This window comes from Acinetobacter sp. 25-47-122 (assembly GCF_056779695.1).
The window spans coordinates 1-56,030 of the sequence record NZ_JBWYIJ010000009.1; the positions used below are offsets into that span (position 1 = coordinate 1).

Here is a 56,030-nt window from a genome sequence, read left to right on the forward strand (position 1 = left end):
CGCGGCAAAAGACTAGGCTTAAGATTTAATTTAATTGCTGGAATCTATAACATGGAGCTGAGTAAAAAATGACTTATGAAAGAACTCTATTTTAAATTTAAATTTTATTCGAAAGATATATATACTTATATACACTTGCAAAATACTACAATTATTTAATTACCAATAACAACCAACTCAAAATTACTCTATCTAACATTAAAAAATTTCGTAAATTACTCAAATTGCGTATTGAATATATTCTCAATACGCCGTAATTTTACAATTATTATTTAATCTATAATTCACTTAACATTAGGTGAAACCATATTCTCAGGTACAACGACTTCATCAAACTGCTCAGCTGTGACTAAATTCAGCTCTACAGCAACTTGTTTAAGTGTTTTACCTTCCTTATATGCTGTCTTAGCAACTTTTGCCGCGTTTTCATAACCAATCACAGGATTCAATGCAGTAACTAACATCAACGAGTTATGCAAGAAATAATCAATCTTATCTTGGTTCGGCTCAATCCCCACAGCACAATGCTCATTAAAGCTATTACATGCATCACCTAGCAGCTGAATTGATTGCAGTAAATTATAAGCAATAACCGGCATAAAAACGTTTAATTCAAAATTACCTGAAGCTCCAGCGATATTAATCGTCGTGTCATTACCCAAAACCTGCGCAACAACCATCGTCATAGCTTCACTTTGAGTAGGATTCACCTTACCTGGCATAATACTCGAACCTGGTTCATTTTCAGGAATACGAATCTCCCCAAAACCACAACGAGGACCACTCGCTAACCAACGAATATCATTGGCAATCTTATTTAAACTCACAGCAACTGTTTTCAGTGCGCCAGAAGCAAATACTGCAGCATCACGTCCTGCTAGTGCTTCAAACTTATTCGGTGCAGTCACAAAAGGTAAACCCGTAAGCTCAGCCAATTTTTTTGCTGCATTTACAGCATAATCAGGATGAGCATTTAGACCTGTCCCGACAGCTGTACCACCTAATGGCAATTCATATAACCCTTCTAAAGCTTGCTCTAGACGCTTTAATCCATGATCGAGTTGGGATACATAACCACTGAATTCCTGGCCTAAAGTTAACGGCGTTGCATCTTGTAAATGTGTACGCCCAATCTTAACAATATTTGAAAATTCTTGAGACTTCTGATGTAAAGTTTCACGTAAAGCTTGAACTGTTGGAATCAATAACTCATTGATCTGTAAACTAGCAGCGACATGAATCGCTGTTGGAAACGAATCATTTGTAGATTGAGCTCGATTAACATGATCATTTGGATGAACGGGTTTCTGTGCTCCAAGCGGATTACCCAGCTTTTGATTCGCAATATTTGCAATGACTTCATTACAGTTCATATTACTTTGAGTACCAGAACCTGTTTGCCATACCACCAATGGAAATTGACTGTCCCATTGCCCCGTAATCACTTCTTCTGCTGCACCCACAATATAATTCGCCAATTCAGCAGGAATTTGATTTAACTCAGCATTGGTAAGTGCAGCCGCTTTTTTGACCAGCCCCATACCACGGATCATCGCACGAGGAAGTCGCTCACCACCAATTTTGAAATTTTGCAAACTGCGCTGGGTTTGAGCCCCCCACATGGCATCACTTGGTACTTCTACATCACCCATCGTGTCGTGTTCTATACGTGTTTGCATATCAGCCTCAAATATTTCGCTATTCCTTGGAAGAATCATGTTTGATTCGGATTCATCCACCGTTGATTTGATGCTAATCAAAAAAACCATAAATGTAAATGATTATCATTTTAATTATTAAAGGTGCTTTGATAGTATCGCCATTGATCTTCAATCATTTGTTCTAGTGATCGATGTGCTTTCCATTTCAATAATTCAAATGCTTTTAAACTATTCGAACCAATTTGATCTAATTCTTGGAAAACATAATCAGTTTCCTCAATTCGAATTTTTGTTTCAGTCACTTTTTCTACCGTATTAATCAAGTTTTGAATTGAACTTGGCTGACCTGCGATATCAAATGCTTCGCACGTTGATCTTTGATTAAATAACCACTTTAAAGTTGCAATGACTGCCTCACACACATCAATGACATGCACAAAACTTCGTTCAACCGTTTGGTCTTTTGTCTTGGCATTCTTTTGTAATTGAATGGAATCGCGCTGCATGGCTGCGACTTGTAACACCAAAGGCAAAATATTTTTAGGTAAAGGGGCAACCACTTCACCCAAAACTCCATGTTCAAAAGCACCAGCTACATTTGCTAGTCTCAGGATCGCAATACTCCATTCTTCGTCCGTTTTAGAGGTATCACGGATGATCTCTTCAATCATTTGCTGGGATTTAATATAAGGGTTTGGATTGGCAAAATTGAGAGGATGTTCTTCATTTAAATTCAAACTCGAAGTGCCATAAACCGCTATACTTGAAAGATGCAATAATGTTCGTACACCAGTTCGTTGCATTGCACGCATCAGACTCATAATGCAACTGACATTATCATTATAATATTCAAGCGGTTTTAAGCGAGACTCCTCTAAAGACTTAAATCCTGCAGTATGTATAACAGCACGGATTGAGTACTGCTCAAAAACTTTATTCAGAGCAGGCGTATTTCTAACATCTAGCTTTACAAAAGGTACATACATTCCAGAAATATATTCAAGACGTTCAAGTGTTTGTAAATTCGCATTGGCAAGATTATCTACAATGACGACTTCTTGACCATGTGCCAATAAGCTTAAAACAACGTGTGAACCTATAAAGCCTAATCCACCTGTCACTAAAATCATTGTATACTACCTTTTTGTTTAAAAGCCTGAACAAGCTATTTTCAGTTTGATCACCCTATGCGAAGTTTTAAATGAGTACGTTATTACTAATTACCTCGGCACCTAGCTCAATCCATGCTTGGCATGCATTAGGACTCGCACAATCATTGCAAGCGAAAGGCGAAATTTTTCGAGTTTTCTTTTATCAAGACGGCGTTCAAGTTGCAAACAACTTACAGTGGTCGCCAGATGATCAAAGAAGTCTCACACAAGAGTGGCAAAAATTAAATATCAAACTTCCTGTTTGCGTAAGTGCTGCCCTAGCACGTGGAATCACTGATGCTGAAAATGCTCAACGCCATCACATTGAGTCCCATAATCTGGCTGAAGGTTTTCAGCTGGTAGGACTCGGTGAATTGGCAGATGCTGTCTCATCTTCAGCACGTCTAGTTCAATTCTAAATTATTCATTTTTCATTGATTGTTGCAATTGAAAGGTAAATTGTGTGAAATCTGTACTGGTTATATTAACCCAATCAAATCTCAACTCGCTACAAGTTCATGAGAGCCTTTCTGCAACCATGGTTTTAGCAACTTTTGGCGCTGAAGTAAAAGTTTTATTGCAAGGCTCAGCCTTAAGTTTACTCCGTTCCGAATTAAGCTTCGAACCCATTAAACATGCGTTTAAACTGGCTTCCAACCTCGTCGATAGCTTTGAGTTTTACGATCTAAGCCCTATTTTGGTTGAATCCAATCAACAAGATAATCCCTTTGTTCAACATACTACGCATGAGATTAAATTTATTGAATTTAATAAAGAGTTAATTCAAAGCTTTGACCATGTGCTGCATTGGTAACTCATATGACCGATAAAACACTTTATTTAATACAATCTCAATTTGCAAATACAGAACATTGTATTCAAAAGGTTCAAAAGACATTGGATAGCAATGATGCTTTAGTCCTTATGGGGGATGCGGTGTTGGCATTGTTTACACCATCTTTACTTACGATTCAAAACAAGGTCTACGTTTTAGATCGAGATGCTGAGTTATTACCTTCACATCTATTGAACGGCGATTATTTTCAAATTGAAGTGATTGATTACACCACTTTTGCAGATATCATTCTGGGCTTTACACGCTGTATTAGCCTTAAATAAAACAAATTTATTGACTTAGGTTTTACCATGACCACTGAATTATCCCTTGAACTCGATCAAGATGGTCATTTAGTTGACTATACCATTTGGAATGAAAATGTAGCGCAAGTACTCGCGAATACGCTCGATCTTGAGCTAACAGCTTGGCATTTCGAAGTATTGCATGCGGTTCGCCAGTTCTACGCTCAATTTGGCCATTCTCCTGCAACTCGTCCCTTAATTAAATTTTTAATGAAACACGTCAGCGCTGACATTGATAATGCAGTATTGCAAGAAAGGTTTAAAACAGGCCTAGTTGCTCGCCATCTAAGTCGATTAGCCGGAATACCAAAACCAGCCAATTGTCTGTAAGCCAAAGCTACTTTTTTGATTTACATAGTATAGTGAGTCAGTTCAGTTCGTAGCTTAAAAAATGAATTAATCAGTGAAATAGATATTAAAAAACCCGCTATGCAGCGGGTTTAGACATCACCTAGACTAATGATGGTTAAGATGTCGCGTGTCAATCAGGGAAATTGGAATACGTCAACTCAACGCAAAAAATTATAATAAAGTTCGAGTTATCAATTCAGTCCAAATTCATATCAATATCTGACAAATTTGCTAGTTTGCGCTACACCAATCATCAATTGTCATGCCCGATTGTTGAAAACTCGTAGATTGCTGATTTAAATAAAATTGCGCAATACGCTTCATTACATGTGCTTGTTCAACTTGAATAAAATGGTCTGCTAAACCAACAATGTTTTGATAGGCCTTTAACCTTCCGCATAAAGCAAGTTGTTGCTCCATCGGTGTGGCTGTACTGTGTTCATCATCTAAAATTTGCTTGGTTTGTTCGATCAGCTGCATTTCATGATCCAGTTTTTGCTGATACGCCATTTGTTGTGCATCAATCAAATCATTCGCTACAACCTGTTGTGATATAACAAAACTTAAACCTACAAAAATCAACCTCACCCATAACATGCGCATTAGATTCCTAAATCAGGCTCAGCTTTCCAAACATCCTCATAATCATCTCGATCAATCATAAAACGGAAACCTGTTTCCAATGCAAGAAATGGAATGGCATCGGGTAAAATTTCTTCAAGCTCTTTCACCGTCATAGTCTCAAAAAAATCTTCGCCCTCGCCTAATTCACCACCATAAATAAACCATGCCACTTTCTCACCTGGTTCAGGCTTATTACGTAAACCGACGATTGGCTCTTGATCTAAAGTATGCTTAGCCACAGCTACAACATCATCTTCATTCACTTTGATGTAAGCAGAATCAAACTCCTCACAGACTAATTTTTGCTCTTCAATAAAATCTTGCAACATGGATGATTCCATTTTCATCATAAATTCAGACCTAATTTTAAGCATAGTGTCGTATAAGCACAATCAATCCGACGAAACAATCTGTTTTTACAATGTTTTTTTTGCTATCTTGATTTTGTTACATATTCAAGATTAAATGGGGGGAATTTCATATGAGCAGCAATTCAAATATTTCAGCAACAAATACCGCTTCTCTACATGGTGGTAAACGTGCCAATGCAGGTCGAAAATCACAGTTTTCAGAAAAAACAGTAGTAATGCGTGTTCCTGAATCAAAAGTGATTCAAATTAAAGAATGGTTAAAAATACGACCTGAAGATGATTTCAATCAACAAATTGAAATTTCACCAATCCAATTTAGAACACGTTTAAAAATCGCCTATCCTATTGAATCTGTGGCAGCAGGTTTCCCTTCCCCAGCACAAGATTATGTAGAAGGACATATTGATCTAAATGAATACTTGGTTCACAACGTAGCATCTACTTTTATACTACGCGTAAATTCTTTATCAATGAAAAATGCAGGGATTGAAGTTGGTGATCAAATCTTGATTGACCGGAGTTTGAATGCAGAACATGGTGATATCGTCTTGGCGCTGATTAATAATGAATTCACAGTAAAAAGATTAATGTTAGAAAAACAAAATGATGGAACGATCCTTTTATGGTTAAAAGCCGAGAATCCAGACTACCCTGACATCTATCCTCGTAGCGAAGAACAAATCATGGTCTGGGGTGTAGTGACTTGTATTTTAAAAAAACTGAAATAAATTGATCTAAGCAGTTCACCCTACTCCTATGCAAAATATTTATCATCAAGAGATTTTTGCGCTCATTGATATTAATAACTGCTATGTCAGTTGTGAGCGTGTATTTAATCCAAGTTTAAATGGTCAACCGGTCGTTGTTTTAAGTAATAACGATGGTTGTGTCGTATCTCGTAGTGAGGAAGCAAAAGCTCTCAATATTGGCATGGCCGTGCCATGGTATGAAATTGAAAAAGATATGCTTAAAGCTGGTGTTAAAGTATTTTCAAGCAATTATGCCCTCTACGGCGATATGTCTAGTCGTTTTTTCACTATTTTAGAGCAACACTTTCATGCAGATTCAGATCTAGAGCCCTATTCAATTGATGAATGTTTTATTCGTCTAACACATTATCAAAGTCTTTTTGATTTAGAAAAATTTTGTCGAGAATTAGTCGACCGTATTCAACAATGGATCGGTTTACCTTGTTGTATCGGGATTGGTTACAGTAAAACACAAGCTAAACTCGCCAATCACTTTGCCAAAAAACGTTCTGGTTTTAACCGAGTGTGTTCTTTATTGGATTTGGATCCATGCAGTTTTGATCAATTACTTATAGAAACCTCAGTATCGGAAATTTGGGGCGTAGGTCGAAAAATTAGTAAACAACTTGAAAGTTACGGTATTTATAATTGCTATGACTTAACTTTTGCCAATGAACACTATTTGATGAAGCAGTTTTCAGTGCTCATGGGGCGTACCATTCGTGAGCTAAAAGGTCAGTCCTGTATTTCACTAGAAGATCCTTATTTACCGTCTAAACGAATCTTAGCATCACGAAGTTTTGCATCAGCATTAAAGGATAAAGCATTAATCAAGCAAGCCATGATTTTTCATTTAAGTCGGGCTCATGAACGTTTAAGCAAGCAAGAACAATTATGCGCCTGTGTCCATGTGTCTCTTTATGAAAAAATTCCAGTAAAACCATTCAAGAAATCACATTCTCATGTAATTGGTTTGGAATATCCGACGGATGATTTATTACTCTTGACGCATGCAGCACAACAGCAAATTGATGTTTTATTTAAAGAAAATATACGTTATGTAAAAGTTTCCGTCATGTTTTCTGCTTTGAGTGCTAAAAAAACACATACACATGACCTTTGGCAGCCTCATGATTTAATCCAGCAGCGAGATTCACTCATGACAACAATTGGCGCTATGAAAAACCGCTTTGGAAAGCATTGTATTCAAGTGGGCTATCATACCAATCAACAACAATGGAAAATGAAGCAATTACACCACTCTCCACGCTATACCACCTCATGGTCAGAAATGCTAACTATTGATGACTCACATATGGCGGTTACACAAAACAAATGAATACTTTTGGTCAATTCGGTTTAAAATAGCAGACTCGAAGAATTAAAAGAAAAATGTAATTTTTTAACATTGCCAATTGACTGCAAAGTTCTCAAAATACAGCTCATTGACGACATTGTTTTTTTGCTATTTTTGAAACAAAATATAAATGAAAAGCTTAAAAACATGCCATAATATGCAAACTTTGCAGACATCTTGCAAGGTTATATTGCAACTTTCATATTGGAGCTGTCTTCATGAGTTCGACCATTTTGGTCATACATGGACCAAATTTAAACTTGCTAGGAAAGCGAGAACCTGAAGTTTACGGACATTTAACTTTAGACGATATCAATCATCAACTCATACAGCAAGCTCAAGAAAGTTCAATTCAACTTGAAACCTTCCAAAGCAATTGGGAAGGTGCCATTGTCGACCGAATTCATCAAGCCCAGATTGATGGTATAAAATTTATCATCATCAATCCTGCTGCACTGACCCACACCTCAGTAGCAGTACGTGATGCCCTATTAGGTGTTGCGATCCCATTTATTGAAGTTCACCTTTCAAATGTTCACGCACGTGAAGCATTTAGACACCACTCTTATCTCTCAGATAAAGCTGTCGGTGTCATTTGTGGACTAGGCGCACAGGGTTATTCATTTGCATTAACTCATGCCGTGCAAAAAATTCAAACTTCTACACATCTTTAACCTTAGGAATACGAATTCATGGATATTCGCAAAATTAAAAAGCTCATCGACTTAATGATTGAATCGGATCTTCAATCTATTGAAGTAAAAGAAGGTGATCAATCCATTGCTTTAGCGCGTCGTAATCCTATCGTAGCCGCTGGTGTTGCACCAATACAATCTGCTGCGCCAGAAGCTCCAGTTGTGAAACCAGCTTCTCGTGGTGCTGTTGAAACCTCACCAATGGTTGGCGTGTTCTATGCTGCACCAAGTCCAGGCGAAGCACCATTTGTAAATGTAGGACAAACTGTTTCAGCAGGCGAAACGCTTGGAATTATTGAAGCAATGAAAATCATGAACCCAATTGAGGCAACTCAAAGTGGTGTGATTGAAGAAATTTTAGTTAAAAATGGTGATGTAATCCAATTCGGTCAACCTTTATTCCGCTACCGCGCGTAATCGTTGGGGGTTGGTATGTTGCAAAAAGTTCTCATTGCCAACCGAGGTGAAATTGCACTGCGTATTACACGTGCTTGCAAAACACTCGGTATTAAAACAGTCGGTATCTACTCGGATGCCGATAAAGACCTCATGCATTTACGCTTTGTTGATGAAGCCGTTTGTATTGGTCCTGGTGCAAGTAGCGAAAGTTATCTAAATATTCCTGCAATTATTACAGCAGCGGAAGTGACTGGTGCAGATGCAATTCATCCAGGTTATGGCTTTTTATCAGAAAATGCTGAATTTGCTGAGATTGTAGAAAGTTCTGGTTTTATCTTTATTGGTCCACGTCCTGAACATATTCGCCTTATGGGGAATAAAGTGTCAGCGATTATGGCGATGCGTAAAGCTGGTGTACCAACCGTTCCAGGTTCAGCTCATGCTGTAACACCAAACAATGCCTTGGCTGAAGCAAAAGAGATTGGCTTCCCACTTATCGTTAAAGCTGCTGCTGGTGGTGGCGGTCGCGGTATGCGAATTGTTGAACGTGTTGATACACTGTTGGAGTCTGTACAAGCAGCTCAACGTGATGCTGAAATGTGGTTCGGTGATGATACGGTTTATATGGAACGTTTCCTTCAAAAGCCACGCCATGTTGAAGTACAGGTGATTGGCGATGGTAATGGTCACGCCGTACATTTATATGATCGTGACTGTTCATTACAACGTCGTCATCAAAAAGTGCTTGAGGAAGCTCCTGCTCCAAATCTTCCAGAAGAAGCTCGTGCTGAAATTTTAGCAGCTTGCGTAAAGGCATGCGAATTAATGCAGTATCGTGGCGCAGGCACGTTCGAATTCTTATTTGAAGATGGTGAGTTCTTCTTTATTGAGATGAATACACGTGTTCAAGTAGAACATCCTGTGACTGAAATGGTGACGGGTGTCGATATTATTGAACAACAACTTCGTGTAGCCGCTGGTCTTGGTTTGAATCTAGAACAAGATCAAATCAAAGTACACGGTCATGCAATTGAATGCCGTATTAATGCAGAAGATCCAACCACCTTCCTTCCATCACCAGGTAAAATCGAGCAATTCTACACACCAGGTGGTGCAGGCATCCGTTTAGATTCTCATATCTATCCAGGTTATAGCATTCCACCTTACTATGATTCGATGATCGCAAAATTAATCGCACATGGTAAAGATCGCGAAACCGCTTTGGCTCGTATGAAACAAGCCTTAGATGAAATGATCTTAACTGGAATCAAAACCAATATTCCGCTACACAAAGATCTCATCCTTGAAGATAAGAACTTTGCAGAACAGGCTATGGATATTCACTACTTAGAGAAACATTTGTTGAAACAGGTACAAGGACATAGCGAAGCTGAGTAATTACAGCTTTACAAGATGAATAAAAAAGCCTCTTTTTCAGGAGGCTTTTTTATTATTGAAGAATAGGCTGCAAAGATTTTAGCTCATGGCAATATACGATTAAGTTTTGCAAAACATTGTCCACCCTTTTCAGATGCACAGAAATTGATTTGATTCGGATTGTCCCATTTTACAAAATATTGAGACAAATCTCCTGCCTGATCTACTTGATTACCAGAGCAGTCTTTTTCATTGTTCTCATAATTGACTTGCATGACCAAGGTAGGCAACAAACCCGAAGAGCTGTCTTGAGATGGTTGATACTCAAATAAACCGACCGACCACTCTTTAGCACTATTCACGACCACCTCATTGTTACCACGGAAATTATAATACTCAACACATTTTTTATTATTTGGAATTTCCATTCCCCATAAACCTAAAATTTCTGGGCGCATGTTGATTCGAATATTATTTTCAGGCTGTTGTAAATCAGCACCTTTAGCTTGCGCTTGGACATTTTGATCGGCAGAAGAAAAAGACGTCATTAATAAAAGTAAAGGTGCAAAAAAAACTGTTTTTTTCATACAACATCTATAGGTCAACGTTTAGAGCTAAATTAGCACATTTCAGCAAGAAAACTCATAGAATTAACGTGATAAGAACAATTTTATATAAGAAAATGAATTCCCTATTGATGAACTTTAAATCATCAGCAGTTTAATGCGATCTATTGATTTATTAGTGCAAAAATATATTCTTATCAGAATAATATTCATTCTATACCTCACAGAAAGCTTAAAAATATAAGATTTTATGCAAGGGAATATACGTTAAGTATGACCATATGGATACGAACAGAGCTGATTAAAAACAATGCACAATCTTTTTTGATTGTCATGCTCATCATTACACTTTGTGCTTTGGCTGGAATACTTGGTCGACCTCTCTCATTTCTTGCAATTTTCTGGCCTGCAAATGCCGTACTACTTGGTCTTTTTTTAAGATTTAGTTATCTCAATAATCTTGGTGGCTGGCTTGGCGCCTTTTCTGGGTATATGCTTGCAGACCTAGGTACTGGCAACACTTTACAACTTACTTGGTTGTTAACTCTTGCTAACTTGCTAAACCCATTAGTGACCTTATACCTACTGAACCGGTTAAAAATCAATTATCAAGAATTCAATAAAGGTCTTACATTTGTTTACTTATTTTTAATTAGTGCTTTTGGAGGGTGCCTAGCGAGCCCAACCTTTGCGATTTTAACCATCCCTTATGTTCCTAACAGCTTTATGGAGCTCAGCCGTATTTGGGTTGATTTTGGCATGTGGTGGAGTGGTGAAATTCTTAACTTTGTCGCTTTTTTGCCTATTGTTCTCGCATTACCAAGCAAAACTATAGTTCAACAATATTTTGTAAATCAAAAAAATCAACGTTTAAGTTTACCCCTTATCTTACCCTTCGTATTTGTCGTTGTATCTGTAATTCTAACTCACTTTTTTATTGGGCCTGGCGCCATCATGTTCCCGATTGGAGCACTCATCTGGGCAGCATTAACCTACAATTTATTGTTGGTTGCAATCATCAACTGCTTTGTATGTATGTTCTTATACAACAGCTTAAGTGCATATTATCTAACAGAATCTCCAGAGGCATTTATTTCGACAACACTGTCTGTTCGCATCGGTCTTTTCATGCTGGCTTTAGGCCCACTAACATTATCAATTATTAGTTTGAATCGCCAAAAGCTATATCACCAAATATTATATTTAGCGAACCATGACAGTTTAACAACGACTATGAATCGCCGATATTTTTATGAAGAAAGCGAAAAGACGATAGACTCAACTCATAGGGAGGTGAAATCCAATATTCAGAGCGTGTCTATTTTACTACTCGATATTGACCACTTTAAAAAAATTAATGATCAATATGGACATGAAATAGGTGATATTGTTCTCAAAGACTTTAGCAATATCGTCAGATCTCAAATTAGATCAAATGATTTATTCGGTAGAGTTGGCGGTGAAGAATTTGCCATCTTAATTAAAGATAGTAACCTACCAGCCTGCATTGAAATCGCACAGCGTATATGCGACCGCGTGGCAGAAACACCGATTATGATCAGGCAAAATCAACATCTCAATATTAGTGTAAGCATAGGTTTAAGTTATCAACAACTTCCGTCTGGCACCCCATTCCAACAATTGATTAATCGTGCAGACGTTGCCCTTTATCAAGCGAAATCTGCAGGACGAAATAGATTATGCGTGGATCCGCAATTACTATTTACTCAAACATCATAAGTCACTATCTTGCTTCAGTGGGCTTGAGATTTGGTAAAGCGGATAAAAATATTAAACCAATCAACGTTGAAGCTCCTGCAATGATAAAAATATAGCTGCCAGAAATCAGCTCCCAATATTGTCCTGCCAATACGCTTCCAGATGCCACACCCAAGCCCCACATCGTACTATACAAAGCTTGAGCTCTACCCTGCTGCCCAGCAGAAAAGTGCTCAAATATAATGCGCATCGCCAATAAGTGAAATAAACCGAAACTAAATGCATGCATTGTCTGGGAGAAAAATTGAAGAACAAAACTTTCAGGAAATAAACCAACAATCAAAAACCTAAGCCCAGTCATCCATAAACAGATCGCAACCAACTGACGCCATGTAAAACGATTTAAAAAAAATGATGCATAGGCAAACATCATGATTTCAGCAATAACACCTGTTGACCAAAGAAATCCTGTTGCTGTGGTACTAAATCCAGATGACTGTAAGTAATTGCTATAAAAACTATAGAATGGTGCTTGAGCAAACAACATAATGAACTCAATTAAGAAAATTGCTTTCACAATTGGTTGTTTTAAAACTGGAATAATGGATTCAAGTGTTTTTTGGGCTTTTGGTGCGCCCTTCGGTTCTTTTACTGTAAATGACCATAAGAACGCTAGAAATGAAATACTCAGTAATAAAATCGGGAGATACTGAATATCGATGATTTCAAGAATTAGACCAATAAAGAAAACACCAACAATAAACCCAATCGATCCCCATTTTCTCACTTTGCCATAAAGTTCATTTCGTTTTTCGCCTAACCAAAATAATGTAACGCCTTCAAATTGAGCAAGTATCGCATTTTGAAAAAAGCTGAAGATCAACATTAACAAGGCAATTGATTGAAAATTATTAGGTATAATAAAAATGAGGAACCATATACTCGCTTCCATCCATGTTGCGATTCGCACCAATAGCATTCTTTTACCCGTTTTATCCGCCACCCAACCCCAAATAAACGGCGCAAAAAAACGTGTCATGATTGCAATTGCACTAAGCCCCCCAATCTCTAAAAAGCTAAATCCCTGATCTTGCAGATATAGACTCCAATACGGCATGAAGGTACCAACAATCGCATAGTAGAAAAAGTAGAATCCACCTAATTTTGTTTTAATTGGCAACGCTTGTATCATATTGCAATTACCTGTATTTTCAATGACTTAATACTATTTAATAGTTGCATACATTTGTTACCACTTAGGTGTAATTGCACTTCATGAGTCTACAAATCAGTCTACAAATTTATTTTTTTGTAGACTCTTCATTTTTTGTAGACTGAAGATATTTACGTCTTAGAAAATAATTCTGTGATCATTTTCATCAGAATTAATTGTTAGTAAGTTACTAAAGAAATTTTATACTTTACCTATAAGGTTTCCTACCCAATTTTGCTATTTCTCTTTTTTGAGTATTCAGCGGATAGCATAACTTGCAAAGTATTAGAAAAATTCCAATCTATAGATTGAGTCGTACTAGACTGGGGTAATAGAGCTTGATGAGGAGATTATTGCTAAATTGCTAATGTAAAAATTTATGACAATGCATGAGTAAGAATTTTTATAAATTACAAATATATTAATTTAAATATTATATTAATAATCGATTAATATCAGGCACTCATAATAAATATTTCTAAAACTATAAATCTTGATACATATTCAGGGTATCTATTAATAAATATAAGGCACATGCTGAGTTTGTCGATAATACTATTGACAATTCAAGGACAATCATTATGTCAAATTTCACAAAGTCAAGTGACTCTAAAACCCAGCAACAGAACCAGCAACAATCAAATCCTGTGGGCGATAATACGCAAAAAGCTCAGCAAGAAAAAAATAAGGAACAGCAATTAAATGCTGAGAACAGACAAACTAAAGATGCTCCGAAAGAGCATACTGAGGCTGAAGTTAAAAAATAACTTATAACTCAGAATTCTTAAATCATTTAAAAGGTTTAACTCCTTTTAGGTGATTAGGATAAATAATGAATATTGTTAAAGTTAAAGTCCATAAAATGTATGAAAACTTTCACAGAAATCCAGCTATTCAATATATTGGGTTTTTTGATGATAATAATGTATTAATCAGCTTATACGATAACAATAATATTAAACTCATTAATAAAATCGGGACGTTGCAATGGGTAAGCATTACTACCAATCAAGCTTACTTTGTTGAAATACCAGATTATATTGGTGCCGAGAATTAAACTCATGATGATTAAATACCCTCAAGTAATCCTCGTTTTTCACAAAGAGTCAAACCACAGTGATCGTAGATGTGCTTGGGCAAACTATAATTATCAAGGGAAACTAAATAACATTACAGATTTTTATGGCCAGAATTTATCTCTTTACGATGGCAATAAAGTTGTCATCGATGGTGATATTTGGGTTCTGGAAAGTCATCTACACAAGGTATATAGAGATAGAGGTCGCAAATGAAAAAAATTCTAAGTGCATTCGATTTAAAACGTAATTTATATTTCAGAAAATTAATGCTCGATGGTGATTACAAACAAAATGTATATGATTTAAAGCATAGGAATAATTATGATTTATATGTATATAAATTAATAGATAGTGAATCAGGCAGAAAACTGTACTTTAAAAATTTTATTATATTTAAATAAATTAGCCCTCATTTAGAGGGCTGATGGATTTTAATAAATGCTTTAACTTTAGCTCTACAATCTGCGTATTGCTCAGAAGTATCAACAATCCAAATTAATGCCTCACCCATTTCGCCAGTCTCCAATTGTTTTAAATCTTGGCAATCAGTCAATAGGCTTGCTGGAATTTGCGGTAGCGATGGCGGTTTGGGCGATACGCAAGCCGTCATCAGTAAACTTGCAATCAGTATAAACGCGCTCAGTAATAATTTTTTGAGTTTCATGTTTAATGTCTCGAAATTGGATTTTGATATTGTTGCGCTCGGTTTCAAGGTTATTCTCAACAATGAATACTTTTGTTTTCCAAGCATCCAAGGCTGATTGATATGCATCATTGACTTTATTAATGCGCTTTACACATTCAGCATCGGCTTTAGCCAACTTTCCGCTTAAATGATTTGTATATGCAATTTGACCAAGCCATAAAATAAAAAAAGTCGCTATTGCGACCAAGTTTCGATATTTCCACAGAAGTTGAATAATAGGCATTACTTACTCCACTTTTTATATGCTTCAGCTAACTTTGTGTCATAACTGTTTTTTGCATATGCTGGACCATTGTATCCACGAGCAAAACCTTTCCAATCTTTGCGCTTTAACTCATCGACCAGTCCATTTACTTTGATAAATCGACACATCGCGTCAAGTTGACCAGCTTCGTCTTTGTACATCGCATTGATGAAATTTTGCAAAGAAGGATAACCAAGTGACTTCCAATGATAGCCCATCACTTGCCCTAAACCCCATGAGCACGATTCAAGCGCCACATCACGGTTAAGTTTTGAAGCTCGTTCGAGCTTGCTATGTTGTTCTGAAAATTTGCCATAACCACCAGCAATCGGATTGCATAAATCAGGATAAGTTTTAGCCCACTCATTAGACTTTGTAATCCAATTAATCACCCTTAGCCTTTGGTAAAAGACATGGCGCTCGTAAAGAATGACTGGTGTGCCATCAATATTAAATCCTGAGCTTTTGCACTCAACCTCAATGACTGCTCGAAGTGCTGCATAATCAACACCAAGAGCTTTCGCCTGATCATGAATTTGTTGAGTTGTTATCTTTTTTGACATTCATATCTACCTTGTCAATTTTATCACTCACATAATGAGTGCCTTTGAAGCCGATTGCAGACGACACGCCAACAGCCACAATTTCAGGTACGTTAAACCATGTCATAAGTGACCAAGCACCAATTGCGAAAAGCCCACACATAAAAGCTTCAAGCCAGTCTGCCTTGCCGTGTTTTCTAGCCGTGCGAAAAATCGCCATTAAAAAAGCCATCACGAAACTCGCAATGGCTGTATAAAATGGTTCAAGTGACGCAATGACTAACTTTAAGTCATCCATAGGTTCCCCATAAAAATTAATTAAAATTGAACAGCTTCAACCTGATCTTTAGTTGTTGCTGAATAGATAGCTTGTCTTGCAATTCGCCCACGTTCATGAGCTGATGAAATATGTGCTTGTAATGCTTGATAAAGCTGATTAAGTTGCTGTGCTGTAAGCTCAACTGTTGTGTTGTCTGCAAGCGTCCAGACTTGATCAACCCCAGCATTTGAAGCACCTAAAATGCGACCTTGAGACATCTGATCTGAATCATAAACATTGCCCTCAAACTCAAAACCGCCCGACTCGAAGGAATCCCTAAGAGACTTAATCTCAGACCATTTCTGATCCTTGATTTGATCAAGTGTTCGGGTGTCAACCCACTCTTTGCTGGAATAGTCAAATATACAATAAGGCGATGGTTGAGGGGGTAAATCCCTCCACCCTCCTTGGTAATACATATTTGCTTTAGGTGGGTCGGGTACAGCGAAACACCCCAAGGGTTTGTTTAACTCAATTGTCTCTGCATTACCCTGGATAGAATATAAAAACTCCCCATGTTTTGAGATAATTGCTGTCATTTTTTTAGCTCTAGAAAAGATACGGATATCCCACTCAAATCTATCCAGTATTGGTTGTAGTTGTTGGTTGATGGGCTTACCACCACTCCAGATAATGAGCCTGCGTAAGATGCACCTATTTTCATGGAGTAAGTGTGATTACCCGTCAATACATCGTCTTCAAGCGCAAGAAATGTCATATTACCAGTATAGCCAACCATTGTTCCAGGGAAGGAGGTGGGTGCAAAGTATGCTCTATGAACCTCAACCCCATTGCGATAGATAACAGCTACTAGACGGCAGAATCTCCGTTCAGCCTCTGTCATGTTGCCTTGGTTTGGTCCATTGGAATGGACTACAAAAAACATACCAGCATTAGCAGATGTGGTGCTTAGTTGCATGCTCACATCAATACGCAGTCGACCTCCTTGACGAGGAATATTTACATTAAATATAAGAGGACTATCTCTTAATAAATACTGCAGTCCCGCTTCAGCACCTGTTGGGTAGGGTGTGACAGGATTAGCCTCCTGTTTAAGTCTGTACTCGTGCGCGTCTAGTCGAAAGTTATCAATCCTCAATCCTGTTGGCACCGTAACCGCCTCATCCTGAATCTTTAACGTAGATACTGCTAAATCTTTGATTTTCCCCGATGTAACAGCCAAATCATCAATCTGTGCAGACTTAACAGCTAGTGCTTTTATGTGAGCTGTATCTATGGATGCGTAATCCATGAACGTAGATTTCAGATAAGCACTTACAGGAAAAACGGTTCCAGTGTTTGGATCGGTGTAAGGTGTAGTACGGAAATTAAATGGGTAATAACCTGAGCTGTCTCCACTGCCAATTGCAAACGAGTCAAAATTAACAATAAAGTTAGATTCTTTCCCTGTATTTGCACCACCCCAGCCTGCAACCTTCCCATTTACATCAAGCTTTACAAACTTTTGGGCATATAAGCCATCTACACTTTCGCTTACCTCCTGAATCGATGCTGTGTTATTGCCAACCATTGTTTGAAGTGTGTTTATCTGTTGGGCTTGAGCACTTTGGGATGTTGTTAAAGTGCTCACTTGGGTCTGAACAGTAGCTACAGTTTGATTCGTGGTATTCACCATATCTATTGCTGTATTTGCTGCGAGCTTTGCTTCAGCTGCTGCTGCTGCTGCATCTGTAGCCGCCTTATCGGTTACTGCAACCCACTGTGACCCATTCCAGCGTTTTGGTGTGTTATTACCCCCTGTCGTGTCGATCCAAAGGTTTTGGCTTAATCGCTTTCCTGCCGCTGGAGCAGACGAGCCATAAATCACTTCACCTTTATTGCCTGCTAAAGTTGCTGCATTTTGAGCTGCTTGTTGAGCTACATCTGCTGAATTTTGGGCCGCACTCGCAACCGCTTTCGCTGCCGCTTCTGCTGCATCAGCTTTGTTTTTAGCATCAAGCGCTGCTGCTGCAATTGCCGCTTGTTGAGCTGCACTTGCTTTTGCGGTTGCATCACTAGATGCTGCCGCAATAGCTGCTAATCTTTCAGCTTCAGCCTGTGCTTCTGCGTAAGTTTTTGCTGCTTGTTCGGCTGCATTTGCTTTTGCTTCAGCATCAGCAATGGCTTGTTCTGCGGTCTGTTGAGCAATCGCGGTTGATGACTGAACAGTGTCAATTCGATCTGCAAATGCGGAATCTGCATCCGCTAGAGTTTGCATTTGCTGTTGAATTGTCGCCAAGTTTTGCTGCAAATCGGCGTTGAATTCAGACTGAAGCGAATCAATTCTTTGAGCTAAGGCAGAATCAGAATCAACACGCGCCTGCTCCTCTATTTGAATTAGGGACCTATTTTCGCCAACTTGCGCTTGGATATTCACAATTTGACTTGATATAGCCTCATTCTCACTAGAGCGAGTTTCAATTTCAGACTGAATAAGCGCCCTGCTCTCATTAATTTGAGCAACATTTAAGTCAATTCTCTGACTTAAAGCATGATCACCCTCGATCTGAGCTGTAAGCTGCGACCACGCCCCCGCATAACCCTCGGTTGAACCGATTAAATCATCATTTGAGCCGACCATTGCTGGGTTTACTTGAGCATAAACACCGTCAATTTTTGTGGTGTTAGCAGATACAACACCCTCAAGCTCTTGAACATTTGCATTGGTTTGCTCCAAAGCTCCTGTACTAGCTTTTGTGCCAAGCTCAACGGTTAAAGCATCAATATCTTGTGCATTGGCGCTTGATTGATCTGCCGCTGCATTAGCTGTGCTTAAAGCTGTTGCTGAGTTCTGCATAGCAAGATCAGCATTGTCCGCAGCTTCGTTTGCAACAACTCGAATTTGATTCACTTGAGATGCTGCTGCACTTGCCTCAGTAACAGCAATGTTGGCTTGTGATAGTGCTGTGGCTGCATTGGTTTTAGCTGTTGAAGCATCACTTTCCGCAGTTGCTACACGGCCATCCAAAGCATTCAGTAGTGTTGCATTCGCCTCTGATGTAGAGACAGCGCTTTCAGCGGATTGGCGAACATTTGCAAGTGCGGAGTCATTGCTAGCTCTATAGTCTTGCAATGCTTGAGCATTTGCTTGATCACCATCTGATCTAGCTTGGATTTCAGCAATAATATTTGCAGCGTTGTTATCCACCTGTGCAGATATATTGCTTAGACTTTGTGATACAGCTTGAGCGTCATCAGCAAGAGTACTTAATCTTTGATTGATTGATGCTGTATTGTTGTCAAACTCTGCATTAAGTGAGTTGAGTTGCTCGGTTAGTGCATTATCAGCATTTATTCGAGCGGTTTGCTCACTCAATATATTTGCAGTATTTTCGCCAACACTTACTTGAAGAAGATCGGTTCTCTGTGCTTGATACAAATCTCCCTCTTGAACAGCCGACAAGATTGACCACGCACCAACATAACCTTCAGAATTCCCGATTAACCCATCCGATCCAATTAAGTCTGGCTGAGTTATAATCTCAACACCCGTGATTCTCTCGGATAATGCACTATCAGCATCAATTCGCGCATTAGATTCATCAGATACCAAAGCAAGGATTGTGGAATCATTTTGGCTTGATTCAAGACGCACAGACTCGATTAAGCTTGCATTTAAGGCGTCAGCTTCAGCACGCGCAATCGCCTCTTGATTGATTGCTGCGGAGTTGCTGTCCACTTCAATTAAAACACTATCTATGCGCTGGCTAATTGCGCTATCGGCATTAGACCTTGCTGTAATTTCTTGCTGAATTGCTGAGGTATTACCATCAACGCTTGAGCTTACAGTATTGATTTGCTGACTTAGAACATTATCCTGCTCTACCCTTTGCAATCTTTCTAATTCAATTGCGGATGATCGAGCAGACGCTTCATCTAAGATGGCTTGGTTTCGAGCATTGGTCTCATTCGCAATCGCAGCATTTCTATCTTGAATCTCTTGCAGTATTGCATTTTGTCTTTCCAGTGCTTCCTGAGCCAAACCATTCTCTAAGTCTTCAATCGCATCTAATCGCGCTTGTGTCTCATTGTTTAGTGACTGATTGAGTTGATTTACCTGAGTTTGCACAACTGAAATATCGTCAAGTAAGTTTCCAACATCACCATCCAAGCCAGCAATCGTATCAATGAGATTAATCTTTGTTTGCAAGTCTTGATGTAATTGGGTTTCAGAAATTTTGCCTGACAAAATATCAAGTACGGCAGATGCATCCGCTGAGGTTGTTGCGCTTACCCAGCTTGACCATGGCCCAACATTCCCGATTCGGTCAATCAATCGACCACGGAAATAACGGGTCAAGTTTGGCTGCATTCCTTGAATTTCATGTACTGTGGTCGGATAAGCAAACAAGCCAAGACGAGATGTATTTGCACCATTGCTTGTTGTTGCAATTTCAATTTCAGTGTAAGCAGTATCCAAGGCGCCTTGACTTGGAAAGCTCCAATTAACCTTGAATCCAAACAAAATACCTGTGGCTTGAATGTTGGCCAGTGCTGGCGGTGTTCCAGTTTTACCCTCAAGGTTCGTAAGCACTGAATAGGTTTGCAAAGAGGACACATCAAAAGCAGAAATTGCAGTCACTCTTGCTTCATAATTGCCTGAATAAATACCTTGAACTTCAACCGAATTGCTGCCAGTTAAAGGTAATTTATTCCATGTCCCGTTGTCTTTACGCCATTCAGCCTGATATTTTGTCGCCCCTTGCGCTTGATCCCATGCGATAACCATAGTGGATACAGCGATACCTTGCTGAACCATATATTCACTAGACAGCACCACATTTTGAACAGCATCTTGTGTTTTTGGATTAATAATTGAAATCGGTCTTTCATCGATGTAGGCACCAAAATCAATCGCGTCATATTTAGATGACTCATACTGAATCGCATTAATTGAAAACTGATGCTTATCGTTCTGTGTAATACTCATCACACGAAACTTCATCGTTTTTAAATCTTGTGCGTCAACGACCCACACATTTTGCGGTGCAACTGAATCAAACGCAGTAGTTACAGTGATTTTTCGACCATTCACTGATGACACGATACGAGCTTGCGCCTTGCCATCCTCACCATTTACAACAAGTCGATCACCTGCACGACACACCACATTTTCACGATCTACCGTAATGGTGCGAAGATTTGCAGACACTTCCGCAATACGCCCGCCATTAGCACGACCAGCAAACAACTCATCTGCAATTTCAATCACTCGACCTGGTTGTGGAATATGTCCATCCAAACCAACCTTAAACGATACCGAGCGTGTTTCTAACTGCTCAGATTTTAAAGCCCATAATCCTGCTCGTTGTGCCTGACCTGCAGATGTGCATCCCCATGCTTGAATCTCAGCAATCTTAACGCCTAAGCGCCCAATTGCTGCTTCATCACGCACGTATACATATTCGGTTTTGTAGTGATTTTGCGGATTATCCCAAGCCACTTTTGCAACAGTATGGCGATCACGCGCACGAGTGCCTGAATATTCAAACATGCCGTCAATGACGTTTGCGCGGGTGTATGTAAAATATGTGTCTTGCGGTATATCAGCATCACAGACAATCGAATTACCATCCCAATAACTTATTGCGCGAAATACACCAGCAAGCTTTGTTAAAATGCTATAAGCATCTTCTGCTGTTTGTAGATATACGTTGCATGTAAAACGCGGCTCTTGACCACCCTTGCCGTCATCTACCATCTGATCACAGTATTGCGCTAAGCGATACAATGACCATTTATCAATCATAAGTGATGTAAGTCGATCACCTAGTGCATAGCGTTTTGAAGTACAGATATCATAATAAATCCAAGCAGGGTTATTGCTATAAGCTCGCTTAAAAGTACCGTCCCACATACCTGCATATGTGCGCGTAAATTCATTGTAGTTACTTGGAACTCGGACTTTTACACCCTTTAAATCCACTGCAATTTTTGCGACATTTGAGAATGTTTCGGCATCATATTGCAGACCAAGCATAGCCGTGTTTGGATAGCTTAATTTAAGGTCAATAACCTCTGTTAATGCTTCAACATACATCTTGTCACTGATGTATTCAGATTCTGCATCAGGTGTGATTTTGCGGACGCGAATCTGCCAACCCGTATCAGATTTTGGCAAATCAATACGATGTGAGCGCTCATAATTAGATGATGTTTTGTCTGAGATTTGCGTATCTAGAACTGTTGTCCACGTGCCGCCACCTGTCTGCAAATCAATTGCATAGCGGATTGTGTAGCCTTTTACATCACCGTTATCTGCATTGGTTTGACGTAATGCGCCCCACTTTAAACGCACTCGTACAGCATCAAGCTGACTATTTGAAATCGCACGAACCCATGGAGTTGCAGACTTTAGCTCAACACCAATCGCTTGCTCAGATGAGATATCAGGGAAGCCCTCAATGTAAGTCTGATCATTTGTACCGTGTCTAAAGTCAGCTTGCACGTTTTGAAAGTTTGGATTGTTGTTGCCATCGACGAGCGGAGTTTCTTCAAGGTAAATGGACTTTAAGCCATTAGCTAAGCCTTGAACTTCACCTTCAGATAATCCATAAAGGATTTTAATAAATGTTTTGGATTGTGCTGAATCAGGTGCAATAACTGGCTTTCTCGCTGAGCCTGACCCTTTTTTTGCGCCTTTAATTACTGCGTTCATACTCATCCTCATACAATAAAAAAGGCGCTATATGCGCCTGTGTATTTTACTTGTTTACATTAGATCTTCTGGGTACTGTCCAGCCGAGGCAATAAACCCACCAACTTCACGCTGTCCGTATAGGATTGGCACGGGATTGCCTTGTGCGACAGTTGTGACTGCTCCACCAAACCCCTTGTTGGCTCGGTTTCCATCTTCGTTTTGGTCTTGCGAATCAACTTTAGGCATCAGCATCATTGCAATACCACCAATCATCATGCCGGCACCAGCACCGATCAGGCCTGCACCCAATGCTGCACCCCCACCAAGCGTCCCCACTGTCACAAGTACACCCACCACCACGAGCACAGCGCCCAAAATTGTCTGAACTGCGCCACCTGCACCTTTCACTTTTGGTACAATCTTGATGGTTTTAGCACTTGTGGTCATTTGCAACTCAGATTCACCAATGTTTTGCTTATCCTGAAAGACTACAAACTCTAAGCCCTGCTCATGAGCATGGAGCATAAATTTTTCAAAACCTGGTACTTGAACAGATAAAGCCCTCATTGCTTCGGCTGTGCTATCTACAGCCAAGTGAAATTCTTTGCCGAACTTCTTAGCTAACACACCGTAAAGCTTAATTTTTTTGAGCATATCGAACTACCTTTGCTACTCGTTCTTGCCACTGTGGACCATAGATTTCACGGCATGATTTGCGACCATATGGATGATGCAGAATCAAAGCTGAACCAATACACGGCTCTGTATGTTCAGATTTCAACATACCGTTATCACCCAACCAAATCACCGCATGATTAACATGCTCTGTTCGCCCAACGCGACATAAAAGCACATCACCGTATTGCGGCTCATCCACTTCAACAAATCCAGCCACACCAAAGCCTTCAAGGTATAGAGATTTGTTTTCTTTGGATTCCCACCATGCATCTTGGCGTTCAAAATCCATGAGTTTTATACCAAGTTCGCGCTCATAAAAATCACGGACAATTGAGTAGCAGTCTTGCCAACCGTGGTGGTAGTTCCGACCAACAAGCGGTTCTTTATAGCCACACGGCTCGTACACTTGAAACTCTAAATCTGGATAAGCGCAAATCACCCATGGCTTGTCATGTAATTCAATTTGATGCAAGTCATAATCAGAGGCTCTAGCAGTTGCATCAGGATGTGAATGCACATAGGCTTGAATCTCACCCAAGTCCTCAGCTTTTGCTAAATCCTCATGATGGATTTCAAACTGATCTTGATGCTCTGAGGTATTTCGACAACGAATATATTCATCATCTACAATCACGCCACAGCATTCACATGGGTACATTTCCGAAGCGTGCAAATGAATTGCTTTTTTGAGTCTTGCAGTTAATTTCATTACATTAAACTCGATGCTGGAAAACCACCAAAACGGCTTTCATTGTTTCGAATACGACAAGATGATAACCGACCAGAGCAACGATCTAACGCTGGATTGTCTGTTGGCTCATCTTTATCCGTAAACATTGCTGTGCCTGTGTACTGACACTCTTCGCCCCTATACCCCGCTACCGCGCACCAGTGACAGTAATTTGAAATCTGACGAACAGGGATTTTTAAACCTTCAAAATCTACAGGGTTTGAAAGCTCAAAAGTAACTTGCTGAGCATTTTCAGAAGTCTTTTGCTCGATATACCAGAGTTGCTCTTTTGATTCGTTTGATGCAGTTGAGTTGCCTGCACTAAAGTTCTCAGCATCAAGATATTTGGCAAGCGTTGTAATCACTTTAAGCTTCGCACCTGCAAAGTCGCCAAACTGTAAACAGTAAGCCGACACAGCACCCTGAATGCCGCCAATATTGTTTGCCATTGCAAACGTTGGCGCAGATGCTTTACCGTCTGACCGCATTTCAAGACCTGAAACCTCCAATGCAATCGGCTCAAAAGTTTCACCTTGCCAAATGATATTTCGATACCATGTTTTTTGATCGCCTTGTTTAAACACTTCACCGATCAATTGAGATTCATCACCCATCAAGCCATCAGAGCCAATAAGTGAATAAATCTTTTCCCAGTCTTCATAAGAAATATGGCCATGAAAACGCAAAATGCCCGCACCTAAAGTGCGAGCATCGAGTTCAAAAAGCGTAATCAGGCCGTCAACATGGAGCTTTTGAAAATCACTGTTCAGCGCCATTGTACGACTCCATTGCAGCAGCAACTGCTTGTGCTAAACCGGTTAGCTGAAAGTCTGGTGGTGTAGCTGATTCAGGCTCTTCAATCTCAGGTTGCGGAAGCTCTTGCAGACGTAAATCAATCCAGCGATTTTCAGTAATATCCACCGGATTATTAAGATCGGCAATAATAGAAGCCGTTTCAAAATCAAACTTTTTCTTATAGGTTTTTACTGAGATATCACCATTTTCCAATGTTGTGTAAATCACTGAAAAGAGTACATTGCCATTCGCATCTTTAGGAGTTTCGACATACCAGCCTTCAAGTGCAAAACCAGATGAGCCTTTAATTAAATAATCACCGATGCCCAATTTTTCAAAAGTAATGTCTTGCTGTTTTGCTTCATCGTTTATCTCAATATGATCTGCATAAAGCTGAACAATCGGAGATGCAGCCTTGATAAAACCATTTGAATCGACTGTGGTATTTTTTTGAGTCCATATTTTATAAAGAGAATATGCAGCAGCATTTACATTCGAATGTCTAACACGATAATAAAGCTCATGAGTACTTGGAGCTGCTAGAATTTGAGCATGGACACCAACCCCTCTAGTAAATGAGATTCCGACACAATATGCAGGGATAGTCGGACTTGCAGTTGAAGCAGACCAAACAAAACCTGATCCTGCTGGATAATTTGTTGGATCAGATTCATTTATCTCGAAAGCTCCTGTCCCTGAACTCATTACATCACCCAGGCCAAATGCGCCAACTCGTAATAGTGAGTTTGCAGCCATATCTAATTTAGAGGTTTGTGCTGTAAAGGTCGCCGCGGTACCTAAACCTAAATTTGTACGTGCTGTTGCGGCTGTCGTTGCCCCAGTACCACCCTTGGTAATAGGTAATGCTGCAGGTAATACTCCCTGAGCCGTTGCACCCAACTGACTATAGATCTCATCATCATTCGCCTGTAGTTTTGCTGAGCCAGTTCTAAATGTGTCACCACCTGCACCCGTTGGCGCAGTGCCTTGGTTAATTGTTTGCTTAGCCATAATTTTTCCAATAAAAAACCCCGACTAAGCGGGGCGTTGTTTAAATTAATTTAAGGTTGAAAATCTTGGGTGAACGTGGTCGAAATTCTCCACACTAATCCGCCGATGTGGACAGGTGTGTAATCACCTGCAATCACTCGAACTTCACCATCTAAAGGTGAATCCCATAAAAAAGAATCAGCACCCTTATGTTCATCAAAAAACGCTTTGATCTGCATGATTTCGTCTTTGTAAGTTGTCCGTGTGTAATTCCAAACCCCACGCTTATTGTTGATGCCAACCGAGGTTGTTTGTCTATACCCATCACCAAATTGACTTTGCAAAACTTGGAATGAATTGGTTTGACTATTGCCCTCTCGGTCGGCTGGAAAATTAAATTTTCGGTTGCTCATTTCTTGCTTCCAATAAAAAACCGCCCGAAGGCGGCTTTGTTTGAATAAGATTAATTAGTCAGGTTTTTTGAAGTCATTAACATGCCAAGTGAATGTTTGCTCGATCGCAGCCATTATTTGTTTGTTGCCTTCTTGATCTGTATTAGAGCTGATTTTCCCGAGCAGTTTATTTTTAGTCTTCTCTGTATGCTCCAGGTATTCATCTAAATTAATAACACCTTTCTTAGCAAGAAAATCTACCAAATTACTAATTAGTAGTTGCGCAGAGTCGTCTTTTGCTGAGATAAACCCAAATAAGTTTGAAATTGCACCTTCCAAAGGGTTGTCTCGATTATGGTCAGTCATTGTTATCTTCCTTTTATTGCGTTAGCTAATGGGTAACCTTGACGCAGATTTCTCTGAATACCTCGGTCTACCCCAGTATCAATTTTCTGATCTAGCATTTTGCCAATAGTCACCATTAATTCACCATCTTGATTCGTCGAAGTTTCAACTTTCTCAGAGGAATAATTATTGATAACCACTTTAGGTTGAATGACAGCTTTTCCACCAGAGCCACCCGAATTAATCGCATTCACAGCACCCATACCAACACGATAGGTATCTCTAGCAGCATTAATACCAGCTATACCACCATTCGCATAACTACCATCTTTAATAGATTTTCTTAGCCCTTCAAAACCTTGCGGGCCACCAATAGCCATCATCTCTTCTTTAGTAAGAACACCTTCCCACTTATGAACGATGCCTGCTGGCTCGTATTTACCGCCATAACCAGTGAAGCCGCCATCTGCAAAGCCCTTAGGTGTTGCCGCTTGAATTAATGAAACAAAAGTTCCAGATTCAACAGTTGCTAATGCTGCCGCACCCATTTTCTGCCAAACAGTGCCAGGCTCATTTGCATATGCATCAGATGCTGCCTTCCAGACGTTCATTCCAGCTTGTGATAATGCAAACGCTTGTTGTGCGCCATAAAGCGCTCTGTAAGCTGACGAAGATTCACCTAACATCGCACCAAACATTCCTGCTAGTGCACCTGTTACCTCCTGACCGTAACTTAGCTGTAGACTCATAGAGTCAGTCTGATAGGCTGATTCAATCGCCTTCATCCGATCTTGATGAGCCTGCCAAATCTCCTCACGCTTCTGTGCAATTGCTTGCAAGTCGGCGGTTGGGTCTTGGGCTTCCTGATTCACCATTGAAAGTTCATTATCGAATATTTGTTGCGACCGATCGTATCGACCAAACCTCTCTTGCTCTAAAGCAAATTGGTTACCAGTGCCATTCATTTGTGCTTGGGTTTGACCCCATTGCTGAATAGCATTGTTAAGTTTATTTCTTGATTCTTCTTGCTGTGCAGCTCGAATCAAGTTCAACTCTTTTTGCTTCTGCTGTTGAGTAAGATTGGAGTTTAGGAGAATTTGATCACGCTCTAATCTGTATCGCTCCTCCATTGCAGCAGTTTCAGTCATTAAGTTTTGCTTAATTTGAAAGATGCGCTGTTCTTGGGCCAGCTTGATGAGGGCGAGTTCGTGGTTAAACTCAGAGGTTAGTGATTTAAGCTTCTGCTCTCTTTGCTCTTTAGTTAACAAGGCATCTGATTTGATTTCTTGCTCTCTAATATTTGACCTAAATCTAAGCTTTTGCTCTTCTGTAAGGCGATGCTCAACCAGCTCATACTCAAACTGCATTTTAATGAGCTTGGCTTCTTGGTCATGGCGATTTTGAGCGAGAGAAATATACTGCTCCATTCCATTTTTTCTCAAATGAGCAATTTCATTCTCTAAATCTAGTCGTTTCCGATCTTCACTTGAAGAATATTCATAGACTATTCTCGCCACTTCTTCGGTGGTTCTTTCTACCTCTTTTGCGGTTTTTTTTAGCTGGTTCTCATAATCCTTGCTGGACTTTGTTGCCTCTTGCTGTTGCTTTCGCTGGGTTTCTAAAGTTGCATTAAGCTTTTCAATCTGTTGATTTTTGAATATTGCAGCCGCCGCATCACCACTTGTAACTTTGCCATTGTTTTGAATGGCGATATCAGCCAAATCAGAAGCTAGGTTTTGTGAGTAGCCTTTAGCAACTAGCGTATTGGTGATTTTGGCCTTTTTACCTGCATCTATCGCCTGTTTCGCATACTCAGAAAGTGCATTTGCAGCATTTCTAGCAGCATTCTCATTCCCTTGTAGCGCATTAGTGTTGTCGTTAATCTTCCCAACACTACCACTTGCAGCATTACCAACAGCATCAAAAGCGATTTTGGCTTGTTTTAATTCCTGATTTGCTGCATCAATCTTGTTTTTACCATCAGTCAAACTGTTAATTTGCTGAGGTGTGATAAATCCAAGCTTGTTTAATCGACTCAATGCTTCATCTGCATCAATAACATTGGTTGTTAATTCAGCCCAAATTCGCTGAGCCTCTTTGCTACTCTTGTTTTGTGAATAGATTTCTTCAACAAGTGATTTAAAATCGTTTTGAGCAACTTTTAACTTTGTTGATAGGTCATCAACTGAATCAGCCAATTCACCTTGTGCTGCTCTCTTTTGTGCGCCTTCGAGCTTAATCAACTCACTTGTGGCCATTGCACTGTATCGAGCATTAGCCTCCATAGCGTCATTTGCTGCTTCGGTGCTGTCTCGCATCATTAGATAGCCAGCAGCTACAGTAGCTATAGAGACCACCAAACCCACAGGTCCACCTAGAGCTGTGTATAATCCTCTAGCTGCAACTGTTGCAGCATTTGTAGCACTTGTTTGTGCGACTAGTGCAGCAGTATTCCAAGCTGTTTTCTGTGCACTCAATGCAAATGCAGCAGCTACACGACCACCATAAAGCGCAGCTATCACACCACCAACAGTTGCCAGGGTATCTAGGTTTGCAGTTATAAGTTTTACCGCTGGAAGCGCTTGACCTGCAATCGTATTTGCAAGACCTAATGCTTCAATTTTCACACTGTTCAGGTTTGCATTAACTTCATTTAAGCCGCTAATCAACTCACCGCTCATAATAGCGCCAGCTCGTTGAGCCTCATCGCCATACTTTTTGAAGCCTGCACCATTGTTTTCCAACATTGGTATCAGAAGTGAGCCATCATTGATTAACTGCTCCATGTACTTAACCATCTCAGCATGTGGCAAGTTCAGTTGCTTTAATGAGTTATAATAAAGTTGAAGTGCCTCCTGACCCGATAAGTCTTTAAAGGCATCTGTAGTTAAACCAATTTTGGGTGCAATATTGGTAAAAAAATCCATCATTTCACCAGATTGAGCATCAGTAACATCACCCAACCTGTCGTAAACATCCTTTAAAGCCATCGCATAGCTATCCATGCTATAGCCAGCCTTAGCAGCACCCAATGCAAAATATTGAAACTCATCCGTAGACATCTGAGTCAATTTTGAATAACGATCAATATCTGTAGCTGCTTGACCCAACACCGTTGTGAGGCCACCAACTCCACCAGCAAGCGCAGTTGATGCAAGTAGGGTGTTTCTTGTGTGGATCGCCAGTTCTCTAAGCGCATTGCTATTACGCTTAGATACTTCTGTATTTTGTGAAAGCGCCCTGGTTGATTTATCAACTTCTGTTTTTAATTGACTGTTAGCTGTTGCCGTGGTTTTAACATCCCTCGACATTTCAACCATCGTGCTTGCTGCTTTATCGCCTTTTGATGAAAGCTCATTGAGTGCTTTTCCAACCTCATCGGCATTTCTTTTTGCGTTAGAAGTATCAATTTCAATAACCAGTTTAGCCTTAGATTCACTCATTTCACTTTCCTGCGGGCATTAAAAAACCCCGACTAAGCGGGGTTATGAATTTCTAAATTTTAATACACTGTGCGTATTTTACTTTCATTTGGTTGGGAATGGTGACTTTCCATAAATCCTAAGAATACCATTCTCTTTATCTATAAAAATCCTTTGGATTATTACACCAGCATTATTGCTAGATATTTTGTGATAAATATCTATTGTCTTAGCCTCATTAAAGTCAGCTTGGTAGTTTGCAACTTTTCTATCATAAAGCAGTGGCTTCAACTCTCCATTATTAACTCTATAGCCAATAATAGAATCTTTTTTTACTGCTAGAGATTTCCCTAAGTCGCCGCTAAAATCCTCACCCTCATTTAAGTCATAAATACTTGTCTTAAGTTTGAAGTTATTTAGATCTATTGAATAGCTACTATTAAAAAAACCCTTTTTTATGTTTGGATATTTGTAACCACTAATACTATAAAGATGAGGGTTTAAATCAAACTCACTAAATCTAGCTAGCGCCCCACTATAACTACTACTCTTTATTTCAGCCATATTCCCATCATAAGTGGCAGAAAAATCCGCGCATTGGATTTTAAACTTTTTATTTTTACTTCTTATTGAATCGCCAATCTCGGTATATTTTGGTGGATTTGGAAATACACCAGGATCATTCCAGTAAGCGCCAAAATTGAGCTTATTATCTATGACTGTATTAAGACTTAACTTAACATCATCACAGTTCACTTTAATTAATGGTAAATTTGGACTGGCAATAACATTGGTTGCCGTAAACCCCAACATCCCCGCAATTAATATTTTTTTCATGTATTTATCCCTTTAAGTAAACACAAGATACTAACAATCCGATCAAAAGAAAACCACCCGAAGGTGGTTCTTGTCTTATTTAGAATTTCGCTCTTTTAGAAAATGCCTTCCTACGCGCAACGTATCTGTTCCGTACAGTAAGTCCAGCAAACTATCAAAACGCTTAGTAAATTCAGCAATATCCATTGTTGGGTAGAAGCCTGGTGGAAGTGGCATTGCAGTCAGCACACCGTTACGAGTAGATACATGCCAAGAATCATACCGTGAGTTGTTAAATTCCTGATTAATCTGTTCAGCAACTTGAATAACTTCTTGTGGATAAGGTAAGGCTTTAACTTCTTGCTTTTCAGCCTTCGCTTTTATATCCATTGTTTCCAGATAATGAACAGCCTCTGGAAAATGAATTTCTAAAAGCTCTGCATAACGCGGAATTTTAAAATGTCGATTATGACGACTCCACATTTCAGCAAAGATTTTACGTTCACCACCAGAACGACGGGCTACGATCTCATGCAGTAATGCCTGTTGCTCTGGTGAAATGGATTGGCGACTCTCAAGCTGCTTGGTAACAACTTCACGATCCAAAACATCCAGCACCCACTTACGAAATTGTTTGGCGATTGCTGTTCTTGAAAGCATTGCTATTAAATGACAGCCACGCAAAGAAAACACTCGAACCTCACGAGCTTGACCCTGCAACGTCAATTTGACGTTACGGGTCATACTTCCTGTGAATTCATCTGAGTTACGCTCAAAAATCTTATTGACTGCATCTTCACGCGAATAACCTAGAGCTTGACCAAGCTCACGTGAAGTAATCCATGCTTGATTGTCCTGCTGAACAGGTGTGAAATTTACATCGTTAAAACTTAATGTTAAACTTGTCATACGTTTATATCCTTTGTGATAGCAACTAAACCTTGCGAAATGTGGTAGTGGAGCAAGGTTTTTTTGTGCCTGTTAATTTCATGCTTTCGCTTCATCTGTGATAGATTTTGTGATATTTTTTGATTGTTTTTGATAGTACAGCCCCTCATTTTTTAGGGCGGTTATAAGAAAATGACGAAACTGACCACGTGTTGTGCGGTTTTCCTTCTCTGCAGTTGCTTTAACGATATTAGCCAGCTCGTCTTCAACGCTAAATGTATACATTCAACAATCTCTCTTTTTGATTATTTATGAGAGGTTATGATAGTTTTAAATATTGGTCAATAGGTTTTTTATGAAAGATTCATTTGCTTCCAGATTGAAATATTTTCGAGTAGTGAAAAATCTCACTCAGCAGGAATTAGCCAATAAATCAGGTGTTAGTAGAAAACAGATTTCTGATTTAGAGCTAGGTATTCAAAAAAATCCAAGAGAATCGACCAAGATAAAGCTGGCTAAGGCTCTTGATATAGATATTCTTAATTTGCTTTCTGATATTGAGCCCACTTTAGCTATTGATCCCTCAGAACTTACTGAAGTAATTGAGCTTAATTTAAGCGATTTTCCTGCAGAACTAATTGATCTCGTTAATCAACGCACTGAGAGCTCTGGAAGAACTTTTAATGAAGAGCTTAATCTAATTCTCATTGAAGCAATTTCTCATGCGATAAATAAAGCCAAGCAAGATGATATAGCTTCAAAAGAAAATAATGTTGCTTCACGTATTGCTACTCTTGAGAAACAATTTGCAGAATTTAGAAATGCCCAGATAAAAAATAACCATTAAAAGTAAGTCATCGCTGACTTAGCAACAATCAATAATATGGAATTACTTAATGAAAAATATAATCGTAATTATTATCCTGTTTATACTTGTATATGTGGTTGCTTCAGGGAATATGCCTTCTTTAGTCGAGTTAGGACACTCACTAGCTAAACATATATTCCCCCCTATGAAACAACCTTAATAACCCCTTAGGTTGATTCATCTAGAACCTCAAACTGAATGTCAAGACTCTAATCTGAGCCTTGACTTCCGGCCTCAATTTGAGGCCCTGACTACAACTAGCCACAACCTCATTTTAGGATTGTGAACGCCATTACTACTTAATAACAAATATGAAATTTTCTTTTAACTTTGACTTGGCTGTTATCCTTTCATTCTTTACTGGTTATCTATACTGGTGTGGTTACTGGTATCAATATGGCTACACCAGCTTCTTCAATTATCCAATTACCCCTTATGAATTACCTTTAATAGCCACCATAATACAAGGCCTGTTAATTTCTATTGAGGGGACATTATACTTAACCCTCTCATTTATTTTGATAGCATTTTTAAGTGGGTTTTCTTCAAAGCAATGGGATTTTGGCATTACAAAATTAAGTGCTTGGTGTGCAAACTTCATTATTCTTGTTTATTTTATAGTCTCTAAGCGCTTTAGCCCATTTCTAGAAACCATAATCGCAAAAATAATTTCTAGGTTCTACATGCAATTCCAGAACCCTAATCCTCAGGATATGGAAGCTAATAATCATGTACCAGCCCATCATTTAAATATACAAAACTCAAAGTGGGCGAGATTTAAAAGATGGATTATTACACTCAATCAGGATTCAAAAACTTATACAAACCAAGTAATGTTTGAGCAAAATATGACCACGGAAGCAATTTCATACCAAATTTATGGGCGTGATAAACGCACATCCGAGGCTCAAAATGTTTTAAAAATAGTTCTATATTTTATGGTTATATTTCTTATTCTTCATTTACTGGTGTGGATATTCCAAAGCGGGGCTAAAGCAATTAATCTTGGATACCAGGACGCTCAATTGAATTATGTGTACACCTTTTCACCTCAAAACAAGAATTCAGCACCAATCTTCCCTTTGGTTAGCTCAAAAACTAAACCTGAGTTAAAGGGCTATCATATGACAGATTTCTGCATACAAGGATCCTGCTTACTAGTAAATAAACACAAAAATATTCAAACTTTTAAAATAGATGATTTGGTCATCAAAAATAGGCCAAATTTGGATTAAAAAAGCACCCTAAGGTGCTTCTTTAAGTAAATTTCAAAACTATGGGAGTTACTGTTTTGTTCCTAAGTACAGTACTGCGTTCTGCCTATTGCTATTTTCTGCCACTGCATAAAGTGATTTAATTGATGAATCATAATAAACCACGCCCTTTACAGACTGTCCCGCTAAGAGACAAGGTGAATAACCAAAAGCTAAATCAACATTGTAGTAAGGTGCATTTTCTTCAACTGCAATTTTCCCCGTGAACGTACAGCCACTTTGTCCCTTACCTGAAATCACACCCGTATTTGAAATTGTTAAGGTTGCTTCTTCAATACCTTCAACAATCGCTGATTGACCTATGTAAGAGCCTGTGATTGTCGTCAGATTGGATACCGTATTATTTAAATCAGCGTCATATAGGGTGTCAAATGTAACCTTATTTGAAGGCGTATAAGTGATCGTTCCATTTAGGCTCTTTTTAGTTTCAAAAGTACCATTAATAGATGTGTCGTAAACTGCACTACCACCAAAATAAAAATCTTTCCCTTTATTCGCTTTTACTGTGTTACCAGAAACAGTTAAGTCACCAGTCATGAAGCCAGTAATTCCGTTAGAATAAGGTGGTGTATATAGAAACCAGAATTTATTATTTTTATCTACCAACCCAATAACATTCTGCGCTTGATTGGTCTTGCCGGTGTAAACACCATTGATTTCAGCATTAGCTACAGGTGTTTTATCTCCCTCATTATTAGAAGAAGATGAATTACCCCCGCCACCACCGCAAGCAGTCAATGCTAAAGTTAATAAACCCAATCCAATTACTTTTTTCATGGTTATATCCAAGTTGTTATAAAGTTCCCGCGAACTTTAACCAACTCAAAAACTTTAATCAATCAGGGCAGCCTTAGCCACCCAAAATAAAACCAAACCCAATCACCCCTGCAACTAATAATCTTTTCATATGAATACCTTCTTATAAGTAACCACAAGATACTAATTCCAGCACTAAAAAACCACCCGAAGGTGGCTGTTTTAAGCATCCAAATACTTCTTAAATGCTGACTGCATCTCTTTGATGAATTGATTAGTATCCAAGAAGTAGTTTGGATAAGCTTTTTTAATCGCCTTTAAATCACCCACAGATACCAATACAACATCTACATCTGGATTACCTTTAACTTTAGCCTCAAGTGATGCATAAAAAGTCTTGGCTAAGTCTTCTTGATTTTTGGAAAAAGGCATTACATCCACCTTCCAAGCTTCTTCGTCTCTATATAACCTTAAAATATGATATGCATACTTACTATTAGAGGTTGACTCAATGTGCTTAGCTGTAATTGCAATTCCCTTGAGCTTCTTGAAGATTTGCAGCTTTTCTTCAATTTCTTTTGCTTGATGCGCAATCTCATTTGGGGTGAGTTCTGCAAATTCCAGTAGCATCGGTGTTTGCTCTTTTATTGAAAATAGTGCGCTGCTCAACTTAAAAAAATGCTTATGATCTTCAGAGCCAAAACCAGACTTTATAGATGCTTTTTCAATTACCCCAAGAGTCTCTACAGCTGTTGCCCATGAGTGCTGTAATTTAGTCCTTATTTGCAACTCAATACTTAAGCCATCCAGCTCTGTGTGATCTCTACTCTTGTAAATAAATATCTGATGCAGGCTACGATAACCATCAGGCTTTGGTTTTAGAATATAATCATCACAAGGGAGTTTTGGCTCATGGCTAAATCTTTTGTTTATATGGATCAAATCATTGTGCAGTCGATAAACATCCTGAATGCTAGGCAAAATCACCCTTAACCCACCAATGTCCTGCATTCGAGCCAAATTCATTCCAGGATATCGCTTCAATTTAGAGACAATTGATGGCAATCGCTTAAGTCTTTGCGCCACAGTTGAGTCTTTAAATTTCAACTCACCACATCTTCTTCTCAAGGTTTTTTGAAAAGTATCAATTGGGTATGTATGTAAAGAACGCCATGCGGTTAGCACTTTAAAGGCTTCTATTTTTTCAGCTTCACTAGCTTCTGAGCTGATTAAAGTATTGCCCGCTCGTCTTAAGACATTTGTACCCAGTACAACTATTTTTTCTGAGCCACTCATAACCAATACCTAGTATTTGATTTAGCTATGAGATTATCATATTTTTTAATTTGGTGTTTTCAATTTTTAATAAATTTATGTTTTTCTTCGTAAATTTAAGGATAATTTATTTAGTATAAAAACATAAAAAATAAAAAAAAGAAGAAACTAACTTACACTGATTTCTCACCCATCCTTTTAAACACCCCATCTAAAAACTTGTTATCCATCATCACAATGCAATCTACAAAAATGTGTAACTCACAAGGCGCTTCATAAATCTGTAGATACTGAGCAATTGCGCTCATATCAATAGGCAATGGTGTACCTTGCTCATAGTTTCTTGATCGAGCAATGATGTTGAAAGCATTTAAAATGAGATTTGCTGTATAAGAATATTCAGGCTTAGTGATTGGATCAGGTGTAGGCTGCCCTAAAGCTTCAGCGATTGCCTTGCGCTTTAGGTTGTCCTCGTTGGCTTCTTCTTCACTTTCGTACTGAATCCAGTCATAAAGACTTAAGACTTTCCCAGTGTTTCATCTCGATGCTTATCAGCCTCAAATTGAATCAACTCAGATTGCGTTTTAACAAAAGCCCAAATTTGTGGACCAATGTCACCTAAGTTAAAAAGCTTCATTGCATTTTCAGCCGAATAAGGCACTTCAATAACTTCGCCATTTTCTTTAAGTGCTACGCCTTTCCAGTCTTCAATGAGATGACATGCAGCAGCATCAAGATGAAGCTCATGAAGTAATCGATCACTAGCACTCGCCTTGGTGACATCAAAACCTTTTGAAGATACCTGATTGTGCGCACGCTCAATTGCAACCTGATAAGCAGGATATGCAGCACCACGAATTTTGAATTCAGCTAATACGTTACCTTCAGCATCTTTATATTCTTTCCATAAAGACACATTTTTACTTTCTTTAATCTCAACAACTAAAGCCATATAGACCTCAAAAAAATACCGCCCGAAGGCGGTGTGAATTATGCTTTCGGTGTGCGAACAAGAGTTGGCGCTTGTTCAACGGTTTTGTATTCAAAAGTAGTAGAAATCTGATCAGTTTTAGACCCAGTTGCCAGAGGTGCTGTTAATTCAGCTTTTGGAATAGTGAGCGTGTAAGCATTACCATCAGCATCAGTAATTGGGATAACAATGGTGACCGGAGTATTTACAAATTGCTTTTCATACATTTCAGCAGCTTTAGCGCTCCATGCTACTGTTAGATTTCCTGAGCCTTTTGCGCTTGTTTCAATGAGGCTTTCAATTGTCAAGCCTGAGCCTAAGCACTCTTGCGGTGTGATGCCATTTTCCCAGTTGAACGAGAATGCAGACACACACGCCACACCTTTTGTAGATACACCATCAATTAGGATTTCACCCACTGACACATTGGATAGTTTTTTGCTTGTTGAAGCAGCTGTTACTGAACCTACTGGCAATGTGTTCGATGGGGTACGCTTTTTGCCCATGAATCCAAAGCTAAATTTGATCATGCCCTTAGCTGGAATATCGATGCCGAACGTATTTACGTGCATACCTGCAAATGTGTGGTAATTCGCAATATCGGAATAACCCCACAGAATACTGAAAGACTGTCGAAGAATTCCGCCGAATGTTAGTGTATTCGTAGCCCAGTTATTAAATGCTGCGGCTGCAATCAAATCATCAAACGCTCCATATCGAGCCTCAACGTTAATATCACCATCATAAGTTGCACCAACCACAGCAGAGGCTTCATCCAGTCTTGAATCTACAACGGATTGAGATTCTTCTTTCTCTGGTGTTTGATTTAATGAGCAGTCAATAAATGGCAGGGTTTGTCTTGCAAAAGGTGTTGGCGTTGTGCCATTGACTGTTTCTTTGGCAATTTGAAGTATTTGTTTAGCACCACTAGACATGGCAATCTCCTAATTTTAGGCGTAAAAAAACCGCCATGTAGGCGGTGGAATAAAGTGTTTAAGCTAATTCACTCGGAACTCAGCTCTAATAATTCGACCCAAGAAATTAGGGTCATCGATACGTGCTGGTGCGTGGACTGTATGAATCTCCAGATCGTCTTCACTAAATGATTGCAAGAGTAGCAACCACTCATCACATAGATTTAATAGTGGTAGAGTTCCTGAACTAAGTGGTGCAAAACACTGAATCTGAATTAATCCGTTATGCCTAACCAGTGGGTTGTCTGCTAGTTCAGCCACCAAGCTATTCGCATAATCTATATACACTTTGCACCACAATTTATTTTTAGGCGGTGTGTATGGTGGTGAATTTTCATATACAACATCAATATCGGGCTGACCTGTTTCAACTTTACCCAAAGGCTCAGTTTGACCAATCAGGTGAATATCAGCACCTGCCATGTATTTACTTCGATCAATAAATTGACCTATTCGAGTGTAAATCACACGCTCAGCTTGGCTTAGTGTCATCATTTTACATTTCTCATATTCATGAATGCGATTGAGTAAACACCTTTGGATGCTTGATCAGACCATCCATTTTCAAGCCTTACCGCGTAAGGCGCATTGTTTTGAATATACAACTTATCACCGAGCTTAAATTTCACAATTTTGGCGCTTTCTTTGGCTATCGTGCTTTGACCACCCAAATCTTTAAGGTTTTCATCAAATGTGTGATCTTCCTTGTTGATTGAAATTAGATGATTGCCACGATATGCACCATCCATAATGGGCGATCCAACCACAACCGATTGTAGACCAACACCTGCAATCTTCTTCACATGCTCTTCGCTTTCTTCAATTACATCTAAAGCAAATTGTGTGGGCTTATAACCTTTCCAGCTCATTACACTGTAACCTTGCGTATCTGCACAAGCCATGTTGCATCCGCAGCATCAGGCGAAACATTTATCACTCTAAAATCACCTTTTGGAGTTTCCCAAATATCACCAATTTTCGGTTCTTCTGTAACTTCGTTCTGCAGCACAATCGATTTGCAATCATCAACTAGATAGTCAGAAGGCTTTGACAAATCCTTCAGGTAATTGCCAAACAATACACCTCGACCTGTGTAAGTCTCGGTTTCTTGGTTTTCATATTGACCAGTAATTGGATTCCATCGACCACTTGAAATTATTCTTGTGCATGAAAAAGGGTGAGTTGCATCGATTAATTTGCTATCTAATGCTTTGGCGAGTTTGGATTGAATTTTGTATTTAATCATGACCCAAACTCCAATCATATAGATAAAATAAATCTTGCGTGATGAGCTGAATTGAATACGCTTCAAACTCAACACTCGGGTTTTCTTCACCCATTCTCTTTTTAATTTCTTGCCATATATGCACCGCTTCGTGCGTTAGAAGACTGTGAATCTGATTTATTGTCCAATCGGTCTGACTGCTAATTTGCACTATTGCAGAATCATCTGGTAGGAAATTCACTCTTGCGCTTGCACCACCCTCAAGAAACTCAAATAGTTTCGGCTTACATGTCATCTTTAACAGCAATTTGTCAAGCTGCTCTTGATTTGTGACTAGCGTGTAGCGCATGTGTTGAAACGGCGTCTCGTGCCAAGCTGGTAGGCGTAATTTTTTGGTCATCGATACACCTCAAAACCAAAGCCATTCGACTTATTCGGATTCTCAAGATCAACAGACTGAATCAATGCTTTGGCGATTTGCTCATATCGAGTTACAACAACTGAACCCTCGGCAAATGTTTCACTCACCGACACACCGTTGGCATTAACCGTTTCGCTTACCGTTTGACGATCTACACCGACAAATAGTGCTTCATCAATGATGCCACGAACAATTTCAGCAGCAGCCAATGTAAGATTCTCATCAATTGACTCAGGAACAAAACCAATCTGATTTTTCATCCAAGCATTAGCAAGAATCAAGTTTTGAGCTTTATCACTGGAGATTTCAAACGGTGTTCCAATGATTTGAAGCGCTTGTTGTTCTGTAATAAAGCTCATGTCTCACCTATTTTTTCTTTGTTTCTTTGGTTGTTGTTGCATCTGTATTTTCAGACAGCAAATCACCAGTTGTACCTGCATTTTTAATAGCAACAAATTCAGCTTGGGATGCAGCTAACTGCTCTTCGAGTTCTTTTACTTTTAGAGCTAAAGCATCACGCTCAGTTTTAATGCCTTCAATTTCAGCTTTTAAGGCTTCATTTTCAGCAACAACTTTTTCGCATTCAGCTTTAGCATCATCGATTGTTTTTTGAAGCTCGGGTGCGATTTCAGCATTCAATTGAACAGTGATTTTATTCACTTTGGGTAATTCACGCACCTCGACATCAATACCTAGCGACTCGTAATCAGCTTTAATTTTCGGGTAATCACCATAAATAATTACCGCTTCAGCAGATGGGTTTGGTTTGTCGTAGTAGTCTGGATTCTGAAATGAACCCAACTCGTCAATACCTGAGCTTTTTTTTGCATAGATAATTTTCAATTCTGTCTCCAAAAAAGAAAGAGGGCCTAAGCCCTCCTTTATGGTGTACCTGATAAATCAAGCAATGTGCCAGCAGTCATCTTGTTGCTTGTAGCATGTTTAATCCAGTTAGCATCAGCACCCAATAGCGCCAATGTTGGGTTGGATCCTTTCGAGGTATCCCATGAATAACCCATGATATCTAAATTAAAGACACCTTCTGCACGCATACCTATTGCAAGGTTCTCTTCATCATTGATGTCGTAGGCACGGAAACCAGGTGCTTGCGATTCGGTCACCGTCAATGCGCCAGCTTGCAGACCAAAGGCATCATTGTCACCAACCAAGTCAGTCACCAAAACTGGTTTACCTAGCGTTCCAGGTACCCCACCATAAATAACAATCTCAGATTCACCATAAACCTGATTTGTAAGAGCTTCATCAACAATATCGAAATACGTATCAGAGTTCATAACCCAGAGTGAAATGCGTCCAAACTTGTCACCAAATTTACGCATACCTCGAGTTAAAGCTTTGCGACCATCAACAGCAATGCTTCCAGCAGCAATCATGTCAGGATTACTACTAATTGCTGCCTTTAAAGCAGTCAAACCGTATTGAAGACGCCCAGCAACCAACGCGTCAGCAAGATCTTGACCAACGATTTCAGCAAACTCTGCTGGTGAGCGTGCGCGACGCTTAAAAGCCTCTTCGGTTGAAGCATATGGACCATATTTAAATGGAATTTTTACACCTACTGATTCACCAGCACCAATCTTCTTCGGTGTAACTTTTGCCTGCGAATTCACGTCACGATGCTCGATACTTCCACCAACGCGATAAAACGACTCTTGTTTAAAGTCGCCTTGGATTATTTCATTCACATAGCGGATTGCACCGTTTGATGCTTGGTTAAATACATTTAGATTGTCCTGTAGGCGCTCTAAGTATGCTGTTTGCGCCAACTGATTGTAGACAATCATGTCACTATTAACTGTAGTCGTCATTTCGACTCCTTATTTTGGAAGTTTTAAATATGATTCCTGACCATGCTGACGAATGTAGTCTGCTTTAGCATCAGCATTCATCTCACTGCGTTTAAAGCCAGAATTTGATCCACCACCACCCTGATAACCACCGCCTTGAGCCTGATTACCCTTTAGAATTGAATCCTTGAATGGACATCCACCAACCAAAGTCTCTAAAGCTTCATCAAAGTCGGCAACTTCACCTGGTCGTGAGCGTGAGTAAATTTTTTGACCATCAGCACCGTAAGCCACAACTTTTCCATCTTCGATTTTAAAGTTTTTGCCGAAAGTGGCTTGAACCATCTCGCGTGGCGCTGCAATTTTTTCTTCTATGAACTTAGAACGTAAGAATCCACCACCGATTAGCTCTTGGTAATAATCGTTTTCGACTTTTTCCAACTTTTGAACCACTGGAGCGTATTTTTCTTCAACAGCCTTGATTGCTTCAGCTTTGATTTTTTCGACTTCACCTGCATCCACAAGTTTTTTGTCATCAAAATTTTTCAAAGTTTCTAAAGCTTTTTTTGCAGCCGCTGGATCTTCAATACCTTCAAAGTTTTTAAGTTGAGCAAGCGCCTGTTCTTTTGCTTCACGATGTGTTTTCGCTTCCGCATTTAGTGAGCTAATTTTTTGCATTGCTGAGCCAGCATCAAACCCCACTTCTTTACCATCGTCATGCACAAAGATTGGTAAGCCTTGTCCATCTACTTCTGCATACGTTTTGCCATCGATTTGTGTCGTTTTAAGTTTCATTGGTATCCACCATAATTATGAGCATCCGCTCGGTTGCGCCCTATTCATCCGAATTTCAGGCAATAAAAAAGCACCCGAAGGTGCATGTTGAGAATTTGGTTTGTTTAATCTGTTGTCATGGACTTAAGCCGCATTTAATACTCGGTTAAAAGTTTCCCCATCCATTTCTTCAAGCTCAGCCAATGTGTAACCACGCTTATTTAATGGGTCGGCAAACTTATCGATAGAATAGTTGCCTTCCTTGTAAAGTTGGTATTTTGATTTACCAAGCCACTTGCGCTTAAAGAAATCATCTTGCTCTTCAAACCAATCTTTAAAGGTGGTATTTGCATCTACCTGACCAATAATGCCATCACGTTGATCTTTCGGAATATCTTTAACTTTTCTCTCATCTGCAACAAAAGGACGCTTTCCGAAAATCTTGCCTTCAGCATCACAACCAACATAAGTGGTTCTATTATTAGGGTGAACAGGAAATCTAGGCCGTTTTGGATCATCAATTGCAAACACTTTGCCATCAATTGATGCGCAATACTTGCATGTCCTACCATCCAATGTGGAGACAACTCTTACATGTGTGTATCCAAGGGCTTTATATGTATCAATATATGCTGCATTCGACACATGACTTCGAGCTGTTCTTACCTGTCTTTCAATGCTTGATCGAGATGTGTGAAGCACACCATCTTTATAATCTAAAGACTTTCGACCTTTAATTCGCTGAACAATCTGCTGATTGGTTTGACCTTGCGAAATACCATCACGAATAATGAATTCAACTTTCTTTCTTAGTGAATCCGCAATATCGGCAAATAGATAATCAACTAAAGCACCGCCAGCAAAGGGAATTTCTTTAGCCCTACTTAAAACCTCAGCGCCTTTTACGACTGCTGCTGTTTCACCTGCAATTTTGGCAACGTAAGATGCTTCGTAAATTGCTAGTTCTAATGCTGTTTTATTAAATTGCCCACTTAGGTCAACATCGATGGATTTAAACCACTCATTCAGAATGGTTTTAATTTCCTCAATGTTCTTTGAAGCCTTTGCTTTACTCGCAAAATTAAGTGATTTCAGCGCATTTCGTTCTGAATCTGATAAATCTTCAAGCAACTCTGCCAAACGCTGTAATTTCGCATTTGAGAGAGAATTGAAGTGCTTGATTAATTCATTTACTGATTGTGATGAAGCTCGGTATAGATAAGCGTTGTGCTGACTCAACGCATTGACCAAGGCTTTTTGCGTTGAGATGCTCATGTGTTACCTATTAAACATTTAAAACCATAAATTTTTGTAAATAATTAACAAAAGCATTAGCAAACTTAGATCTTTCAATTCCTGCTTGATTAATCTTGAACAACATTTCATTCAATGTTGAATCGTTTCTAACTTCTAATCGAATGAAGTTGTGATAATTAACATTAAGATTATATTGCTTATTAAAAGTCTCGAGGTACTCACTAAGATTTTTTATTTGATTATTTAAATCTGTCTTAAACTTTATAGATTCTTCATCCTGTTCTGCAAGTTGATCTTTTAATTCGCTTAACTTGGCTAAAATACTATTAAAGCCTGAATTAAAATCTGCAATATCAAATTTATTGGTAGATGGATACAAACCTAAATAGGGAATTATTTCAATGAGTTTAGATTTAATTTCACTACTTACCCTTTCATTTTTTAATGCGCGATGCTGCAGTCTCCAATCACTATATAACGTCGCCGCTATAGCTGGAGCCAAGAAATAAGCCGTTAAAGTAATTGTATTATTAAAAATGCTATAAGCCTTTTCGGGGTCAAAATAAGGCCCATCAGATTTAACACATACGCCAACAATAAAATGTAGGATTGAAAATATTACAACAATCCATATCCATTTATAATTTTCTATCTTTTTTTGAATATCACTCATAAATCCCCCTATTTTTAGAGGGATATTACATAAAATTATTCAGACTTAACACTACTCTTGATGCGAGCCATCCACCCCATCCTCTCTAGCCTCAATCTGCTTCACTACATCTTCCCATTTAGAATCCGTGAAAGTGCCTGTTTGCTCATAGTGATACCAAACAAACCATGGCATCAAGCCATTTAAGCAAGATTCATAGATCAAACGAGATCGAACAGGATCATATTTCGGCTTATTAAAGTCCTGAGCAATCGAATAACTTAGTTCTTCGTTTGTGAAATCATGACTAGGCATTGCGAATTTTGCACACCAACGTAAGGCATTAGTGAAAGCCTCAGACACATTTGCAACCACAAGCGACAATACTGAATGTTGAATTGAGTTTTCATTATCTGCTTGAGTTGCTGTTTTATTTGCTGAACCAACCTCAATAAGCCTTGCACCAAGCTCTTTCATCTGATCCCACTTATCTTGCATGCGCTTGTAAGCTAGACCATTTTCATCAGCTTGGATGAATTTACCATCGGTTGGGATTCCAGACCGACTACCCACTTGAGCGCCCGACTCTTTTACCATTGCATATTGTTCAGGTGTGATGCTTGGAAAACACAAAGTCGGCTGACCAACAATAAAAGCTGATTCCTCAACATCTGCTGAACTGCGATAATACGATAACTCTAACTCAGCCAATCCGTACAAAGGTGGCATTTGAATCTCATCAGAGTTATCTACGGCACCACAAAAAGTGAATGGAATGTAATCCCAAGTTTTTCCACTAAAGTCAGTCGGAGTCGACTCACTAAATAAATACCACTTCCCTTTATCATCTTGCTTATAAACCTCAATAACGTAGGTTAATAAACCATTGATGACTTTAAGCCACAAGCAGCGATATTGCTTAGTTTCAGAGGTTTCAAACCCATTCCGCTCTTTGACTGTCTCAAGTATCTTGACGTAGCTTAATTTTCGTTGATTACCAATCACAATGTGATCCCAATCTTCAATCAAGCCCGCCTCAATCACATGAATCATTGGAAAAGCGTTTTTAGATTTATCCTCTTTTAGAGTGCGACTCGGTGTGGTTGCTGGATAGTCAACGTAAATACCACATCGATAATTTCTCTCCACCAACCGTGTTGCACGCTGCGATACTTGCCAAATTGAACGCCCTGCACCATCTGCATTTCGCTCTAAATACGCAAGCTCATCAGGGCGATTAAATACAGGCGTCTTACCAAATGCCAAGCCAATGTGATTTGACAGTGTTACAGAAGTTACGCTTGGAAATATCGCTCGATCCTTGTATTCCTTGTAACGCTCTTCACCAGTCTCATCATTCTTAGATTTGAAAAGCGTTGGTAATGGCAAATAAGTTTTGCCAGCTTTCTTAATTACTTCAGGACCTTTACAAACATCATCCAACTTTTTCCAAGTTTTTTCATGTTCTAGAAAGTCGGCATGTTTGCTTGTGATACTCATAATTAAAATCCAAAAATTGGTAGGTCGATTGATGTGACTTGAGGCGCTTCATTTAATTCATTGAATCCATCGCTCAAACCATCTACTTGGTCGTCATGAACGCCATTCGGGAACACTCGAAGCTCCTTAATAAGCTCCCTATTCCAATCACCGCGAAGCATCTTCACATTGCCCACATTGACTTGTGCTGCAAAAGGTTGTGCTCTTGTCACTTTGTCACCCGATACTGTTTCAGCTTTGACATTAAATCCTGACAACATCGTGACGAAGTTTTTAGCTTGAGCCTTACCTGCTTGTCCTGGATCTTGCGGTAGGCGAATCATGACTTTTTTGCCATCCATTTGTGCAGTTTGTTTAATAGTGTTTTCAACACCATCAGGACCCCAACGACCACGCACCATATCCACAATGTAAATTGTGTTATTTGTGGTTTTTAGCATTCTAGGTCCAGCAGTCCAGTCACCTTCGTTTTCGGATGCTGCTAAATCCCATGCGCGTATTTCTTTAACAATGTCAGGCGGTAATGCATCAACAATTTCAATTCGATCAGGCTTAAAAAAACCTCCAGCTGGAGGTGAAGGTAGTTGACGATACTGCCCCGAAAAAACATAGGGTGCTGCATCTTCCATCTGTTTTAAGCGTTCAATGCTGTGTTTCTCAGGCCATAAAGCCGTTCCATCATCTTGAATTGCAGACAAACATAGATGTTCCCATTCTTCACCATTACCACCATCTAAAAGCCAACCAGACAAATCATGCTCATGAAGCCTTTGCATAATCACAATGATTGGGGTTTCAGGTGAGTTTGTTCGAGACTCTAATGTGTTCTGAAACCACTCAATGACGTTGTTTCGGATTGTCTCAGAGCTTGCTTCTGCTGCTTTATGTGGGTCATCAATGATAATTGCCCCACCAAAACCTGATCGAATCTTACCAGCACCAAAACCCGTAATTGTTCCACCTGTACCTTGTGCATAACACACACCACCGGCAACAGTTCGCCAGTCATCTTTAGCCTTACTGTCTTCACGTAGCGCAAGATCAGGAAATACACGCTTAAATGACGGCTCTAATACCAAGTTTCTCGTTTGCGAAGCATTGTTTGCCGCTAAAGTCGCTGAATAACTAATGTGAATAAATTCCGAATCTGGAACTTTTCCAAAACACCAAGCCATAAAATTAATTACAGCAATTTCAGTCTTTGAATAACGTGGTGGAATATTAATTATGAGTCGCTTCGTTTCACCTTTGAAAACCTTCATTAGCGCATCACAAAGCACTCGATGATGCCAGTTGTGCATCCATTTATATTTTCGACGCTCTTTAAACATGTAGCGCGTAAAAAAATATAAATCTTCTTGTGCTTCAATCTGTATTGCTAATTCTCTCGCTGGATCAATATTCATTAATAACTTGCTCCCGAGCTTTTAAATAGCTTTCGGTAGGCACGTTCTGATTAATTGTTTCTATAGGCTTACCATCTTTACCAGTGATTTCCTGACGATTAGTGAATTGACCGCCACAGTCTTTAGCAGCCTGTTCTAGAATCTTCAGCGACATAACTGTATTTTTTGAATTGCGCTCTAATTGCTTTTGATACTGCTTTAGTCGGAAATGTTTATTGGCAATCGGAATATCAATCAAACCAGCATCAAAATCAGCGCGTGTTTTATAAAAAAGATCAGCCAGTTTTTTGGAAAGGTTTTTGCCTGCTAGTTTGGTTGGATCGTAGGCAGCACATTGCCGTCTATCCAAATCTATTTTAAATTCTTGTTTGACCGCATCTGCAACTTCTTGAGGTGTATCACGGCAAGCAAGAGACTGAACTATAAAGATTTTTACAGGCTCTTTAAGTGTTGCCATATTCTCCCCTTCGTCATACTACGTCAAACAAGGTAGGCAAAAAAATTAAGCCAACTTCAATAAACACGTACCACATGCTTGAGCAATTTTAGCCTTACCTATTGTTGGACCATTGTTTGCAAGCTCTACCATCTTCTGAACATCAGTCGAAGCACCATAACGTCTAACCACACCATTGAATTCTTCAACGTCGTGACTTCTCATTTCTAGAGATGGTCTGCCTTCTTGATCATACATAGGACCATGATTACCTTGTTTATGACCCAAGTGATAAAGCTCATGCTCAATCAACGCCATAAACTCTGTGTCTGAACACTCTGAGCAAAATAGCGCATCTAATGTAATTAATGCTTTTGGTAAAAATCCAAACCACTCAATCATTTGTGTTTCTTGTCTGTATTTCTGCCAACCACTTACTTTGAATTGAATAATTTCAGCTTGACCTAAAACTCTTTTCCCGCGCTTTACATACCCAGAATCACACCAAAGAAATGCAATGCCACTATGATCAATTAAATGAGCGTGATCCTCGTTAAATAAATCACTACCTTCATCAAGTATGCATTCATGAAGCCATTCAACAATATTTTGCGCTGGTGCAAATTTAGCTTCTAAGCACCATTCATGCTCTATTAGATCTTTTGGTGGATATGGTCTTTTCATAATAAGCGCCCATTAAAAAACCACCCGAAGGTGGTCTTATTTGATTTGAGCTTATATTTTCCTCTTGGTTTTTATCTACAATCTTCCGAGTCGGGATTCTAAGTCGCTCAATTGTTTCTTTACTAAATTCTAATGGCATAGCTAATCCTCGGGGTATACATAATCACGTATAGCAACCGGAATACTTATTTGCTCAACTTGTCTCTCGATATTTACCCTTTCAATCGTGATATGTGTAGTATTTTCATCCCAAGGCTCATCTTTAGTTACTCTCAAAAGCCTTAGATCTCTGTCTGACAGCCATAAATAAGGCTCATCCATTCTTACTACATATACTGGGCAATTAAATACAGTAGAAACTGGATTGTTTTGCGGTTGTATTTTAGGAATTAAATGGGGATCACGAAGTAAATATTCATAGGTTTCCCAATTAATAAAAAGCTCTACTGGCTTATTACGATAATTTTTCGAATAATCCGCAAATGCATTGTTTATGTCTTGATACATCTCTCCAGCCTTTTCTGTTTATTTTTAATGAATAGCATACATCAAATCATCAGGGGTGTTTAAATAACATCCCTTGCTTAAACAGAAAGTATGGATATCGTTTAGGTACTCAGTGAATTGATCCACTGTTGCATCGGTCGTGCTTATCAACTCGTTCAACCCATCTGCCACAGCTTGGTATTGTGGATGCTTTTGTTCTTTTAAAACTTTGACTGCTGCAAATGTGTTTCGATACTGACTAACATCATCACGATCATAGATCCGCGCTAAGAATCTTTTCTTGAAATACAAATGCTCTGTATCTTTATCTGTACCCTGGTGTTTAGCCCATTGTGATAACCACATCCAGTAAATACGATTCTGCGCCTTACTTCGGTCATCTTCTTTCTGATTAATGCGAACAACTAAAGGTTTACCCTGATCAATTGCTTGGGTATGCCATGCATTTAGAAAGCCAATCGTTTTAGTGATGTTTTGATGTGAGTCGATGATGAATGTAGCTTCGAGTTTCTGATTCATCAAAACACCTCTTCAACCTTACTCATCATCACTTCTGTTTTAACCAACCATTGCTCAAATAGCTTTTCAGATTGTTCTCTATTTCCAAGCTTAAATTGATCAAATTGACTATGACATGAATAGCAAAGTGGCACCGTGAAGTCATCACTTGCCTTAATCCCTCTACCCTTGCCATGCTTTGAGCTATTTGAATGAGCAGCTTGGCTTGGCGATTGACCACACCTCACACAAGGCAACTTACGAATCTCAGCGAGTCTTTTTGCGTTCCGCATTTATCAAATGTCTTAAGTTGTCAGTTTGGATTCTGATTTCATTCATGCGACGCTGACAATCTTGTTTGAATGATTCACGGCTATTTAAGTGATTAAGATGCGCTAGATGATAATGGTCGCTCTCTAGCTTCTTAAGGCTTTTCTCAGCTTCTACGATATCCACCATTCGACACCTCATAAAAAAGAAAAACCCCGCCAATTCTTAAGAATCTATAGCGGGGTTATGTGCCAACAATGGCAAAGACCGAGGATTTGCTCGGTCAGGGGTTTAAATCTCTTTCAAACAATCTCGGCACACTTTTATTTGATCACCATCAATCGTGTAATCAATTTCAGTTGCGCCATGAAAGCCTAAAATACAAAGCAATTTACGGAGCATACGATTCTCCAGAAAATTTTTGGGCGATTCTATGTATCTCTACCCACCCAAGAAAGTGTACGCACGATAATACAAATCCCAATTACCAAGTACAGTGATGTCTTTAAGAAAATAAACCCCACCAAATGAACCTAGAGCGGGGTTTAGTGCCGTAATAAGTTCGGCAAGTACTTCAAAAAGGGCTTGCTCTTACCTGCGAGCCCTTTAGGTTGGCATGGTGCAAATACATGCATGCGTTAGAAATTCAAGTTAGATGTTAAACATCCAAGTTCGTTGAAAGGAAAACGCAATTCCGTATTTCAACTTGAACACTTCCGTATTGCTTACGGTTACAACCCAAGATCACATTAACACCCATTTAAACTTGAAAATTAAAGTTAATGTAAGGGAATTTATTTAGTGTTTTAACTTGCTAATTCAATGAAAGATTAATTATGTAAATAATCCAATCTCAATTTATTTGTGATTTTAAACACAATAAAATTAACTGATAGATATTCATTAACTGTTAATAATTTAAAAGGTAAAAAAATACCTCCTGGGTGAGGAGGTAAAATTGAAGAACAGGTTAGGTCCTGTGCATAAATAATATTCAATTTCTAAAAGCGTAGCATTAGCAATAAGTTACAATATTATATTAGAAGAATTCATTAACCCGAAGATTTTAATTCAAGCTGTCTATCATCTTGAGTAATCTTAATTTTAATATTTTGATAAGTACGCTTACTAGGATTCATAGCGGATCCTACTACCTCTTCAAAAAACCTTCTATCTTTCATTAACTCTGCATATAGCTTGTAGCCTATCAATATTCTTTCAGGTTTTTTATTATTCGCTAATGTTTCTTTAAAAATATTGTTTAACTGGTTTACATCTACCATAAATAAAAATTAGCTCTAAATTTAAGAAGCACATTATGCCTTATTTAAAAGTACAAACAATGACAACTGCCTGTTATTAAAGCTTTCAGAACAAACAAACGGTTAAAACACTATACTTCGTAACTTTATCACCAAAAAAAAGAAATATTGATAACAAAAAAGCCCACCATTTGGCGAGCTTTTAAATCAACTTAGTGCATCAACGTACACTTCGGTCACTATAGCTGAAATATGCCACAACCCTTGTACAAGGTCAAACATTCATCATTGTCTTTGAACAATATGTTCGTTAGTATTTTTAGTAACCTCATCTCGCTGCTCAATGATGTCTGATTACAAGCTAAACTTAAGTGAATATTTATCCACTGTTCAAGAAGTTATACGGGTCACCTTTGATGAACCTGTTTGGGTCAAAGCAGAGATAAGAAATTTAAATATTAAAAGCGGACATTATTATCTTGAGCTGGCTGAAAAAGAGGAAGGTTCAGACAAAGTGATCGCTAGTTGTAAAGCGACTATTTGGAAGTCTTCTGCTCAAAAGATGGTTCTAAAGTTCGAACGTGAAAGTGGTATTGAGTTATCTCGAGATCTTAATGTTCTGATAAAAGTTAAAGCCAAGTTTGACCCTCAATATGGTTTCTCCGTTAATGTAGAAGATATTGATTCAAGCTTTACGTTAGGTGATATAGCACGGCGTTATCAGCAGACATTAGAAAAATTACAAACCGAAGGTCTTGCAGATAAAAATAAACAGCTACCTACGCCGTTTGATATTCAAAATGTCCTGGTCATTGCACCTGAAAATGCTGCAGGTTTAGGCGATTTCAAAAAGGATGCTGATGCATTAGACAAAGCCGGTGTCTGCCATTTCGTTTATCACAGTGCAACTTTCCAAGGCAATACAGCTCCAACAAGTATCCGAGATTCTTTAATAACTGCCCTTAAGCAATGGGTCAAAGATTATGAAGTTGCCCCTGATCTCATCGTTCTTATTCGCGGTGGTGGATCTGTAAATGATTTAGCATATTTAAATGATTTTGATTTGGCAGCTTTGCTTTGTAAGCGTTCCGTCCCTATCTGGGTCGGTATTGGCCATGAAAAAGACCGAACGATTTTAGATGAAATTGCACATAGATCTTTTGATACACCCAGTAAGGTCATTGGAGGTATACGTAATTTGATTGTAGAGCGTGTTCAAGATGTATCTGATTCTCTACAAACTATTAAGTTGTTATCTCAGCATCAGATCACGGCGTATCAAAGCCAGAATGATCAATACATAAAGTCAATCAAGACACTGGCGGATAATCAAATTAGTTTAGCTATTCGCAATTTAGACTTAATTAAAGACACCACTCAATATTTAGCACAGCAACAGGTTAAGCTGGCTTCTCAGCAAGTTGAATCTCTCATGCGCGAAACATTACTTCAGAATCCCAAAAATGTTATGGCCAAAGGTTTTGGTATCGTCCGTAGCCAAGGCAAAGCCATACGTTCTATTCAACAAATATCAGGTGATAGCATTCAAGTAGAATTACAGGATGGTATTATCAATGCCAATGTGACTCAGGTATCTAGCAATGACTAAGAAAGAATTAACGTTTAAAGAAGGCTATGAAATTCTCAAAAAGAACGCCGAGCTCCTTGAGTCTCAAGATGAACCAGATATTGATAATTTGATGAAAATTGTTGAAGAATCGATGTCAGCATATAGAGCCTGTAAATCACGTGTAGATGCTGTGCAAAATGCTTTGAATGAAACTTTCAAAGATTAATTTTAAATAAAAATTAAGAATTACATTGAGAACTTAACTTGAAAACAAATTTTAATTTAGACCTTGCCTTATTTTTTACATCCTTATCAATAGTTCTATATTCATGTGGTTATTTTTATATACAAGCATATGTAAAATATTTCGATTACTCTCATGAAGCATTAGGCTTTGATTTTCAAAATTATTTAGTTTATGGTGGCTTACAAGGTTTTCAAGTAATTATTTTAGGTATATTAGTTCCTATAACTTTATCTTTAATAAATAAATTTATCGGTGAAAACATCACCAAATCCATCACCAAATCATTTAATTATTTGTTAATTTTCGCACTAACCTCCATTTTCAAAATTACACTTAAATTCCTTAATTTTATTTACACTCCAGTAAGAGCACTATCAAATTTTATATATAAATTCCCTCGACTTTCCAACATTATTGATTTTTATATTTTTATATTTTTACTAATAATTTCTTCTCCTTTAATTATACTTATATTTTTTTTAAAGTTTATTATTCGAAGAATTAAGCCATCAATTTACCGTACACACAGATTTGCAAAACGTGAAGTCAACTGGGATAACACTATTGATACACCTAATATTGACAAAGGTTTTAGAGAGCTTTTAGCCCATTACTTAACTTCAATCTTGATATACGCAATTTTTATTTTATCAATATATTATCTTATGGATGTTGAAAAAGATGGCTACGATGACGCTAAAAAAATGATAAATAATGGGCCTATTATTATGGCACAAATTAAAGATGATAAAATAACTGAATGGTATAAAGTTAATAAAATAAATGAACCAAATATTAAAAATATAAAAATCTTAAAATGTGGAAAATCAAAATGCTTAATTGCAGTAAAAATTCCTAGTCAATATTATTTTACCGAGCAAAACCTTTTAGCTTCAAAATTGTATCTAATTACCACAATTAACAACGATAGCTATTCTGTCACATATTAAAAATAAATTAACTGTTAAAGCTAAGTGCCTTACAAGGCACTTTCATCTTTAAATGAAATAGGTTGTCTTAAAAATTTTTATTAATATTTAATAAATCCATACCGACTATGCAAAGCAGCTAAACCGCACTTAACATCCATTCTTGAATCTGCTTGAGTACGATTTTCACGTACCATTTCAGACCAAGAATTCCCATAAAAATATCGATCAATAACTGCATCCATCCAATCATCTAAAATTTCAGATTGTCCCTGCATATCTAATATTAAACGCTGTACGGCGCGTGCTTCATTATCATCAATCTGACACACAATTTTTGTCTGCTTTAATTTTGGTAATTGATAATCACCAGTCAGGAAGTCAACAATGATTTTTGATTCCTGTAGATTGGTCAGTTTTTTCTGTTTTCTTTTCTTAGTGGCATTATCCATGGCCACTGCAATCGGATTAATACTTTGGCTACATGTACCACTAACTGAATTCATCCATGCGCCGAATTGGTGTAACCATCCTTCTAAATCAAAACGTGACCAATCTATTGTTTGTAAAATATGTTGTTTCGTTGCCTCTGCTACAACCATGACTATTCCCCTACCATCTTCTCAATTTGTTGTATTGCTAAACCTGATTTCACTTGTTCTGTACTAAACCGTAATATCTGGTAACCCATCATTGTTGCTGCGTTGTATTTTTCCATATCGTCGATATAACCTTTGCCTCTAGTGTGTCTACCTCCGCTCCATATCCCACCTTCAACCTCGATCAATATTTTTTTGGAGTTTAGATGGAAATCAGCTCTCCATTTACGTTTGGGGTGAAACCTAAACTCTCTCTCAAATTCGATTCTGTGCGCCTTAAGTTGTAAAGCTAATATCGACTCTCCCATACTTTCAATTTGCTTATCACGGCGTGGAGATTTTGACTTAAGTACATTTTTACTTTTTGAGCCGTATAAGCTTTTATATTCAGCAAGGGAAATACTTGTCATACTGATTTTCCAAAAGCGATATCAGCAAATAATTCCCTTGCTGATTTGCTCAATCTGAATCCCTGCGGAGTTTGGCCATCCTTTTCCACGAGCCCCCAATTCGCAAGTCCATTCAAATAACGTTGCAGGCTACGGATTGAAATTCCCATGTTCGGTTGAATCTCATCGAAAATTTGTTTCACAGAGACTCTTCCATTCGTTGAAGACATGATTCTCAAGATCATCAGGTTGGTAATCGTGCGGTCAGCTTCAGTCACGCTACACCTCCCATTAAAACGCCGTTAAAACCTACCTGTTTCAAATAGGATTCCCACTTTTTAGCCTGTTCAGGTTTTTCAAGTTTCATTGAGATTCGAGCTGCAAGTTTTTCATAGGACTCACCTGGCTCAGCGTATTTACCAGCAAACTCTGGATGCTTAGCTAATTTCTGAGCAAACACCTGAATCTGTTTGTCAGTGAGGTATTTTGGTTCTGCAGTAGAATTTAGTTTCTGATGGCCAGTGGAATTTGAGTACTTGGTGCGATATGCGTTGATCAACCAATCTGCAAAATGGAAATTCATCAGTTCATCACAGAGATTCTTTCCAGCGTTGTATATTTCAAATGCTCGTTTTTCACGATCACCCCAAGTTGCGTTCATGAGCATTTCAAAATCCAAATCAGGATCAGCCAGAAAAATTTCTTCACGAAGTTTTTTGAAGCAAAGCCACCCTTTTTTATTTTTAGATTCTAATGGAAGATTCATTGGGAGATTCTGTGTCCCGTTAACGGCACTATTCAAAGTCCCGTTATTGGCACTATTCAAAGTCCCGTTAACGGAATCATTCCGTTTTTGGTACTGTTCCGTTTCTGGCACTATTTCAGGCAAATTTTTTTCCTGTAATTGTGCCGTTTTAGGCATAGTTTCACGGCCATTTACGCCATTTAGTCGATATACTTTTACACGCTTTGTTGAACCTTTTCGTTCTCCAGTATCTGAGATCAAATGATCTTCCAGAAGTTCAGCAATAATCTTAAGGACGGTTTTACGCTCAAGGCCAGTATCTTTCTCAAGGCGTTGCATACTTGGATAGCAGCAATGGTCTTCACCGGCACGATCGGCCAATGAGAGTAAAATGAGGCGTTTCAGTGGTATACGACAACCACCTTTCTTTTCGCTCAATTCCACTCTCCAAGCCCAGTTTGTTGCATCTAAGCTCATATTATTTCCCGTCCCAGTTTGCATTACTTTCTATCAGTAGCTTTAAATATCTTTTGATATGGCGCATGAACACCACCACGTCGCCTGCAAAGATTTCCTGATCTAAATTGTTTCGAGTGGGTTGATGTGCTAAATTTGATTTCATATTCATATTTGATTTACCTCGAATTGAATAACCTGAAGAAGCCTGACCTCGACCGTCAGGCTTTTTCGTCTACGCATGCATGAATTTGCGAATCCAGCTTTGCTAAAAATAAATGCAGTTGATGTATGACTTTAGACATGTCCAAGGCTTCTC

Annotated in this window: 67 protein-coding genes (1 of these 67 running past the window's edge); 17 read left to right on the top strand and 50 right to left on the bottom strand. The window is 38.8% G+C overall.

Annotation, left to right across the window (positions count from 1 at the left end; translation table 11 throughout):
* Window positions 1–284 precede the first annotated feature (284 nt).
* Window positions 285–1,679: a class II fumarate hydratase gene (gene fumC / locus AC1M9P_RS09320; protein ID WP_481587413.1), complete on the bottom strand. Its 1,395-nt coding sequence runs from the start codon at window positions 1,677–1,679 to the stop codon at window positions 285–287.
* Between the two features lie 110 nt (window positions 1,680–1,789).
* Window positions 1,790–2,791, bottom strand: a complete 1,002-nt coding sequence (locus AC1M9P_RS09325; RefSeq protein ID WP_481587414.1) for an NAD-dependent epimerase/dehydratase family protein — start codon at window positions 2,789–2,791, stop codon at window positions 1,790–1,792.
* Window positions 2,792–2,862: 71 nt separating this feature from the next.
* Between AC1M9P_RS09325 and tusD the strand changes: the two genes are divergently transcribed.
* The 4 genes from tusD to AC1M9P_RS09345 are packed head-to-tail and all read left to right on the top strand — an operon-like array spanning window position 2,863 to window position 4,282.
* Window positions 2,863–3,231 carry a sulfurtransferase complex subunit TusD gene (gene tusD / locus AC1M9P_RS09330; protein ID WP_035267807.1) on the top strand — a complete coding sequence of 123 codons (369 nt, stop codon included), beginning with the start codon at window positions 2,863–2,865 and terminating at the stop codon, window positions 3,229–3,231.
* A 44-nt stretch (window positions 3,232–3,275) separates the two neighbouring features.
* Entirely contained in the window at window positions 3,276–3,626 is a 351-nt protein-coding gene (locus AC1M9P_RS09335) for a hypothetical protein (protein WP_481587415.1), read from the top strand.
* A 5-nt stretch (window positions 3,627–3,631) separates the two neighbouring features.
* Window positions 3,632–3,931, top strand: coding sequence for a DsrH/TusB family sulfur metabolism protein (locus tag AC1M9P_RS09340; RefSeq protein WP_481587416.1), 300 nt, complete (start codon window positions 3,632–3,634; stop codon window positions 3,929–3,931).
* A gap of 27 nt (window positions 3,932–3,958) precedes the next feature.
* Window positions 3,959–4,282 (top strand): TusE/DsrC/DsvC family sulfur relay protein, encoded by a 324-nt coding sequence (locus AC1M9P_RS09345; RefSeq protein WP_481587417.1) that lies wholly within the window; start codon window positions 3,959–3,961, stop codon window positions 4,280–4,282.
* Between the two features lie 252 nt (window positions 4,283–4,534).
* Here the strand turns inward: AC1M9P_RS09345 and AC1M9P_RS09350 are convergent, their stop codons facing one another.
* Complete coding sequence (locus tag AC1M9P_RS09350; RefSeq protein ID WP_481587418.1) at window positions 4,535–4,906, bottom strand: hypothetical protein; 372 nt, start codon at window positions 4,904–4,906, stop codon at window positions 4,535–4,537.
* Window positions 4,906–5,256 (bottom strand): immunity protein Imm33 domain-containing protein, encoded by a 351-nt coding sequence (locus tag AC1M9P_RS09355; RefSeq protein WP_035267817.1) that lies wholly within the window; start codon window positions 5,254–5,256, stop codon window positions 4,906–4,908. Before AC1M9P_RS09355 ends, AC1M9P_RS09350 begins: the two co-directional genes overlap by 1 nt.
* Window positions 5,257–5,408: 152 nt before the next feature.
* On the opposite strand from AC1M9P_RS09355, the gene AC1M9P_RS09360 reads away from it, so the two are divergent.
* The 5 genes from AC1M9P_RS09360 (at window position 5,409) to accC (ending at window position 9,896) form a co-directional block, all read left to right on the top strand.
* Window positions 5,409–6,026, top strand: coding sequence for a LexA family protein (locus AC1M9P_RS09360; protein ID WP_257219868.1), 618 nt, complete (start codon window positions 5,409–5,411; stop codon window positions 6,024–6,026).
* A 28-nt stretch (window positions 6,027–6,054) separates the two neighbouring features.
* The gene (locus tag AC1M9P_RS09365; protein ID WP_481587419.1) at window positions 6,055–7,386 is read left to right on the top strand and encodes a Y-family DNA polymerase; all 1,332 of its coding nucleotides are present in this window, start codon (window positions 6,055–6,057) and stop codon (window positions 7,384–7,386) included.
* 236 nt (window positions 7,387–7,622) lie between these two features.
* A complete protein-coding gene (aroQ, locus tag AC1M9P_RS09370; RefSeq protein ID WP_035267826.1) occupies window positions 7,623–8,078 on the top strand; it encodes a type II 3-dehydroquinate dehydratase in 456 nt (151 codons plus the stop codon).
* Window positions 8,079–8,096: 18 nt separating this feature from the next.
* The gene (gene accB / locus AC1M9P_RS09375; RefSeq protein WP_035267829.1) at window positions 8,097–8,516 is read left to right on the top strand and encodes an acetyl-CoA carboxylase biotin carboxyl carrier protein; all 420 of its coding nucleotides are present in this window, start codon (window positions 8,097–8,099) and stop codon (window positions 8,514–8,516) included.
* 15 nt (window positions 8,517–8,531) lie between these two features.
* On the top strand, window positions 8,532–9,896 hold the full coding sequence (gene accC, locus AC1M9P_RS09380) for an acetyl-CoA carboxylase biotin carboxylase subunit (RefSeq protein ID WP_035267832.1): 1,365 nt from the start codon (window positions 8,532–8,534) through the stop codon (window positions 9,894–9,896).
* 83 nt (window positions 9,897–9,979) lie between these two features.
* Here the strand turns inward: accC and AC1M9P_RS09385 are convergent, their stop codons facing one another.
* A complete protein-coding gene (locus AC1M9P_RS09385) occupies window positions 9,980–10,462 on the bottom strand; it encodes a hypothetical protein (RefSeq protein ID WP_035270703.1) in 483 nt (160 codons plus the stop codon).
* A gap of 252 nt (window positions 10,463–10,714) precedes the next feature.
* Between AC1M9P_RS09385 and AC1M9P_RS09390 the strand changes: the two genes are divergently transcribed.
* Window positions 10,715–12,181 carry a GGDEF domain-containing protein gene (locus AC1M9P_RS09390; RefSeq protein WP_481587420.1) on the top strand — a complete coding sequence of 489 codons (1,467 nt, stop codon included), beginning with the start codon at window positions 10,715–10,717 and terminating at the stop codon, window positions 12,179–12,181.
* Between the two features lie 4 nt (window positions 12,182–12,185).
* On the opposite strand, the gene AC1M9P_RS09395 is transcribed toward AC1M9P_RS09390, so the two are convergent.
* Window positions 12,186–13,349 carry an MFS transporter gene (locus AC1M9P_RS09395; RefSeq protein WP_481587533.1) on the bottom strand — a complete coding sequence of 388 codons (1,164 nt, stop codon included), beginning with the start codon at window positions 13,347–13,349 and terminating at the stop codon, window positions 12,186–12,188.
* A 605-nt stretch (window positions 13,350–13,954) separates the two neighbouring features.
* Here AC1M9P_RS09395 and AC1M9P_RS09400 point away from each other — a divergent pair.
* Window positions 13,955–14,140 (top strand): hypothetical protein, encoded by a 186-nt coding sequence (locus AC1M9P_RS09400; protein WP_481587421.1) that lies wholly within the window; start codon window positions 13,955–13,957, stop codon window positions 14,138–14,140.
* 65 nt (window positions 14,141–14,205) lie between these two features.
* Entirely contained in the window at window positions 14,206–14,430 is a 225-nt protein-coding gene (locus tag AC1M9P_RS09405) for a hypothetical protein (protein ID WP_481587422.1), read from the top strand.
* Window positions 14,431–14,861: 431 nt separating this feature from the next.
* Here AC1M9P_RS09405 and lysC read toward each other — a convergent pair whose 3' ends face one another.
* From lysC to AC1M9P_RS09485, 16 genes are all read right to left on the bottom strand, one after another.
* On the bottom strand, window positions 14,862–15,116 hold the full coding sequence (lysC, locus tag AC1M9P_RS09410; RefSeq protein ID WP_481587423.1) for an Rz1-like lysis system protein LysC: 255 nt from the start codon (window positions 15,114–15,116) through the stop codon (window positions 14,862–14,864).
* Complete coding sequence (locus AC1M9P_RS09415) at window positions 14,998–15,381, bottom strand: hypothetical protein (protein ID WP_481587424.1); 384 nt, start codon at window positions 15,379–15,381, stop codon at window positions 14,998–15,000. The genes lysC and AC1M9P_RS09415 overlap by 119 nt, the downstream gene beginning before the upstream one ends.
* A complete protein-coding gene (locus tag AC1M9P_RS09420) occupies window positions 15,381–15,965 on the bottom strand; it encodes an N-acetylmuramidase family protein (RefSeq protein WP_481587425.1) in 585 nt (194 codons plus the stop codon). Before AC1M9P_RS09420 ends, AC1M9P_RS09415 begins: the two co-directional genes overlap by 1 nt.
* Window positions 15,931–16,242, bottom strand: a complete 312-nt coding sequence (locus AC1M9P_RS09425; RefSeq protein ID WP_481587426.1) for a phage holin family protein — start codon at window positions 16,240–16,242, stop codon at window positions 15,931–15,933. Before AC1M9P_RS09425 ends, AC1M9P_RS09420 begins: the two co-directional genes overlap by 35 nt.
* Before the next feature lie 20 nt (window positions 16,243–16,262).
* Window positions 16,263–16,802: a DUF4376 domain-containing protein gene (locus AC1M9P_RS09430; protein ID WP_481587427.1), complete on the bottom strand. Its 540-nt coding sequence runs from the start codon at window positions 16,800–16,802 to the stop codon at window positions 16,263–16,265.
* The gene (gpJ, locus tag AC1M9P_RS09435; protein WP_481587428.1) at window positions 16,799–22,921 is read right to left on the bottom strand and encodes a TipJ family phage tail tip protein; all 6,123 of its coding nucleotides are present in this window, start codon (window positions 22,919–22,921) and stop codon (window positions 16,799–16,801) included. The genes AC1M9P_RS09430 and gpJ overlap by 4 nt, the downstream gene beginning before the upstream one ends.
* A 54-nt stretch (window positions 22,922–22,975) precedes the next feature.
* Window positions 22,976–23,557 carry a tail assembly protein gene (locus AC1M9P_RS09440; RefSeq protein WP_035266167.1) on the bottom strand — a complete coding sequence of 194 codons (582 nt, stop codon included), beginning with the start codon at window positions 23,555–23,557 and terminating at the stop codon, window positions 22,976–22,978.
* A complete protein-coding gene (locus tag AC1M9P_RS09445; protein ID WP_481587429.1) occupies window positions 23,541–24,290 on the bottom strand; it encodes a C40 family peptidase in 750 nt (249 codons plus the stop codon). Before AC1M9P_RS09445 ends, AC1M9P_RS09440 begins: the two co-directional genes overlap by 17 nt.
* Window positions 24,290–25,087, bottom strand: coding sequence for a phage minor tail protein L (locus tag AC1M9P_RS09450; RefSeq protein ID WP_481587430.1), 798 nt, complete (start codon window positions 25,085–25,087; stop codon window positions 24,290–24,292). The genes AC1M9P_RS09445 and AC1M9P_RS09450 overlap by 1 nt, the downstream gene beginning before the upstream one ends.
* The gene (locus AC1M9P_RS09455; protein ID WP_481587431.1) at window positions 25,071–26,117 is read right to left on the bottom strand and encodes a phage tail fiber protein; all 1,047 of its coding nucleotides are present in this window, start codon (window positions 26,115–26,117) and stop codon (window positions 25,071–25,073) included. Before AC1M9P_RS09455 ends, AC1M9P_RS09450 begins: the two co-directional genes overlap by 17 nt.
* Window positions 26,118–26,167: 50 nt before the next feature.
* On the bottom strand, window positions 26,168–26,509 hold the full coding sequence (locus AC1M9P_RS09460) for a phage tail protein (protein WP_481587432.1): 342 nt from the start codon (window positions 26,507–26,509) through the stop codon (window positions 26,168–26,170).
* 54 nt (window positions 26,510–26,563) lie between these two features.
* Window positions 26,564–26,854: a hypothetical protein gene (locus AC1M9P_RS09465; protein ID WP_481587433.1), complete on the bottom strand. Its 291-nt coding sequence runs from the start codon at window positions 26,852–26,854 to the stop codon at window positions 26,564–26,566.
* A 2-nt stretch (window positions 26,855–26,856) separates the two neighbouring features.
* The gene (locus AC1M9P_RS09470) at window positions 26,857–30,276 is read right to left on the bottom strand and encodes a hypothetical protein (RefSeq protein WP_481587434.1); all 3,420 of its coding nucleotides are present in this window, start codon (window positions 30,274–30,276) and stop codon (window positions 26,857–26,859) included.
* 84 nt (window positions 30,277–30,360) lie between these two features.
* The gene (locus tag AC1M9P_RS09475) at window positions 30,361–31,092 is read right to left on the bottom strand and encodes a hypothetical protein (RefSeq protein WP_481587435.1); all 732 of its coding nucleotides are present in this window, start codon (window positions 31,090–31,092) and stop codon (window positions 30,361–30,363) included.
* Window positions 31,093–31,167: 75 nt separating this feature from the next.
* A complete protein-coding gene (locus AC1M9P_RS09480; RefSeq protein WP_481587436.1) occupies window positions 31,168–31,980 on the bottom strand; it encodes a BRO-N domain-containing protein in 813 nt (270 codons plus the stop codon).
* A gap of 78 nt (window positions 31,981–32,058) precedes the next feature.
* Complete coding sequence (locus tag AC1M9P_RS09485) at window positions 32,059–32,244, bottom strand: hypothetical protein (protein WP_481587437.1); 186 nt, start codon at window positions 32,242–32,244, stop codon at window positions 32,059–32,061.
* 70 nt (window positions 32,245–32,314) lie between these two features.
* Between AC1M9P_RS09485 and AC1M9P_RS09490 the strand changes: the two genes are divergently transcribed.
* Window positions 32,315–32,806, top strand: coding sequence for a helix-turn-helix domain-containing protein (locus AC1M9P_RS09490; protein ID WP_481587438.1), 492 nt, complete (start codon window positions 32,315–32,317; stop codon window positions 32,804–32,806).
* Between the two features lie 332 nt (window positions 32,807–33,138).
* Window positions 33,139–34,062: a hypothetical protein gene (locus tag AC1M9P_RS09495; protein ID WP_481587439.1), complete on the top strand. Its 924-nt coding sequence runs from the start codon at window positions 33,139–33,141 to the stop codon at window positions 34,060–34,062.
* Window positions 34,063–34,110: 48 nt separating this feature from the next.
* On the opposite strand, the gene AC1M9P_RS09500 is transcribed toward AC1M9P_RS09495, so the two are convergent.
* The 22 genes from AC1M9P_RS09500 to AC1M9P_RS09605 form a co-directional block, all read right to left on the bottom strand.
* Window positions 34,111–34,878: a hypothetical protein gene (locus tag AC1M9P_RS09500; protein ID WP_481587440.1), complete on the bottom strand. Its 768-nt coding sequence runs from the start codon at window positions 34,876–34,878 to the stop codon at window positions 34,111–34,113.
* A 201-nt stretch (window positions 34,879–35,079) separates the two neighbouring features.
* The gene (locus AC1M9P_RS09505; protein ID WP_481587441.1) at window positions 35,080–36,153 is read right to left on the bottom strand and encodes a RelA/SpoT domain-containing protein; all 1,074 of its coding nucleotides are present in this window, start codon (window positions 36,151–36,153) and stop codon (window positions 35,080–35,082) included.
* Window positions 36,154–36,649: 496 nt separating this feature from the next.
* Window positions 36,650–37,084 carry a hypothetical protein gene (locus AC1M9P_RS09510; protein ID WP_481587442.1) on the bottom strand — a complete coding sequence of 145 codons (435 nt, stop codon included), beginning with the start codon at window positions 37,082–37,084 and terminating at the stop codon, window positions 36,650–36,652.
* A gap of 38 nt (window positions 37,085–37,122) precedes the next feature.
* Window positions 37,123–38,037 carry a phage tail tube protein gene (locus AC1M9P_RS09515; RefSeq protein WP_481587443.1) on the bottom strand — a complete coding sequence of 305 codons (915 nt, stop codon included), beginning with the start codon at window positions 38,035–38,037 and terminating at the stop codon, window positions 37,123–37,125.
* 63 nt (window positions 38,038–38,100) lie between these two features.
* A complete protein-coding gene (locus tag AC1M9P_RS09520; protein WP_481587444.1) occupies window positions 38,101–38,571 on the bottom strand; it encodes a hypothetical protein in 471 nt (156 codons plus the stop codon).
* Window positions 38,568–38,945, bottom strand: a complete 378-nt coding sequence (locus AC1M9P_RS09525) for a hypothetical protein (protein ID WP_481587534.1) — start codon at window positions 38,943–38,945, stop codon at window positions 38,568–38,570. The genes AC1M9P_RS09520 and AC1M9P_RS09525 overlap by 4 nt, the downstream gene beginning before the upstream one ends.
* Window positions 38,945–39,322, bottom strand: a complete 378-nt coding sequence (locus AC1M9P_RS09530) for a hypothetical protein (protein ID WP_481587445.1) — start codon at window positions 39,320–39,322, stop codon at window positions 38,945–38,947. The genes AC1M9P_RS09525 and AC1M9P_RS09530 overlap by 1 nt, the downstream gene beginning before the upstream one ends.
* Complete coding sequence (locus tag AC1M9P_RS09535) at window positions 39,315–39,701, bottom strand: hypothetical protein (RefSeq protein WP_481587446.1); 387 nt, start codon at window positions 39,699–39,701, stop codon at window positions 39,315–39,317. The genes AC1M9P_RS09530 and AC1M9P_RS09535 overlap by 8 nt, the downstream gene beginning before the upstream one ends.
* Entirely contained in the window at window positions 39,698–40,081 is a 384-nt protein-coding gene (locus AC1M9P_RS09540) for a hypothetical protein (RefSeq protein WP_481587447.1), read from the bottom strand. Before AC1M9P_RS09540 ends, AC1M9P_RS09535 begins: the two co-directional genes overlap by 4 nt.
* Window positions 40,082–40,088: 7 nt before the next feature.
* Entirely contained in the window at window positions 40,089–40,565 is a 477-nt protein-coding gene (locus tag AC1M9P_RS09545; protein WP_481587448.1) for a hypothetical protein, read from the bottom strand.
* A 38-nt stretch (window positions 40,566–40,603) separates the two neighbouring features.
* On the bottom strand, window positions 40,604–41,551 hold the full coding sequence (locus AC1M9P_RS09550) for a major capsid protein (protein WP_481587449.1): 948 nt from the start codon (window positions 41,549–41,551) through the stop codon (window positions 40,604–40,606).
* A 9-nt stretch (window positions 41,552–41,560) separates the two neighbouring features.
* Window positions 41,561–42,325 (bottom strand): DUF6651 domain-containing protein, encoded by a 765-nt coding sequence (locus AC1M9P_RS09555; RefSeq protein WP_481587450.1) that lies wholly within the window; start codon window positions 42,323–42,325, stop codon window positions 41,561–41,563.
* Between the two features lie 123 nt (window positions 42,326–42,448).
* Window positions 42,449–43,579, bottom strand: coding sequence for a minor capsid protein (locus tag AC1M9P_RS09560; RefSeq protein ID WP_481587451.1), 1,131 nt, complete (start codon window positions 43,577–43,579; stop codon window positions 42,449–42,451).
* Window positions 43,580–43,589: 10 nt separating this feature from the next.
* Window positions 43,590–44,234: a hypothetical protein gene (locus AC1M9P_RS09565; RefSeq protein ID WP_481587452.1), complete on the bottom strand. Its 645-nt coding sequence runs from the start codon at window positions 44,232–44,234 to the stop codon at window positions 43,590–43,592.
* Window positions 44,235–44,285: 51 nt separating this feature from the next.
* Entirely contained in the window at window positions 44,286–45,713 is a 1,428-nt protein-coding gene (locus AC1M9P_RS09570; RefSeq protein ID WP_481587453.1) for a DUF4055 domain-containing protein, read from the bottom strand.
* Window positions 45,714–45,715: 2 nt separating this feature from the next.
* Window positions 45,716–47,119 (bottom strand): phage terminase large subunit, encoded by a 1,404-nt coding sequence (terL, locus tag AC1M9P_RS09575; protein ID WP_481587454.1) that lies wholly within the window; start codon window positions 47,117–47,119, stop codon window positions 45,716–45,718.
* Entirely contained in the window at window positions 47,109–47,576 is a 468-nt protein-coding gene (locus AC1M9P_RS09580) for a DUF2280 domain-containing protein (RefSeq protein ID WP_481587455.1), read from the bottom strand. Before AC1M9P_RS09580 ends, terL begins: the two co-directional genes overlap by 11 nt.
* Window positions 47,577–47,621: 45 nt before the next feature.
* Window positions 47,622–48,239 (bottom strand): putative metallopeptidase, encoded by a 618-nt coding sequence (locus AC1M9P_RS09585; RefSeq protein ID WP_481587456.1) that lies wholly within the window; start codon window positions 48,237–48,239, stop codon window positions 47,622–47,624.
* 141 nt (window positions 48,240–48,380) lie between these two features.
* Window positions 48,381–48,746: a hypothetical protein gene (locus AC1M9P_RS09590; protein WP_481587457.1), complete on the bottom strand. Its 366-nt coding sequence runs from the start codon at window positions 48,744–48,746 to the stop codon at window positions 48,381–48,383.
* Between the two features lie 24 nt (window positions 48,747–48,770).
* Entirely contained in the window at window positions 48,771–49,265 is a 495-nt protein-coding gene (locus AC1M9P_RS09595; protein ID WP_481587458.1) for a NinB/YbcN family protein, read from the bottom strand.
* Window positions 49,265–49,537 (bottom strand): DUF968 domain-containing protein, encoded by a 273-nt coding sequence (locus tag AC1M9P_RS09600; RefSeq protein ID WP_481587459.1) that lies wholly within the window; start codon window positions 49,535–49,537, stop codon window positions 49,265–49,267. Before AC1M9P_RS09600 ends, AC1M9P_RS09595 begins: the two co-directional genes overlap by 1 nt.
* A gap of 1,029 nt (window positions 49,538–50,566) precedes the next feature.
* Window positions 50,567–50,797 carry a hypothetical protein gene (locus AC1M9P_RS09605; RefSeq protein ID WP_481587460.1) on the bottom strand — a complete coding sequence of 77 codons (231 nt, stop codon included), beginning with the start codon at window positions 50,795–50,797 and terminating at the stop codon, window positions 50,567–50,569.
* Between the two features lie 325 nt (window positions 50,798–51,122).
* On the opposite strand from AC1M9P_RS09605, the gene xseA reads away from it, so the two are divergent.
* Genes xseA through AC1M9P_RS09620 form a run of 3 tightly spaced genes read left to right on the top strand, consistent with a single transcriptional unit; the run spans window position 51,123 to window position 53,543 of the window.
* Entirely contained in the window at window positions 51,123–52,385 is a 1,263-nt protein-coding gene (gene xseA / locus AC1M9P_RS09610) for an exodeoxyribonuclease VII large subunit (RefSeq protein WP_481587461.1), read from the top strand.
* Complete coding sequence (gene xseB, locus AC1M9P_RS09615; RefSeq protein WP_481587462.1) at window positions 52,378–52,572, top strand: exodeoxyribonuclease VII small subunit; 195 nt, start codon at window positions 52,378–52,380, stop codon at window positions 52,570–52,572. The genes xseA and xseB overlap by 8 nt, the downstream gene beginning before the upstream one ends.
* Before the next feature lie 38 nt (window positions 52,573–52,610).
* On the top strand, window positions 52,611–53,543 hold the full coding sequence (locus AC1M9P_RS09620) for a hypothetical protein (protein WP_481587463.1): 933 nt from the start codon (window positions 52,611–52,613) through the stop codon (window positions 53,541–53,543).
* An 80-nt stretch (window positions 53,544–53,623) separates the two neighbouring features.
* On the opposite strand, the gene AC1M9P_RS09625 is transcribed toward AC1M9P_RS09620, so the two are convergent.
* The 6 genes in view from AC1M9P_RS09625 to AC1M9P_RS09650 are tightly spaced (at most 49 nt apart) and all read right to left on the bottom strand, a layout consistent with a single transcriptional unit that may run on beyond the window.
* Window positions 53,624–54,124, bottom strand: a complete 501-nt coding sequence (locus AC1M9P_RS09625; protein ID WP_481587464.1) for a hypothetical protein — start codon at window positions 54,122–54,124, stop codon at window positions 53,624–53,626.
* Between the two features lie 2 nt (window positions 54,125–54,126).
* Window positions 54,127–54,531, bottom strand: a complete 405-nt coding sequence (locus tag AC1M9P_RS09630) for a DUF559 domain-containing protein (protein WP_481587465.1) — start codon at window positions 54,529–54,531, stop codon at window positions 54,127–54,129.
* Window positions 54,528–54,788 carry a hypothetical protein gene (locus AC1M9P_RS09635; protein ID WP_481587466.1) on the bottom strand — a complete coding sequence of 87 codons (261 nt, stop codon included), beginning with the start codon at window positions 54,786–54,788 and terminating at the stop codon, window positions 54,528–54,530. Before AC1M9P_RS09635 ends, AC1M9P_RS09630 begins: the two co-directional genes overlap by 4 nt.
* On the bottom strand, window positions 54,785–55,732 hold the full coding sequence (locus AC1M9P_RS09640) for a helix-turn-helix domain-containing protein (RefSeq protein ID WP_481587467.1): 948 nt from the start codon (window positions 55,730–55,732) through the stop codon (window positions 54,785–54,787). Before AC1M9P_RS09640 ends, AC1M9P_RS09635 begins: the two co-directional genes overlap by 4 nt.
* 1 nt (window position 55,733) lies before the next feature.
* Entirely contained in the window at window positions 55,734–55,883 is a 150-nt protein-coding gene (locus AC1M9P_RS09645) for a hypothetical protein (RefSeq protein ID WP_481587468.1), read from the bottom strand.
* Window positions 55,884–55,932: 49 nt separating this feature from the next.
* A protein-coding gene (locus AC1M9P_RS09650; RefSeq protein WP_481587469.1) for a phage regulatory CII family protein crosses the window boundary here: on the bottom strand, window positions 55,933–56,030 show its final stretch. 355 nt of this gene lie beyond the right edge of the window; 98 of the gene's 453 nt are visible here — the last part of the coding sequence; the start codon falls outside the window, past its right edge; the stop codon is at window positions 55,933–55,935.

Excerpts from the sequence above, each read along its gene's own strand:
- AC1M9P_RS09475 (WP_481587435.1), bottom strand. The coding sequence starts at position 31,092 with ATGAAAAAAATATTAATTGCGGGGATGTTGGGGTTTACGGCAACCAAT.
- AC1M9P_RS09640 (WP_481587467.1), bottom strand. The coding sequence starts at position 55,732 with ATGAGCTTAGATGCAACAAACTGGGCTTGGAGAGTGGAATTGAGCGAA.
- AC1M9P_RS09510 (WP_481587442.1), bottom strand. The coding sequence starts at position 37,084 with ATGGCTTTAGTTGTTGAGATTAAAGAAAGTAAAAATGTGTCTTTATGG.
- AC1M9P_RS09470 (WP_481587434.1), bottom strand. The coding sequence starts at position 30,276 with ATGAGTGAATCTAAGGCTAAACTGGTTATTGAAATTGATACTTCTAAC.
- AC1M9P_RS09425 (WP_481587426.1), bottom strand. The coding sequence starts at position 16,242 with ATGGATGACTTAAAGTTAGTCATTGCGTCACTTGAACCATTTTATACA.
- AC1M9P_RS09505 (WP_481587441.1), bottom strand. The coding sequence starts at position 36,153 with ATGAGTGGCTCAGAAAAAATAGTTGTACTGGGTACAAATGTCTTAAGA.
- tusD (WP_035267807.1), top strand. The coding sequence starts at position 2,863 with ATGAGTACGTTATTACTAATTACCTCGGCACCTAGCTCAATCCATGCT.
- accB (WP_035267829.1), top strand. The coding sequence starts at position 8,097 with ATGGATATTCGCAAAATTAAAAAGCTCATCGACTTAATGATTGAATCG.
- AC1M9P_RS09465 (WP_481587433.1), bottom strand. The coding sequence starts at position 26,854 with ATGACTGACCATAATCGAGACAACCCTTTGGAAGGTGCAATTTCAAAC.
- AC1M9P_RS09365 (WP_481587419.1), top strand. The coding sequence starts at position 6,055 with ATGCAAAATATTTATCATCAAGAGATTTTTGCGCTCATTGATATTAAT.
- AC1M9P_RS09340 (WP_481587416.1), top strand. The coding sequence starts at position 3,632 with ATGACCGATAAAACACTTTATTTAATACAATCTCAATTTGCAAATACA.
- AC1M9P_RS09485 (WP_481587437.1), bottom strand. The coding sequence starts at position 32,244 with ATGTATACATTTAGCGTTGAAGACGAGCTGGCTAATATCGTTAAAGCA.
- AC1M9P_RS09460 (WP_481587432.1), bottom strand. The coding sequence starts at position 26,509 with ATGAGCAACCGAAAATTTAATTTTCCAGCCGACCGAGAGGGCAATAGT.
- AC1M9P_RS09515 (WP_481587443.1), bottom strand. The coding sequence starts at position 38,037 with ATGTCTAGTGGTGCTAAACAAATACTTCAAATTGCCAAAGAAACAGTC.
- AC1M9P_RS09445 (WP_481587429.1), bottom strand. The coding sequence starts at position 24,290 with ATGAAATTAACTGCAAGACTCAAAAAAGCAATTCATTTGCACGCTTCG.
- AC1M9P_RS09490 (WP_481587438.1), top strand. The coding sequence starts at position 32,315 with ATGAAAGATTCATTTGCTTCCAGATTGAAATATTTTCGAGTAGTGAAA.
- AC1M9P_RS09535 (WP_481587446.1), bottom strand. The coding sequence starts at position 39,701 with ATGACCAAAAAATTACGCCTACCAGCTTGGCACGAGACGCCGTTTCAA.
- AC1M9P_RS09390 (WP_481587420.1), top strand. The coding sequence starts at position 10,715 with ATGACCATATGGATACGAACAGAGCTGATTAAAAACAATGCACAATCT.
- AC1M9P_RS09520 (WP_481587444.1), bottom strand. The coding sequence starts at position 38,571 with ATGATGACACTAAGCCAAGCTGAGCGTGTGATTTACACTCGAATAGGT.
- AC1M9P_RS09450 (WP_481587430.1), bottom strand. The coding sequence starts at position 25,087 with ATGGCGCTGAACAGTGATTTTCAAAAGCTCCATGTTGACGGCCTGATT.
- AC1M9P_RS09355 (WP_035267817.1), bottom strand. The coding sequence starts at position 5,256 with ATGTTGCAAGATTTTATTGAAGAGCAAAAATTAGTCTGTGAGGAGTTT.
- AC1M9P_RS09560 (WP_481587451.1), bottom strand. The coding sequence starts at position 43,579 with ATGAGCATCTCAACGCAAAAAGCCTTGGTCAATGCGTTGAGTCAGCAC.
- aroQ (WP_035267826.1), top strand. The coding sequence starts at position 7,623 with ATGAGTTCGACCATTTTGGTCATACATGGACCAAATTTAAACTTGCTA.
- xseA (WP_481587461.1), top strand. The coding sequence starts at position 51,123 with ATGTCTGATTACAAGCTAAACTTAAGTGAATATTTATCCACTGTTCAA.
- AC1M9P_RS09350 (WP_481587418.1), bottom strand. The coding sequence starts at position 4,906 with ATGCGCATGTTATGGGTGAGGTTGATTTTTGTAGGTTTAAGTTTTGTT.
- xseB (WP_481587462.1), top strand. The coding sequence starts at position 52,378 with ATGACTAAGAAAGAATTAACGTTTAAAGAAGGCTATGAAATTCTCAAA.
- AC1M9P_RS09600 (WP_481587459.1), bottom strand. The coding sequence starts at position 49,537 with ATGCGGAACGCAAAAAGACTCGCTGAGATTCGTAAGTTGCCTTGTGTG.
- AC1M9P_RS09415 (WP_481587424.1), bottom strand. The coding sequence starts at position 15,381 with ATGCCTATTATTCAACTTCTGTGGAAATATCGAAACTTGGTCGCAATA.
- AC1M9P_RS09645 (WP_481587468.1), bottom strand. The coding sequence starts at position 55,883 with ATGAATATGAAATCAAATTTAGCACATCAACCCACTCGAAACAATTTA.
- AC1M9P_RS09585 (WP_481587456.1), bottom strand. The coding sequence starts at position 48,239 with ATGAAAAGACCATATCCACCAAAAGATCTAATAGAGCATGAATGGTGC.
- AC1M9P_RS09555 (WP_481587450.1), bottom strand. The coding sequence starts at position 42,325 with ATGAAACTTAAAACGACACAAATCGATGGCAAAACGTATGCAGAAGTA.
- AC1M9P_RS09595 (WP_481587458.1), bottom strand. The coding sequence starts at position 49,265 with ATGAATCAGAAACTCGAAGCTACATTCATCATCGACTCACATCAAAAC.
- AC1M9P_RS09325 (WP_481587414.1), bottom strand. The coding sequence starts at position 2,791 with ATGATTTTAGTGACAGGTGGATTAGGCTTTATAGGTTCACACGTTGTT.
- AC1M9P_RS09590 (WP_481587457.1), bottom strand. The coding sequence starts at position 48,746 with ATGTATCAAGACATAAACAATGCATTTGCGGATTATTCGAAAAATTAT.
- AC1M9P_RS09480 (WP_481587436.1), bottom strand. The coding sequence starts at position 31,980 with ATGACAAGTTTAACATTAAGTTTTAACGATGTAAATTTCACACCTGTT.
- AC1M9P_RS09625 (WP_481587464.1), bottom strand. The coding sequence starts at position 54,124 with ATGGTTGTAGCAGAGGCAACGAAACAACATATTTTACAAACAATAGAT.
- AC1M9P_RS09360 (WP_257219868.1), top strand. The coding sequence starts at position 5,409 with ATGAGCAGCAATTCAAATATTTCAGCAACAAATACCGCTTCTCTACAT.
- AC1M9P_RS09430 (WP_481587427.1), bottom strand. The coding sequence starts at position 16,802 with ATGACAGCAATTATCTCAAAACATGGGGAGTTTTTATATTCTATCCAG.
- AC1M9P_RS09405 (WP_481587422.1), top strand. The coding sequence starts at position 14,206 with ATGAATATTGTTAAAGTTAAAGTCCATAAAATGTATGAAAACTTTCAC.
- AC1M9P_RS09455 (WP_481587431.1), bottom strand. The coding sequence starts at position 26,117 with ATGGCTAAGCAAACAATTAACCAAGGCACTGCGCCAACGGGTGCAGGT.
- terL (WP_481587454.1), bottom strand. The coding sequence starts at position 47,119 with ATGAATATTGATCCAGCGAGAGAATTAGCAATACAGATTGAAGCACAA.
- accC (WP_035267832.1), top strand. The coding sequence starts at position 8,532 with ATGTTGCAAAAAGTTCTCATTGCCAACCGAGGTGAAATTGCACTGCGT.
- AC1M9P_RS09605 (WP_481587460.1), bottom strand. The coding sequence starts at position 50,797 with ATGGTAGATGTAAACCAGTTAAACAATATTTTTAAAGAAACATTAGCG.
- AC1M9P_RS09500 (WP_481587440.1), bottom strand. The coding sequence starts at position 34,878 with ATGAAAAAAGTAATTGGATTGGGTTTATTAACTTTAGCATTGACTGCT.
- AC1M9P_RS09345 (WP_481587417.1), top strand. The coding sequence starts at position 3,959 with ATGACCACTGAATTATCCCTTGAACTCGATCAAGATGGTCATTTAGTT.
- lysC (WP_481587423.1), bottom strand. The coding sequence starts at position 15,116 with ATGAAACTCAAAAAATTATTACTGAGCGCGTTTATACTGATTGCAAGT.
- AC1M9P_RS09550 (WP_481587449.1), bottom strand. The coding sequence starts at position 41,551 with ATGACGACTACAGTTAATAGTGACATGATTGTCTACAATCAGTTGGCG.
- AC1M9P_RS09440 (WP_035266167.1), bottom strand. The coding sequence starts at position 23,557 with ATGCTCAAAAAAATTAAGCTTTACGGTGTGTTAGCTAAGAAGTTCGGC.
- AC1M9P_RS09525 (WP_481587534.1), bottom strand. The coding sequence starts at position 38,945 with ATGAGCTGGAAAGGTTATAAGCCCACACAATTTGCTTTAGATGTAATT.
- fumC (WP_481587413.1), bottom strand. The coding sequence starts at position 1,679 with ATGCAAACACGTATAGAACACGACACGATGGGTGATGTAGAAGTACCA.
- AC1M9P_RS09400 (WP_481587421.1), top strand. The coding sequence starts at position 13,955 with ATGTCAAATTTCACAAAGTCAAGTGACTCTAAAACCCAGCAACAGAAC.
- AC1M9P_RS09565 (WP_481587452.1), bottom strand. The coding sequence starts at position 44,234 with ATGAGTGATATTCAAAAAAAGATAGAAAATTATAAATGGATATGGATT.
- gpJ (WP_481587428.1), bottom strand. The coding sequence starts at position 22,921 with ATGAACGCAGTAATTAAAGGCGCAAAAAAAGGGTCAGGCTCAGCGAGA.
- AC1M9P_RS09580 (WP_481587455.1), bottom strand. The coding sequence starts at position 47,576 with ATGGCAACACTTAAAGAGCCTGTAAAAATCTTTATAGTTCAGTCTCTT.
- AC1M9P_RS09420 (WP_481587425.1), bottom strand. The coding sequence starts at position 15,965 with ATGTCAAAAAAGATAACAACTCAACAAATTCATGATCAGGCGAAAGCT.
- AC1M9P_RS09540 (WP_481587447.1), bottom strand. The coding sequence starts at position 40,081 with ATGAGCTTTATTACAGAACAACAAGCGCTTCAAATCATTGGAACACCG.
- AC1M9P_RS09495 (WP_481587439.1), top strand. The coding sequence starts at position 33,139 with ATGAAATTTTCTTTTAACTTTGACTTGGCTGTTATCCTTTCATTCTTT.
- AC1M9P_RS09530 (WP_481587445.1), bottom strand. The coding sequence starts at position 39,322 with ATGATTAAATACAAAATTCAATCCAAACTCGCCAAAGCATTAGATAGC.
- AC1M9P_RS09385 (WP_035270703.1), bottom strand. The coding sequence starts at position 10,462 with ATGAAAAAAACAGTTTTTTTTGCACCTTTACTTTTATTAATGACGTCT.
- AC1M9P_RS09570 (WP_481587453.1), bottom strand. The coding sequence starts at position 45,713 with ATGAGTATCACAAGCAAACATGCCGACTTTCTAGAACATGAAAAAACT.
- AC1M9P_RS09630 (WP_481587465.1), bottom strand. The coding sequence starts at position 54,531 with ATGACAAGTATTTCCCTTGCTGAATATAAAAGCTTATACGGCTCAAAA.